The organism is Pseudomonas sp. Ors-4-3C (assembly GCF_055755035.1).
In genome coordinates this window covers 2,870,353-2,928,023 of sequence record NZ_CM146900.1, presented here as the reverse complement: position 1 = coordinate 2,928,023, position 57,671 = coordinate 2,870,353, and the positions used below count along the sequence as shown (strand labels likewise).

The following is a 57,671-nucleotide window of genomic DNA, read 5'->3' as shown; positions in this document are numbered from 1 at the left end:
GTCCCCCGGCAACGACTTGAGATAACGGGCAATCGCGGTCAGATCGTCATCGCTCATGAACTGCGTGGAGTTGTTGAACGCCTCGGTCATCGAGCCGTAAACCACCGCATGTCTGTTGCGCCCGGTCTTGAGGAACTGCACGATCTCCGGTTCGCTCCAGCGGCCCAGGCCGGTGTTGTGGTCATCCCGCAGGCTCGGCGCGTACCAGCCATCGAGCAAGGCGCCGGCGAGGTACGGCGTGGCGGATTCATCCAGGGCCTTCTCGTTGAACGCCAGACCGCGCGGCGTATGGCAACTGCCACAGTGTCCTGCGCCTTGAACGAGATAAGCGCCGCGGTTCCACACTTCATCCTGCGACGGTTTGGCCACGTAAGGTTCGGCATCGGCAAACACACCGTTCCACAGCGCAATCGGCCAGCGCAGGTTCAACGGGAAAGGAATTGCGCTCGGGATATTCGCCTGCTTGACCGGTGCCACGCCTTTCATGAAAAACGCGTACAGCGACCGCACGTCGTCGTCACTGAGCTTGGCGTAGGACGGGTAGGGCATCGCCGGGTACAGACGGCGGCTGTCGGGTGCCACGCCGTGGCGCACCGCACGGTCGAAGTCCGCCAGGCTGTAGCGACCGATGCCGGTTTCCGGCTCCGGGGTGATGTTGGTCGCGTGAATCGCGCCCAGAGGTGTGGCCATTTCCAGGCCGCCAGCGAACGGTGCGCCGCCCGGCACGCTGTGGCACGCGACGCAATCGCTGAGTCGGGCGACGTATTCGCCACGGGCCACCAGCGCCGGGTCGATATCGGCCACGGCGGTTTGGGTGTTTTCAAGGCGCGAGACAGGCTCGCGGGTGACATACCAGGCCAGCAGGCCTGCCGCGACCAGGCACGGCACTGCCAGCCAGCCAGCGGTTCTTGCGAATCGGCGGTTATTCATGGACGCTCCGGCGCTGATCAAGTGAAGGTGTGTCGGCTCATGGGCAGGCTGCGCACCCGTTGCCCGGTCAGCGTTGCCACCGCATTGGCGACAGCGGGCGCGACGGCGGGCAGCGGTGGTTCGCCGATGCCGCCCATTTTTTCCCCGCTCTCGACAACACGCACGTGGACCCGAGCCATCCGCGCAGGCGGCAGGATCGGATACAGGTCGTAGTTGCGCGCGCGCGGTTTGCCATCAATCCACACGGCTTCCTCCACCAGCGTCTGCGAGAGGCCCAGCGCCACGGCGCCATTGACCTGCGCTTCGACAATCGCCGGATTGACGATGCTGCCGGGGTCGATTGCCTGCCAGATGTCGTGCACCTTGACCTGACCGTTCTCGATGGAGACTTCGGCAATCACGGCGGTCTGGGTACCGAACGGCGACGCCATCGCCACGCCTCGTGCGCGTTTGCTGCCGTCCGCCGCGGTAAACGGCCCACGCTTCCAGCCACCCGACAGCTCGCCCACTGCTTGCAGCAGCGTGGTCAGTCGACGGTTGTCGCGCAGCAGATGCAGGCGCAGTTCGAACGGGTCCTTGCCGCCCTTGTCAGCCAGTTCGTCAAGGAACGATTCATAGAAGAAATCGTTGAGAGAATTGCCCACCGAACGCCAGTAACCGAGCATCGCCGGGCCTTTGGCGTAAATCTGCGCGATGCGCTTGTTGGGGATCGCGTAGGACTTGCCCGATAACCCTTCAAGCGCCGTCGGGTCGAGCTTTTCACCCTGCTTGCCGGCAAGCGCCTCGGTCGGACCTTCGGTGGCGCTGATCGCTTCGATTGCCAGCGGCCAGCCGTCGTTGTCCAGCGCGCCGCGGAAATTCACGGCGGCTACGGGACGCAGCACGTCGCGCAGGAACTCTTCCTCGCGGCTCCAGATCAGTTTGACCGGGCGGCCAACTGCCTTGGACAGTTCGATCGCCTGGGGGTAGGGGCTGGCGGCGTCGTAGAGGAAATGCCGACCGAAGAAGCCCCCCAGCAATGGCGAATGCAAGGTAATCCGCGACGGGTCCAGCCCCGTGCGTTTGGCGATGTCCGCACGGAACATGTCCGGCGCCTGATTCGGCAGCCAGACTTCCAGCGAACCATCGGGATTGAATCGGGCCAGCGCCGACGGCGGCTCCAACTGGCCGTGGTTCAGGTACTGGTTGTGGTAGGTGGCGTCGATCCGGGTCTTGGCACTTGCCAGAATTGCAGCCACGTCGCCTTCATTTTCATCATCCTTGGCCGGGCCTTTGTCGTCAGCCAGACGCTTGAGCCAGGCATCGCTGGAAAAGTCGGCGGGCATCGGCCGTACCTTGCTGTCGGCCGTGGGTTCCTGCCAGTCGACCTGAATCGCTTCCACTGCACGTTTGGCGTGCCACCAGCGTTCGGCGACCACCGCCACGGCACCCGGCAGACGATGCACGGAATGCACGCCTTTCATCGCCTTGACCTGCTCTTCGTTACGCAGGTTGCCCACGGTCATGCCCAAACGCGGGGCATGTTGAACGGCGGCGTGCAGCATGTCGTCGACCTTCAGATCGATGCTGTACAGCGCCTTGCCCGTGGACTTGTCGTAGGCATCGACGCGCTTCACCGGTTTGCCGATCCAGCGGAACTGGCTCGGATCACGCAGCTGCACCGAGGCCGGATCGGGAACCGGCAGATCCATGGCGTGCTCGGCCAGTTCGCCGTAGGCCACCGAGCGGCCCGACTTCGCGTGCACGACTTTGCCGGGTTCGGTGCTCAGTTCGCCCACCGGCACCCCCAGCTGCTGCGCGCCGGCCTGCAGTAGCATGGCGCGGGCGAGGGCGCCGAGGCGGCGCATCACCGGGTAACTCATGCGCACCGACATGCTGCCGCCGGTGATGCGCATGCCGTTTTCCATCACCACATAGGCTTCGCCGGGTGGTGCGGCTTCGACCAGGAAAGTCGCCGGGTCGGCATCCAGCTCTTCACCGACGATCTGCGCCATCGCTGTGAAGGTACCTTGTCCGCCCTCCATGAACGGGCAGAGCAGGCGCACGCGGTTGTCCGGGCGGATTTCCAGAAACGCCGGGACCTGCGTGCCGCGCTCGGCAGTCGCGGCCGCCACGGCAGCTTGCACCCGAGTCGCACCCAGCGGCAGGCCGAAGCCGAGCACCAATGCGCCGACGGCGGTGCCGGCCAGGAAACGTCTGCGCGACACGTTGATTGGTTCGTGCAGAGCCAGTGCCGAGGCTTCCTGAGCAGGATCAATACGCACGTTCATCAGGCGTCTCCCTTGCCAGCCAGCTCATGCACGGCGGCATGAATGGCGTTGTACGTGCCACAGCGGCACAGATTGACCATCGCCGCTTCGATCTGCGCGTCACTCGGCTTGGGGTTTTGCTTGAGCAGCGCCGTGGCGGCCATCACCTGCCCGGACTGGCAGTAGCCGCACTGGGCGACCTGCAGATCAACCCAGGTCGAGACCACTCGTTTGCCCACTTCATCGGCCTCGATCGCCTCAATGGTGGTGACCTCACGGCCAACCACGCCGGCCACCGGCGTGACGCACGAGCGCACCACATTGCCGTCCACCAGCACCGAGCATGCGCCGCACTGCGCCAGTCCACAGCCGTATTTGGTGCCGGTCATGCCCAGGTCATCGCGGATCACCCACAGCAGGGGCGTATCGGCGTCGGCATCGACCTGATAGGTTTTCTGGTTGATTCGTAGTTCCATGGTTCACCCGCTCGATCATCGGTTGACGTGCATTTTTATAAGCGGTGACACGCGGCGTGGCGCCTCACCGGTAAAGCGTGTTCTTTTGCTCAACTGTTCGCGTTGCCCAGCGCTTCTGCGGCGTATGGCTCGCCCCGCAGCAGCGCCATGTCACGACTCGGTGCGGTGCCGTACAGGCGTGCGTATTCGCGGCTGAACTGCGAGGGACTTTCATACCCGACTGCAAACGCCGCTCGCGAAACGTCCAGACGCTCCATCAACATCAGTCGGCGCGCCTCGTTCAATCGCAGCCACTTCTGGTACTGCAGCGGACTCATGCCGGTGAGCTGGCGGAAGTGGTGGTGAAACGTCGGTGCGCTCATCTGCACCCGCGCCGCCAGTTCATCGATGCGCAGCGCCGCGCTGTAGTTGACCTTGAGCCAGTCGATGGCTTTGGCGATGCGATAACCCTGGCCATCGACAGCAGTGATCTGCCGCAGCCGCGCGCCTTGATCGGTATTGAGCAGCCGATAGTGGATTTCCCGCAGCACCAGCGGCGCCAGCAGCGGGATTGCCTCGGGCTCATCGAGTAATGCCAGCAGGCGTTCGAGCGCGCCTTCCAGCGCGCACGACATGTCGCCAATGCCAGCGCCTGCACCCGTGGATGAATGCCGCTTGGCCGGCAGGCCAACCTTGGTGATGACCTCGGCGAGCATGCTCACATCCAGTTTCAGCACCAGCCCGACACAGGGCTGTTCGGGGCTGGCAACCAGCACTTCGGAGTTGGCGGGCAGATCCAGTGAGGTGACCAGAAACCGCGAAGGGTCATAGCTGTAACCTTCACCCCCGACCCACAAGCGCTTTTCCCCACGGCCCACCAGAATCAGGCTCGGCTCGATCATGCACACGGCCGGTGGCGCCGGCTGATCGCGACGAAACAGCGACAGCCCGGGTATGGCCGTGGGGAAGTCACCCGGAACGCTCACGCGCGGGTCAATGTTCAACGCCAAAGGTGATTCGTGGCGCAGCGGGGTAGTGATCATGTCGGGCAACTCCTGTTGATCGAACTCTAGTCCGCTGAACAGACGTTTCCTATACATCACCCTGCATCCTCAGAGGATCAGGCAAGCATTCAAGAGGAATGCACTAGGGCAGAGGTCAATCGACCGGGAGAATGTGTCAAACCATTACAGGAGAGCCGCGATTCGACAACGCGATCCTGACGCCTCTCGCAATACAGGTAGTTCCCATGACTTCCCTTTCTACAGAACAATGCGGCTGGAGCGCCGTGCTGGCCATGTCGTTGGCCGCCTTCGCGCTGGTCGCTTCAGAATTCATGCCGGTCAGTCTGCTGACGCCGATTGCCGCCGAACTGCACATCAGCGAAGGCCAGGCCGGGCAGGGGATTTCCGTGTCCGGGGCGTTCGCCCTGGTGACCAGCCTGGTGATTGCAGCGGTCGCTGCTCGCGTCGAGCGCAAGAAGCTGTTGCTGGGTCTGACCTTGCTGATGATCGTCTCGGGTACGGTGGTCGCGTTCGCGCCGGGCTACCCTTCGTTCATGTTCGGGCGGGCCTTGATCGGCATCGCCATCGGCGGTTTCTGGTCGTTGTCGGCGGCGACCGCAATGCGTCTGGTGCAGCCTGATCAAGTGTCTCGGGCACTGGCCATCGTCAACGGCGGTAACGCGCTGGCGACGGTGATTGCCGCTCCGGCGGGGAGTTTCCTCGGCGCGTTGATAGGCTGGCGCGGCGCATTCTTCTGTGTGGTTCCGGTCGCTGCGCTGGCGGCCGTGTGGCTGCTGATCAGCCTGCCGTCCTTCAAACTCGAGCGTCAGGCCGGTAGCGGCAATGCCCTGCGGTTGATGAAGCAATGGCCGGTCGCCTTGGGGATGGTCGCCGTCAGCGTATTTTTCATGGGGCAGTTCATGCTGTTCACTTACCTGCGTCCCTTTCTGGAGGTCGTCACCGGGGTCAGCGTTGCAACCCTGTCGTTGATGCTGCTGGGGCTGGGGCTTGCCGGTTTCATCGGGACCTTTGTGATTGAAAGATTCATCGCTGATGGCCTGTACCGCACGCTGACGTTTATTCCGCTGATCATGGCGGTGATTGCACTGGCCCTTGTGAACTTCGGCGCATCGCCGTTGCTCAGCGCAGTGCTGCTCGGACTGTGGGGGCTGGTCGCCACGGCGGCTCCCGTTGGCTGGTGGACATGGCTGGCGCAGACGCTCCCGGAGGATGCCGAAGCCGGGGGCGGCTTGCTCGTGGCCATTGTTCAACTGGCTATCGCAGCGGGGGCCATTGTCGGTGGCCTGGCATTTGATCTGAGCGGTTATCAAGCCACCTTCGAGCTGAGCGCTGCGGTGTTGGTGGTCGCGTCGGTGCTCGCCTGGTGCGCCGGTCGCAGTACGACTGAAGTTCATCTGGTCGAGTCGAACGTGACCGGTTGAGAGAAGTGATTGTGGAGTTGGCAGCTCAGCTCCAGCAACGGACTTGTCAATGACACTAAGTGTCATATAGTCTTTCGCGCATCACTCATCCGGCCCCTCACCAAGGATTTCCAATGAACGTTCATTTTGTGGTTCACGAAGCATTCGAATCGCCCGGCGCCTATGAAACCTGGGTTCGCGAACGTGGCCATGAAGCGAGCTATTCACGGGTTCATGCGTTTGACGCGTTGCCTGCCAGCGTCGAGAACATCGACCTGCTGGTGGTGTTGGGCGGTCCGCAATCGCCGGCGACGAGCAAAGAGCAATGCCCGCATTTCGATGCGGCCGCCGAATGCGATCTGATCGTCAGAGCGATCAACGCGAACAAGGCAGTGATCGGCGTTTGCCTGGGTGCGCAATTGCTCGGCGAAGCGCTGGGTGCTGCACATGGTCACAGCCCGGAAAAGGAGATCGGCAGTTTTCCGATCACCTTGACGGAGGCGGGCAAGAGCAACGCCAAGGTTGCGCACTTCGGCGATATGCTCGAAGTCGGGCATTGGCACAACGATATGCCGGGGCTGACGGCGCAGGCGAAGATCCTTGCCGTCAGTGAGGGCTGCCCGCGTCAGATTGTCGAGTACAGCGATCTGGTCTACGGCTTCCAGTGCCATATGGAGTTCACGACGGAGGTCGTGGAGCGCTTGATTGCCGCGTCCGGCGACGAGTTGGCGGCGGCGGTGGATCGGCGTTTCGTTCAGCAGCCGGCGATGCTAAGAACCAATGCTTATGAGGAGATGAACCTGAAACTGTTCGAGTTCCTCGACAAGCTGGTTGCGCAGTATCAGCAGCACAAGGGCTAGGAGTAGCGGGCCAGACGATGACGCCAGTTGCCACCGTGAGTGCGTTGGCATTCCTCTTCGGAGTCGAAACGCACGTTGCGGTCTGAAACAGACACATCGATGTTGGCCTCATGCAGAGCAGCAGCCGTCAGTTCATGGATGCGTGCCTTGGCGTCAGTCAGGGCGAGATTTTTGTCGGCCTCGGTTTCGAACACCCAGATGACTTTCAGGGTTTGAGCCAGCGCGTTCAAATCAGCGGTGTGGGTGAGCCAGGTGAAACCTTTGATTTCGCCTTTTGCGGTTTCACACGCGTCAGTGAGCGTGGCAATCAAGCGCCGCTCGATTTGCGCCAGTTCACGTTTTCCAGGGGGCATTGCAGATCCTTCGGTGACAGTGGTGGTGTGGAGATGGGTTTATCCGGTGGGTCTTGCGAAACAGGGCATTGCGCGTCGCGCACTCAAGTTGCTGTGGGAGCGGGTGATTGCGGATGCCCAAGTCCAGCACAAGTCCCACTGTAATTGCTGGGGCTCTCAAATCCTCATGTCCAACCCGAACCCCTGTGGGAGCGGGCTTGCTCGCGAAAGCGGTAGGTCTGTGATGCCAGTGTTGACTGACCCGGCGCCTTCGCGAGCAAGCCCGCTCCCACAAGGATTGCGGGTGATTGCGGATGCCCAATTCCAGCACAAGTCCCACTGTAATTGCTGGGGCTCTCAAATCCTCATGTCCAACCCGGATCCCTGTGGGAGCGGGCTTGCTCGCGAAAGCGGTAGGTCTGTGATGCCAGTGTTGACTGACCCAACGCCTTCGCGAGCAAGCCCGCTCCCACAATGATTGCTGTGATCCCGGATCCCTGTGGGAGCGCGGCGTCAATCCAGATCGCTGGCCTGATGCCGTTCAGGAACCTGGCTGGCCTCGTCCCCCCAGGTGCGATTGACGCGCTGGCCACGGATCACCGCAGGGCGTTGGGCGATTTCTTCTGCCCAGCGCTGCAAGTGGGTGTAATCCTGTGCCGATAGAAATTCAGCCGCCGAATACACGTTATTGCGCACCAGTTGCCCGTACCACGGCCAGACCGCGATGTCGGCGATGGTGTAGCTGTCGCCGGCCAGGTAGCGGCTCTCGCCAAGGCGCCGGTCAAGCACATCAAGCTGACGCTTGGCTTCCATGGTGAAGCGGTTGATCGGGTATTCGAGCTTCTCCGGCGCATACGCATAGAAGTGCCCGAAGCCGCCGCCCAGATAAGGCGCCGCGCCCATTTGCCAGAACAGCCAGTTCAGGGTTTCCGTGCGACCGGCGGGATCTTTCGGCAGGAAGGCGCCGAATTTTTCCGCCAGATACAGCAGGATCGAACCGGATTCGAATACCCGAGTCGGCGGCTGTGTGCTGCGGTCGAGCAGCGCTGGAATCTTCGAGTTCGGATTGATCTCGACAAAACCGCTGGAGAACTGATCCCCCTCGTTGATGCGGATCAGCCACGCATCGTACTCGGCACCGGTATGCCCCAGTGCGAGCAATTCTTCCAGGAGGATGGTCACCTTCACGCCGTTGGGCGTCGCCAGCGAATACAGCTGCAGCGGATGCTTGCCCACCGGCAACGTCTTTTCATGGGTCGGCCCGGCAATCGGGCGGTTGATGTTGGCGAACTGGCCGCCGGACGGCGCTTCGTGTTTCCAAACCTTGGGCGGTACGTAGGGCACTTTACTCATGAAATGGGCCTCATCGTGGGTGTGCCGAGGGATACCTCGACAGGTATCAGGCTCGACAGCATAAACGCTCCTGCTCACGACTGCGCAATTTGTGAAGGAGCGATTGCACTCCACTTGAGTTCGGTCGCGGGTTCGCTAGCCAAGGCTATTTGGCGCTGCCGCCCTGACGGATATCCCCGCAAAAAATATCGACACGGCCATCAGTCGCCGCCGTGCGCACTACTACTGAGTAGTCACCGGCAAGCAGCTGCGACAACGCCACTGGCGCGCTTCGGGAGAACATCCAGCCGCGAATCGCCTGGCGCTCGGTGTTGACCCTGTCGTTTAACGCGTAGGCCACCGGCCCCGGCTGCTGGCAACTGCCCTTGTTGATAAAGGCATATAGGCGCAAGGGCAGCGAGGCACCGCTCGGCGCACCGCTGATGAAGAAATTGAAATTGGTCCGCTGGCCCCAGTCGGCCAGCGTGACATTGCCGATCTGCCCGATGTTCTGCCGGGTGGCGGTCAGCGGGAGGTACACGCTGGAGCCAACTGATCCGGCGCAACCGGCGAGGCTGGTCGTTATCAATAACACCGCAAACGGGGTTGTGAGCTGCATTGCCGATCTCCTGTGGTGGGGAGTTGCAATGTTTCAGTTAAGCAGATCGACACGGCGGCAGGAGAACGGCTGATAGCGATTCCGGATCGAATGACGTGTTGGCAATCTTGCTGACCTCAGGTTCCAACTGCCATTGGTCAGAGCGGTTGGTCATCTGGCGTAGAACCCATTCCTGCGGGCCAGTCCAGGACAGCTCGATATAAGTTCCTGCAAGCTCTCCGTTGGTGATCAGCAAACCTGCTTCCTCCGCAGGACCCGGGCACATGCCTCCGACAGCAAAAGGTACACGCGCAAGCATTAGTGCGTTGAGCAGGCGTATCAGTTCGACGTGTGAAGTGAACGCCATGTGGATTTTTCCGGCCGCAGCGCCGGCGAAAACCAGATTGCCGGTCATCGAATCAGTCGAGTTGATCGATGCCAGATATACGGGTGGCTGACCATAGCCTTTTGCGTAGCGGGGAGTGTTCACTGCAAATCCTTTTCAGTGGGCGCGTGAAACGACGGGGCCAAAGCATCTTCGATCGGCCAGCGCCTCTTCAAGTGTTCCGTCAAATAATCCATGAAAGCTCTGACCTTCGGCGTCATCGCTGCTCGCTCCTGCACGCAGGCGTAGATGTCCATCGGTTCGACATAAGCGTGAGTGTCCCCCTGGAGATTTTCAAACAGCGGCACCAGTTGACCGCTTTCAAGATAGGGCGCGGCGACGAATTCGGCCAGGCGCGTGATGCCCGCGCCGTGGACTGCCATTTGCGCCAGCGCATCAATGTCGTCGCTGATGGCGGTGGCATTGATCGGTGCGTCGTAGCGCTGACCGTCGCGGATGAGGCCCCAGCGCAGAAAGCGGCCATCCAGTGGATAGCGAAAAGCGAGGCAGGCATGGTGTTGCAGGTCTTGCGGTGATTGCGGCACGCCAGCGCGTTCGAGGTAGGCGGGAGCGGCGCAGAAGACGAAGGGCAGGGAAACAATCCGGCGTGCGACGATGCCGTCTTCCAGTTGCGGCTTGATCCGCAGGCTCAGGTCGATGCCGTCCTGGATGTGATTGATCTTGCCGTTGGTGGTCGACAGCTCGACCAGCAGGCGCGGATGCAGCGCGGCGAAACTGGCGAGTAACGGCGCCAGGACGTGGCGGCCGAATGCGCTGGTGGAGGCGATGCTCAAACGCCCTTGCAGTTCGCTTTCATCGCTGACGATCGCACTTTGCGCCGACTCCAGATCAGCCGCGATGCGTCGGACCTTTTCGTAATACAGCGCACCATTTTCGGTGAGGGCCATGCGGCGGGTGGTGCGCTGCAACAAGCGAACGCCGAGGTGCGTTTCGAGGCGATTGAGGGTCTGGCTCACCGCTGCTGCACTGACACCCAGCGTCTTGGCGGCGCCGACGATGGAGCCGGCTTCGACCACTTTGATAAAACTGGCAATCGCCGCCAACAGATTCATCCGTGTCCCGCCGCATGGGTTTGATTCGTAAGTTGTGCTTTATAAAGTACCTGTGGCGGGCCGTCTAGTTGCGCGCAGGGCGGCTTTGCTAAGGTGCCGACTCCCTGTCAACGGATGGAAAAGCCCTATGAATCAAAGAACCACCACCGATGCCTTATATCTCGGTCGGCGCAAGCTATCGCCGCGAGCGACGCCCTATGTGTTTGCGTTGTACATGGCGACGATCATGGCGTTCCTGATGTCGCTGGTGATCACCGCCGCCAATTCCGGGATTGATAACGACTACCTGAGTAATGCGTTGCACGCTTACAAGCTGGCAATGCCGGTGGCTTTCCTTTGCATCCTCGTGGTGCGGCCGATTGTGATCAAACTGGTAGCGCTGACGGTGCATCCGCCTCGTTGATGCGTGCCTCAGAAAAACTCGTCGAGCAACTGATAGAAAGCGACTTTTCGCAGATCCGGTTGCACCCCATAAGCCTCGAAAAATGCCGGCACCCATTGCTCGCCGAGGTTGTAGGCGATGCTGTGGGCTGTCAGTGCAAGGTCCTGGAAACGGTCGGAAACGCCCAGCCCCCCGCAGTCGACGAAACCGCTGAAGCGTCCGTGGTCGACGAGCAGGTTGGGCAGGCACGCGTCGCCGTGAGTCACCACCAGGTCTTCGCTGTCCGGGCGTGCGGCCAGCATCTGCTCGAACAGCGCTTCGGCGCTTTGGCCGAGGCGCGAGTCGTCGAAATCCTCTTCGTCGATCAAACCGGCCAACAGGTGCTCTCGGGCAAGGGCGATTTTCGCGTCGAGGCGATGATCGAATGGGCAGTCTTCAATGTCGATTGCATGCAGCGTGCGCAAGGCATTCGCCGCCAGCGAGACGATTTGCTGCGGCGTGAGATGTTCGCTGCTGGCGAGGTCGCGTCCCGGTACAGCGGTCATCAGCAACCAGAAGCGCTCGCTTTCTTCGACGCTGTCGAGCACGCGCGCCGCTGGCAGATCCTGCTCCGCCAGCCATCGCAGGCGCTGCACTTCGCCAGGCAATTCGGAGAAGCTGATTCGCGGCTCTGATTTGACGAACAGCGGCGCTGATCCGGCGGGCGTCAGGCGGAACACATCGGCGCGGGATTCGCCGATGGTTTGCTGTTCGTAGCGGTTGTCAGCGAAACGCTGGCGCCATGTCTGTGGCAGATCCATTTTCATTCGTCCCTTGTGACAGTGGGCGCCAGTGCGCCTTCAAGAATTCGATAAACACTTTGACCTTGCGCGTGTTGCGCCGGTGGGCCAGATACAACACGTAAATCCACGGGCCGAATGCGCTTGGCTCGCGCCAGTACTCGGGCATCACTTCCACCAGTTCGCCGCTAGCCAGATACGTTGCGGCGCTCCATTGCGGCAGAAACTGCAGGCCCTGACCCTTCAGCAGGCAGGCCAGCAGGAAGTCGTAATTGTCGCTGGCCACCCGTGGACTCGGCTGGGTCAGGCGAATCCTCCGGTCACCTTGCTTGACCCACCAGAAATGCCGGTTGAGCAGCGGGTGACGAAAGATCAGCCAGTCGTGCTGCTGATAGTTGTCCAGTGACACCTCTTGACCCTTGCGCGCCAGGTACTTCGGGCTGGCGCACAGCACCACCCGATTCTCGACGATGGGTTGGGCGATCACACCCGGCAGATCGATCGGGCCGTCACGCAGCGCCAGATCGTAACCGCCATCCACCGGATCGTCATAGCTGTCACTCAAGTCGACTTCCAGATGCACCTGCGGGTGGGCGTCGAGAAAGCGGCAGCAGACGTCGTTGAGAAACGCCGGGGCGAAGGAGGGCGGTGCGGTGATGCGCAGGCCGCCGCTCAATTCGTGCCTGAGCTGTTCGACACCCTCGCAGGCCAGTTGCAGTTGCATCAGCGCCTGCCGCGCGCCATCCAGATAAATCCGTCCGGCCTCGGTCAACGCCATGCGTCTGGTCGTCCGGTCGAACAGCCGCGTGCCGAGCTCTTCTTCCAGTTGCGCCACGGCTTTGGTCAGGGCCGACGGAGTCTTGCCGAGCACCTCGGCGGCGCGGCTGAAATTGCCGTGTTCGGCGGTGGCGACGAACATCGTCAGGGCACTCATCTTGTCCATTGATCTATTCCTGCTGGGCACAAAAGTTGTGCGCGAGGTGGCATTCAGTTATCGCCAAGGCTTGGATAGGCTTGCTCGCAGCCTAACAAAAATACCGAGAAGCCTCATGAAGCAGCTACTGACCCTGATGGTGTCATCGGCACTGGCCTGTGCCTCACTGGAAAGTCTGGCGTCCGCCGATCTGATCCTGCACGACGCCAAGGTCTACACCGCCGAACCCGGCCAGCCCTTGCAGCAAGCGGTCGCGGTGGAGAACGGCAAGATCCTCGCCGTGGGCACGGATGCGCAGGTGATGCGCCTGAAGACGCTGGCCACGCAAGTGATCGACCTGCACGGCAAAGTGCTGATGCCGGGCTTCATCGACTCGCATTCCCACACGATCAAGGGCGGTCTGCAGATGTTGCAGGCCAACCTCGACGGGCAACTGTTGCCGCTTGATCAACTGGAACAACGCCTGCGCCAATGGCGTCAGGACGGCAAGGCGCAGCGTGGGGATTTCCTCAGTGTAGGCGGGTTGCCGTCGACCTACTGGAGCGATATCGCCGCCCTCGAGCAGCGTTTCAATCAGGGCGAATGGGCGAACCAGCCGATCCTCCTGCTGGGCTGGGATCTGCACACCGGCTGGGCCAATCGGGCGATGCTTGAACGCGCCGGCGTCACGGCAGAGAAAGTTAAAACGCTCAAGGGCGAAGAGCAGGCGACCATCGGCCATCACCCCGACGGCAGCCCGGATGGCTTCCTCGTCGATGCCGGACTGTACCCGGTGCAGGCCTTGCTGCCGCCGCCGACCGCTGACACCTTACTGGCCGCTGGGCGCGCGGCGTTGAACTATTACAAGAGCCTGGGGATCACCGGATGGATGGACCCGCTCGCCAACGAAGTCCCGGGCAGTGACGTTACCAACACCTCGCTCGGTGTGTTGCCGACCTACAAAAAACTCTCGGAAAACGGCGAACTCACCGCCCACGTCGCGGCACTGTTGATGGTGGATTCCAAGGCCAGACCGGCCGACCTCGATGAGCTGGACAAGGTGCGCCAACAGTTCCTCGGAGTCAGCAATCTGACCTTGCCGGGGATCAAGATTTTCGCTGACGGCGTGGCCGAAGTGCCGGCGCAAAGCGCGGCGATGCTCGAGCCGTACCGCAACTCGAAAAAGACCGGTGAGCTGCTGATCGACCCGGCGCACTTCGGCGAGCTGGTCAGCGCTGCCGATGCCCGTGGCTGGCTGGTGCACATCCACGCCATCGGTGACCGCGCGGTGCGTGAGTCGCTTAACGGCATCGAGCAGGCGCGCAAGGATCGTCAGAGTGGCATCGCCCATTCGATCACTCACCTGCAAATGGTCAATCCCAAGGAGTTCGCTCGTTTCAAGGCGCTGAATGTCATCGCCTCGATGCAGATGTTCTGGGCTGCCGCCGACGAGTCGAGCATGGACCTGGTCAAGCCTTACGTCAGCGCGATGGCCTTCATGTACACCTATCCGGCGCGCTCGCTGTTGAAGAACGGCGCGACCATCGCCGGTGCCAGCGACTGGCCGATCACCACCCCGGAGCCGTGGAAGGCGATCTATCAGGCCGTCAGCCGCAAAGGCCCGAAAGGCGTGCTCAACGCCGCCGAAGACATTGACCGTCAGGTCATGTTCCAGGCCTACACCCTCAACGCGGCCAAGGTGCTGCGCCTTGAAGACCAGATCGGTTCGCTCAAGCCCGGCAAGCAGGCCGACATGATCGTCCTCGACCGCGATGTGTTCACGGTCGAGCCCGCCGTTCTGCGCGACACCCAGGTGCTCAACACCTGGTTCGCCGGTCGCGAAATCTACCGCCGTAAACCGTGACGGCAGCCCTTCAAAACGACAACAAGGAAATCTTTTCGTGAATGTTCATTGCTTCGTCACCGACACCCGGGATCCGCAGATTCGCGGGCAGCAGATTGGCACCACCTGGGCCGCGCAGATCCGCCAGACGGTGGCGCTCTATCTGGATTTCTTCAATCAGGTCGGTGTTCCCCTGGCACAGGTGCAGGCCATCGGTGAAGCCAGTCTGCAAACCCTCCAAGGCTGGTGCCCGAGCCTCGCCGAAGAGCTCGTCGCCACTGCTGAAGGTGCCGGGGTGCCGCTTTGGCAGCTCGCCAGTCTGAATGCTCGTACCGAGATCCTCGCAGTGATGCCGGCGTCCACCGAAGGCGAGTGCTCGACCGCCGTGTTCGCCCCCAACGGCGCATTGCCGCCGCGCAGCATCCAGACCTGGGACTGGCACGATTCGCTGGTGCCCAACGGGCTGATTCTGCAACTGACTACGGCCGCAGGCATGACGGTCAAACTGTTCACCGAGTTCGGCATGCTCGGCAAGATCGGCGTCAACAGCGCCGGGCTGGGCTTGCACTTCAACATCCTGCATCACGCCAGCGACAATGGATCTGCCGGGGTGCCGGTGCATGCGATTGCCCGGCGCATCCTTGAAGAAGCCAGCAGCGTTGACGAAGCGATTGCGCTGGCGCGTTCAGCGCGGGTCAGTGCTTCCACGGTGCTGACCGTGTTCTCCCGCGAGGACTCAAGCCCGCGTGCGGTGAGCATTGAAATGTCGCCAGCATTCACCGCAGTGGTGCGGCCCGATGCCGAGGGTTGGATCACCCACACCAACCATTTCCTCGATCGCGAACTGAGCCTCGGCGAGCGCACACCGGATGCCTCGACGACGTACGCCCGTTTCGATCACGTCAACGCGGCGCTGCAAAACATGGCCAGTGGCAACCTGAGCCATCGGGCAGACGCCATGTGCGGCGAGGCGGGTGAAGACGCGCCGATCTGCTTCCACCCGGATCTGAGCATGCCGGCGACCGAACGCTGGGAGACTCTGCTGACCATCGGCATCGACACCGAGAACAGCGTCCTCGAATACGCCGCCGGCAACCCCAAACAGCTCGCCCGAAACGGCTATCTGCGTTTCTGAATCGCGGCCTCCAATAAAAACAAAACGAGCAATGCACATGGCTACCGAGATTGATCGCAAGAGCGGTTCCCCGTCAGCGCTGAGGACGTTTTTCGTCTCCGGCATGGGCACCGCCCTGGAGTTCTATGACTTCGTGATATACGGCACCGCCGCCGCGCTGGTGTTTCCCAAAGTGTTTTTTCCGCAGATGGATCCGCTGACCGCGACGCTGGTGGCGTTCGGCGCCTTTGGTGCCGGGTTCTTCGCCCGTCCCCTTGGCGGCATGGTGTTCGGGCATTACGGTGACAAACTCGGCCGGCAGAAAATGCTGGTGATCACGCTGCTGCTGATGGGTTTGAGCACGCTGTTGATCGGGTGCCTGCCGGGCTATGCAACCCTCGGCGCTGGCGCACCGGTGTTGTTGGTGCTGCTCAGGCTGGTGCAGGGCTTTGCCGCCGGTGGCGAGTGGGGTGGCGCGGCGTTGTTCGGTATCGAGTCGGCGCCGCCCGGGCGTCGTGGTCTGTGGGGCAGTTTCACCAGCATGGGCATCGGTATCGGCGGGATTCTCGGTGCCGGGGTGTTCGCGATTGTCAGTGTCGCGTCACACGATGACCTGGCCGGATTTGCCTGGCGCATTCCATTCTGGCTCGGTGGCGTGCTGGTGCTGATCGGTCTGTATGCGCGCCTGCAGAAACCGCTCGAACAACCCGCCGAACCGCAGGCCCACGTGCGCATTCCGCTGCTTGAAGCGCTGCGTGCGCGGCCCAGAGCCATGCTGTTGTGCACCGGCATCGCTTTCGGCTACGTGACCATCGCCTACATCGGCAGCACGTTCTTTCTGTCGTATGCCACGCAATTGGGCTATGGCAGTACCGATGCGCTGGTATTCGACTTGTCGCTGTCGATCGCCATCGTGATCACCGCACCGTTGTTTGCCTTGCTTTCCGACCGGATCGGCCGCCGCCAGGTGATGATCCTCGGCGCGCTGATCATGGCTCTCGGCTTCTTTGCGTTTTTCCCGCTGGTCGGCCTCAAGAGTCTGCTGATTTCTACCGCTGCCTACATCGCCATCGGTGCGTTCATGGGCGCGACGCAGGGGCCTATTCCGGCGTTCCTGGCGGAGCAGTTTCCGCGACACATGCGTTATTCGGGAATGTCGGCGGCGTACCAGATCGGTGCGGCGCTGGGCGGCGGCACCGCTTCCAGTGCGGCCACAGCGATTCTGATCGCGAACAACCACAACGCGTTCGGGGTGGCGGTTTACGGCGCGGTTGCGCTGGGTATCGTGGCGCTGTGCTCGTTGCTTCTGAAGGAGACGGCGCACCTGAGCCTTGAACAGATCGACGAGGCCGATTGGCCTTCACCCATGCCCGCTGCCAGTTGAACCACTCGCCCCTGTAGGAGCTGCCGAAGGCTGCGATCTTTTGATGTTGTTTTTTGAGATCAAAAGATCGCAGCCTTCGGCAGCTCCTACATGGGGGCGGCTCGGCAATAAAAACAATCGAAACTTCGCGCTCTTCCCGGCTGTCCAGACCCTTGTACTTCCCGGCGGATGTTTCGCCGGGAAGGCTTCATGCATCGGTGACAGGCGAGGAACGAGATGACGACGACAGTGGGAGATTTTCTGGTTGAGCGGCTCAGCCAATGGGGCGTCACGCGGATTTTTGGTTATCCGGGAGACGGCATCAATGGCGTGTTCGGCGCGCTCGCCCGAGCCGATGGCAAGATCGAATTCGTTCAGGCCCGGCACGAAGAAATGGCCGCGTTCATGGCTTCGGCCCACGCCAAGTTCACCGGCGAATTAGGTGTGTGCATTGCCACTTCAGGCCCCGGCGCTACGCACTTGATTACCGGGCTGTACGACGCCCGCATGGATCACCAACCGGTGCTGGCGATTGTTGGTCAGCAGGCGCGTACCGCACTCGGCAGCCATTACCAACAGGAGCTGGACCTGGTCTCGATGTTCAAGGATGTGGCCGGGGCTTTTGTGCAGCAGGCGTCGGCGCCGTCGCAAGTACGACATTTGCTCGACCGCGCCGTGCGCACAGCGGTTGGCGAGCGGCGGGTGACAGCGATCATCCTGCCCAATGATTTGCAGGATCTTGAATACGAGCCACCGGCGCGGGCGCATGGCACCGCGCACTCTGGCGTCGGTTACACCAAGCCGAAAGTGCTGCCCTACGAGGCGGATCTGCAGCGCGCCGCCGACGTTTTGAACAGTGGCGAAAAAGTCGCGATTCTGGTGGGCGCCGGCGCGTTGCAGGCGACGGATGAAGTGATCGCCATCGCGGAAAAACTCGGTGCTGGCGTCGCCAAGGCGTTGCTCGGCAAGGCAGCGCTGCCGGACGATTTGCCGTGGGTCACCGGCAGCATTGGTCTGCTGGGCACCGAACCGAGCTACAAGATGATGAATGAATGCGACACCTTGCTGATGATTGGCTCGGGTTTCCCCTATGCCGAATTCCTGCCCAAGGAAGGTCAGGCGCGCGGCGTGCAGATCGACCTGCAACCCGACATGCTCAGCCTGCGTTATCCGATGGAGGTCAATCTGGTTGGCGACTCCGCCGAAACCCTTGCCGCGTTGCTGCCGTTGCTCGAACAGAAGACCTCGCGCAAGTGGCGCAAAAAGATCGAAGGCTGGCGCGGCAGCTGGGAAAAGACTCTGGAAAAGCGCGCGATGGCCAAAGCCACACCGATCAATCCACAGCGGGTGGTCTATGAACTGTCACCGCGCCTGCCGGATCAGGCAATCATCACCAGCGATTCGGGCTCCTGCGCCAACTGGTACGCCCGTGACCTGAAAATCCGCCGGGGCATGCAGTGTTCGCTGTCCGGCGGACTGGCTTCGATGGGGGCTGCCGTGCCGTACGCGATTGCCGCCAAGTTCGCCCATCCCGAGCGCGCGGTGATTGCCCTGGTGGGGGATGGCGCGATGCAGATGAACAACATGGCCGAGTTGATCACCGTCGCCAAATACTGGCGCCAGTGGGAGAGTCCGAAGTGGATCTGCGCGGTGTTCAACAACGAGGATCTGAATCAGGTCACTTGGGAGCAACGGGTGATGGAGGGCGATCCGAAGTTCGAAGCCTCGCAAAGCATCCCCGACGTGCCGTATCACCTGTTCGCCATTTCCATCGGCCTGAAAGGGATTTTCGTCGACCGCGAAGAGGACGTTGCCGCCGCCTGGGAGCAGGCATTGGCTTCGGAGGTGCCGGTGCTGATCGAGTTCAAGACCGATCCCAACGTACCGCCGTTGCCGCCGCACATCACGCTCCAACAGGCGAAGAAATTTGCCACGACCCTGCTCAAGGGCGACCCGGACGAGGCGGGTGTGATCGTGCAAGCCGCCAAGCAGGTGCTGGCCAGCGTCCTCCCCGGCAAAAAATAACCGCATAGGAGCTTCGCCGTGCCCCAAATCTGTGAACGCCGCTGAAACCTGTGGGAGCGGGCTTGCTCGCGAAGGCGCTGTGTCAGGTGCAGAAGTTGTGGATGTGTCGACGCCTTCGCTGGCAAGCCAGCTCCCACAGGTGTTTCGTCGTCCCCCAAATTTGTGAACGCCGCCGAAATTGTGGGAGCGGGCTTGCTCGCGAAAGCGCTGTGTCAGGTGCAGAAGTTGTGGATGTATCGACGCCTTCGCTGGCAAGCCAGCTCCCACAGGTGTTTCGTCGTCCCCCAAGTTTGTGAACGCCGCCGAAACTGTGGGAGCGGGCTTGCTCGCGAAGGCGGTGTGTCAGGCGCAGCGATTGTGGATGTGTCGACGCCTTCGCTGGCAAGCCAGCTCCCACAGGTGTTTCGTCGTACCCCCAATCTGTGAACGCCGCCGAAATTGTGGGAGCGGGCTTGCTCGCGAAGGGGGTGTGTCAGGCGCAGCGATTGTGGATGTGTCGACGCCTTCGCTGGCAAGCCAGCTCCCACAGGTATTTCGTCGTATCCCAAGTTTGTGAACGAAGACCGTGGAGATTTTCATGCGTGAAGCGGCGAAGGTGTTTTTTTGATGTTCATCGGTTGCGCAGGCTGGAGTCTGGGGCGTGAGTATTGGCCGCAGTTTCCGGCCGAGGGCACGCATCTGCAGCGTTATGCGGCGCGGTTCGAATGTGTGGAAATCAACAGCTCGTTCTATCGTCCGCATCGGCGCCAGACCTATGAGCGCTGGGCGGATTCGGTGCCGCCAGGCTTTCGCTTTTCAGTGAAGGTGCCGAAGCAGATTACTCATGAATTGCGTCTGCAAAACTGTGAGCGAGCGCTGGATGAGTTTCTCGGGCAGTGCGAGGGCTTGGCCGATCGGCTGGGATGCTTGCTGGTGCAACTGCCACCGTCGCTGGCCTTTGAGCCGGCACGTGCAGAAGCGTTTTTCGTGGCGTTGCGCCAACGATTCGCGGGTGATGTGGTGTTGGAGCCACGGCATGAATCGTGGGTGACGGCGGCGCCGATGCTGCACGCTTATCGTATCGCCCAGGTGGTGGTCGATCCATCGCGAATCATTAGCGATGGCTCAGCGCAGGGCTGGGCCGGTGTGCGCTATTGGCGACTGCATGGCGCGCCACGGATTTATCACAGTGCTTATGAGTTGCCTTATCTGCAGCAGCTGGCGCAGGACATGCGGCTCTGCGCTGCTGAAGGCGCCAGCGTCTGGTGCATTTTCGACAACACCGCCAGTGGCGCCGCGTTGGGCAACGCGATGACACTGGCGGCGCTGATCCGGGTCTGAATCAGGCTGACAAGTGCTCGTACAGAATGGTCGCGCCGACGATCATCAGCACCACACCACCGACGATTTCCGCACGCTTGCCGACCACCGCTCCGAGTACCCGGCCAAGCATCACGCCGATGGTCACCATGGTCATGGTTGCCACGCCGATGGCCGCTGCCGCCACCCAGATATTCACGTCGACAAACGCCAGGCCGACACCGACTGCGAGGGCGTCAATGCTGGTGGCGAACGCGGTGACTGCCAGAATCAGGAACGAATGCTGGCCGGGTTTTTCTTCTTCCTCGTCTTCGTGTTTCAGGCCGTTGTAGATCATGTGCAGGCCGAGGATCACCAGCAGGGTGAAGGCGATCCAGTGGTCCCATTCGGCGACCCAACGGGTGGCGGCCTGACCGATCAGCCAGCCGATGATCGGGGTGATGGCTTCGATCACGCCGAAGATCAGGCCGGTGCGCAGCGCTTCGGTCAGACGTGGTTTGTGCAGGCTGGAGCCTTTGCCGATGGCCGCGGCGAACGCGTCCGTGGACATGGCCAGAGCGAGGAATATGAGGGAAACAGGATTCACGGGGGCACACTTCCAGTCGGGCTATGAGTCAACGACACAACCACACGCCCGACTTTAGGCATGGATGTGTCGTCGGTCTCACCAACCAAAAGGTGTTCGTACCACGGCGTGTTGCCGAGAATGTTGATACGAACGCTTCCGAGGGACTCGGAAACAGGCTACTCCCCAACGAGGCTGCGGATCTTATGGGGGCAAACATGAAAATTTTGTCAAAAGCATCGAGGCCATCGAAAAAGAGCAAATTTCTGTGGCGAGGGAGCTTGTCGAATCGTCGCACCGTCCCGCCGGGTCGCGCAGCGGCCCTTTCGTTGCCGAACATCAGAAGGCCTGCTGCGCAGTCCAGCGGGAGCAAGCTCCCTCGCCACAATGCTCGTGCAGGGTCCCGGCGATGTTAGTGACTCGAGAGCTCATTGATCCGCAACTGCGCACACAACCCGCCCTGCGGCCGGTTGTACAGCTGCAGCGTGCTGCCGATCTTGCTGACGATCATCTGCACGATCGCCAGCCCCAGTCCCGCGCCGTTACCGTGGCCGTGGCTGTAGAAACGCTCGAACAGCCGCGCGTATTCCTGCTCGTTGATACCGGGGCCGGCGTCCTCGACGCTGATGTACACCGCGCCGCCCGCCTGCGGTTGCACCTGGACCCGCACCTCGCTGCCCGGTGGGGCGAAGTTCAGCGCGTTGGTCACCAGGTTCTGCAAGGCGATGGCGAGGGCCACCGGGTCGGTGTCGACCGGGCAGTGGTGGTCGCTGTCGAGGATCAGTTCGACGTCTTTTTCCAGGGCCAGCGGTGCCAGTTCGGCGAGCTCTTCGCGCACCAGTTCGGTCAGTTCCACGCTGCGGGTTTCGGGATTGGCCAGGTGCGGTTCGATGCGCGCCATGGTCAACAATTGACTGGCGATACGCGTCGCCCGATCCACCGCGCTGACCAGATACTCCAGCGCTTCTTCGCGTTGTTGCGGGGTCGCCGCCAGTTGCGCGTTTTGCGCGTGGATTCGCAGAATCGCCAGCGGTGTGCGCAGCTCATGGGCGGCGTCGGCAATGAAGCGCCGCTCCCGCGCCAGCAGATTGTCGATCTGTTGCAGCAGACGATTGAGCGCGGTCTGCATCGGCTCCAGATCGTGGGGCAGGGGGCTGAGGTGCAGCGGTTTCAGGGTTTCGGTGTCACGTCCGCGAATGCTCTGCGCCATCGCGCGCAGCGGTTGCAGGCCCCAGCCGATGGTCAGCCAGATCAGCGCGGCCAGCAGCGGGACGCCGATCAGGCTCGGCCACACCGTGTGGCCGACGATGCGCTCGATCAGGTCCTGACGGATGTCGTCACGCTCGCCGACCCAGATCAGCAACCCTTGTTGCGAATCCTTGAGCAGAAACGCGCACCAGTCGCGACCGTTTTCCATCAGGTCATGGGAGCCGAGGGTGGTGGGCGGCGCCGCAAGCTCCGGCGCTTCGGCCGAGCGCACCAGCAATTGGCCGTCGCTGCGCCAGACCTGAAAGGTCAAACGGGTTTCGTACGGGTGCGCAGCCTCGCCGTCGCCGACCCGGCTCATCGCTTCATCGAAGGCCTGATAGAGCCGGCTCCAGTCATTGTCGCCCGGCGCGCGCTGGGCCAGTACGCCTTGCAGCAGGCGCGCACTTTGCGCCAGTTGGGCATCGTAGACCTCTTCGATTTCATGGTGACTGTCGCGCAGCACGAGCCAACTGATCAGCAGATCGCCGATCAATACCAGAATCAGCACCGGCACCAGAATCCGCGCACGTATGGAAATCATGGCTTGAGCTCCACCACATAGCCGACCCCGCGCACGGTGCGGATCAACTCGCTCGAGAGTTTTTTGCGCAGGTTGTGGATCAGCACTTCAAGGGTGTTGCTCTCGACCCGGTCCTGCCAGCCATACAGCGCCCGGGACAGACGTTCGCGGGTGACGACCTTGCCGGGGCGGGCCATCAGTTGATGCAGCAGTTGATATTCCATCGGCGTCACCACCACGTCGGTGCCGTGCCAGGTGACCTGCTGTGTGACCGGATCAAGGCACACGCCGGCATGCTCGAGCACCGGTTGCGCACGGCCCTGACTGCGGCGCAGCAACGCGCGGATGCGCGCTTTCAGTTCATCGACGTCGAACGGTTTGATCAGGTAGTCGTCGGCGCCGGCATCCAGCCCGGCGATGCGTTCGGCGGTGCCGTCGCGGGCGGTGAGGATCAGCACCGGCAAGTCCTGTTGCTCGCCGCGCAAGCGTTGCAGCAGCGTCAGGCCGTCGAGCCGTGGCAGACCGAGGTCGAGCAGCAGCAAGTCGAAGCTCTCACTGCGCAGGGCGTGCAGGGCGCTGGCCCCATCCTGCAACCAGTCGAGGGTGTAGCCTTCGCTGCCGAGGGCAACACGAATGCCTTGACCGAGGGCGCGATCATCTTCGACCAGCAATAGGCGCATAACGGATTCTCTTGAGGAAACACGGCGGTTGACCGGCGGCATCATGCCGCTGTGCAGCCGGCTGTGGCAGCTGACCCGACGGGAAAGATGTAACGACTCGTTGCCAACTAAGCTTTGACTAAGGTTGCTTTTGCACAGTGAGGCCTTCCTCATCGAGCGAGAGTGTTTCCATGCGCAAACTTCTGCTGTTGTCCCTCATCGTTGCCAGCCCGCTGGCCGTCGCCGGCCCGCAATGCACCACCGCCGAACGCTCGCAATGGCAAGACCAGAAAGCCTTTCAGGAACAACTCAAGGCCCAGGGCTACGAGATCAGCAAGTTCAAGGTCACCGACGGCAACTGCTACGAGATCTACGGCTTCGACAAGGACAAGCGCAAGGTCGAGATCTACCACGACCCGGTCAGCGGCAAAGCGGTGAAAACCGAGATCAAGGGCTGATGCCGAGCGCGTCCCTGCGCCTGTGGGACCCCGTGGTGCGGCTGTTTCATCTGTCCATCGCGGGCGTCTTCGTCGCCAATTACTTCTTCAATGAAGCCGGTGATGACTGGCATGTGTGGCTCGGCTATTACGCCATGGGCTGGCTGCCGGTGCGGCTGGTGTGGGGGTTTGTCGGGCCGCGCAGTGCGCGTTGGGCGGATTTCTGGCCGACGCCGACGCGGCTGTTCGCCCATGCGCGCTCGTTGATTGCCGGACGGCCCGAGCATCGTCTTGGGCATTCGCCGATGGGTGCACTGGTGATGGTTTTGATGCTGCTGGCAATGTTCACCGCTGGCGTGAGCGGTTGGGCCATGGAAGAGGTCGATGCCTTGTGGGGCGCCGACTGGCCGTTGCAGGTGCACGAAACCGCTACCGACATCCTGTTGGTGCTGGTCTGCCTGCACATCGCCGCCGCGCTGTTCGAAAGTTTTCTGCTGCGCGACAACTTGCCGTTGTCGATGCTCACGGGACGCCGGCGCCGCTTGCCGGACGATCTACCGCGCTGACAAGGATGTTTTGCCGATTGCCCTCCATCCTGTTTTTGCCGTGAGTCCACTATGCGTGTGCTTCCCGATCGCTTGAAATTTATCCTCGGCGGACTGGCCGTGAGCCTGATTTTCTGGGGCGCCTGGCGCAGCCATCCGGCCCATGTGCTGGCGCCGTTTGCCGTGGCGACGCCGCCGGTCGATGCCTCGCTGCAGGCATCGGAGCCGCTGTACAGCAGTCGCTTCGTCTCCTCGCAATTGAATGATTTCGTGCACTCCTCGTCGGTGACCGCACTGCCGGGCGGCGACCTGATGGCGGTGTGGTTTGCCGGCTCCCGCGAGGGCGCTGCCGACGTGCAGATCCGCACCGCACGCTATGACGCCAACAGCGCGGAGTGGGGCGCCGAGCAGGTGCTGGCCACCCGCGAATCGACCCGCGACGGCACCCAGCGCTACATCCGCAAACTGGGCAACCCGGTGATTGCCCTCGCGCCGGATCAGCGGTTGTGGATGTTCTATGTCTCGGTGTCCGTGGGCGGCTGGGCCACCAGTGCGATCAATGTGATGGTCTCGGATGATGTCGGGCGCAACTGGTCGGCGCCGCGACAGCTGATCACCTCACCGTTTTTCAACATCAGTACGCTGGTGCGCGCCGCGCCGGTGTTCCATGCCGACGGCTCGATCGGTTTGCCGGTGTATCACGAGTTCATGGGCAAATTCGCCGAGTACCTGTACCTGAGCGCAGACGGCGCGGTGATCGATAAATTCCGCATCAGCCGTGGCAAACATTCGTTGCAGCCGACCATTGTGCCGCTGGATGGCCGGCGTGCCGTGGCCATGCTGCGTTATGCCGGCGACACTCATCATCGAGTGCTGGCCAGCCGCACCGAGGACGCCGGGCAGACCTGGAGCGAGCCGTATCCGCTGGAACCGGCCAACCCCAATTCATCGCTCGCGGCAGTCGGCACCGACGACAACGGGCTGCTGGTGGCGCTGAATGATCTGCAGGACGGGCGCTTCAAGCTCAGCCTCTATGGCACTGATGCCAGCCTGAACCACTGGCGCAACGTGATCGAACTCGATCAGTCGCCCGATCCGCTCGGCCAGCCGTTCGCCCCCGAAGCCTATAAGGCAATCATCGGCGAAGGCTTTCGTGCTTCGAGTGGTGCCCGGCGCTTGCCGCTGGAACAGCGCTTTCTGAGCAATCTGGACTACCGGGTGTGCAAGCCGCAGGGCTGTGATTTCGAGTACGAGTATCCGTACTTCAGTCGCGGCAGCGATGGCCTTTATCACCTGGTGTATTCGTGGAATAACACCTTCATCAAACATGTCAGCTTCAACGAAGCGTGGCTGGAGGAACGACTGTGATGCTGATTCTCTGGCAAGCCCATTTGACGTTCATCCTGCTTAGTTTTGTCCTGCTGGGTTCGTTGCAATGCACCCAACGCTGGCGTCCGTGGCTGCTGCCGCTGCTGGCAGTGGTCAGCTTCGTGCCGGTCAACGAGCTGCCCTTGGCGGCGTATGTGCGCAGTGTCACCGACGATCTGGCGATCACCACGCTGGTGTTGCTCGGCTGGGCCAGTCTGGTCCGACTGGGCGTGGTCGAGCGGCAGACATTGTCGGCACGGGTGCAGGTGCTGGTGCTGTTTAGCGTGCTGGCCGCGCTGCTGTACCCGGCGACGATGGGCCTGACGTATTTCGATCCGTACCGCTGGGGCTTCAACCCACGGCCGATGATCGTCTGTATCGGTCTGCTGGCACTGGCGCTGTTGTGGCTGCGCAACACGCTGGCAGTGTCGATGCTCGCGCTGGGCACGCTGGCGTTCGCCTTGCGTCTCAAGGCTTCGGAAAACTATTGGGATTACCTGATCGACCCGCTGCTGCTGGGTTACTGCCTGATCGCCGCTGCAGCGCTGTGCATCCGTGAGGTCTGGCGTCTGCTGCGAGCCGCACCGGCGGGCGCGACATCTTCTATTTGAACCAACGACACTGAGGTCAATGATGGGCTGGTTGCAATCGCGACGCCTGCGCTACGGCGTGGGTGCGGCAGGTTTGACGTTTTTGTTGTTTGCCGTGCTCCGGCTGGTGTTCGTGCTGGGGTTTTCCGGGATCGCGCCCAGCGAGTTCATCGATAACCCGGCACTGCGCGAAACTCTGGGCATCGGCTTGCGCTTCGACTTGCGCCTCGCCGTGTTGCTGATCCTGCCACTGGCGCTGCTGGCCTGGCTACCGCGCTGGAACCTCACGCGGTTGCCGTGGTTGCGCTGGGTCGCACGGGTTTACTGGCTGCTGGCGCTCGGTGCGATTGGCCTGCTGTACATCATCGATTTCGGTCATTACGCCTATCTCGGCGTGCGGATCAACGCCACGGTGCTGCGTTACCTGGAAGACGCGCAGATCTCGCAGCAGATGGTCTGGGAAACCTATCCGGTGCTGTGGATCGCCCTCGGCTGGTTGGCGGTGCTGGGCGTCTGGTTCTACGGATTTTTGAAGCTGGAACGGCTGACACTGGCCCGTGAAGCCAAGGTTATCCGGCGTCCGTCGCTGGCATTCGGCACCGGGCTGGGCGTGGTCGTGGTGCTGCTGGCGCTGCTGGGTCGTGTCGACAATCTCAACCTGGAAAACCCGGTGCCGCTGCGCTGGAGCGATGCGTTCTTTTCCGGTAACGCGCAGATCGCCGCGGTCGGTCTGAACCCGGTGCTGTTCCTGTACGACACGCTGAAAACCGGGCAGGCGCAATTCGATGAGGCGCAGGTGCGCGAGCACTATCCGCTGATTGCCCGCTATCTGGGCGTGGATCGACCGGATCCGCAATCGCTCAACTTCGAGCGTCAGCAAGGCGTGCAGCCGTATCAGCTGCAGGGCACGCCGAACGTGATGTTCGTCATGCTCGAATCGCTGGGCACCAGCGCCGTCGGCGCCTACGGCAATCCGTTGAACCCGACGCCGAACCTTGATCAACTGGCGAGCCGCAGCTGGTTCTTCAAACACTTCTATGTGCCGGTCACCGGTACCGCAAAAACCGTGTGGGCGAGCATCACCGGCGTTCCCGACGTAACCCGCCGCGAGACCGCGACGCGCCACCCTCTGATCACCCGTCAGCACACGCTGATTAATGCGTTCACCGATTATCAAAAGCTCTACATGATCGGCGGCAACGCCGGCTGGGCCAATATCAATGCGCTGATCCAGCAGAGCATCGACGGCGTGCGCCTGTATCAGGAAAGTGACTGGCGTTCGCCGCTGGTGGACGTGTGGGGTATCTCCGATCTGGATCTGTTCAAGGAGAGCGACCGCATCCTGCGCGACTTGCCGAAGGACCGACCGTTCTTCGCCTACGTGCAAACCTCGGGCAACCATCGGCCGTTCACCATCCCCAAGGACAACGATGGCTTCGAGGTCAGCAACCTGTCGCTGGAGCAGGTGCAGGCTGCCGGTTCGCGCAGCGTCGAGCAATACAACGCGGTGCGCCTGCTGGATTTCAATATTGGCAAGTTGATGGAACTGGCCAAGGCGGGCGGCTATTACGACAACACGATTTTTGTGTTCTTCGGCGACCACAACACGCGCATCAGCCAGATCCCGCACATGCCGCCGGCGTTCGAGCAACTGGGCCTGGAAAGCAATCATGTGCCGATGTTGATTCACGCCCCGGGGCTGCTGGCGCCGAAGGTTATCGAGGAAGCCGTGGGGCTGGTGGATCTGCTGCCGACGGTGGCGGGGATGGCCGGCGTGCCGTTCAGCAACGGCGCGATGGGTCGCGATGTCCAGCAACCGGCGCCGGAAGGTGAGCGCGTGGTGCCGCTGGTGCTGCGCGAGGGGACGTTCCCGTTGATTGGCGGCGTGACCAAGGATTTCCTCCTGCAGATGCAACATGACGGCAGCTCGCCGACCCTGCATGACCTGGCGTCGAGCACGCCGCTGGATAACGTCGCCGGGCAAAACCCCGAGGAATTCCAGCGCCTGGTGGAGCTGACTCGGGGACTGCACGAAAGCGCGCGGCTGATGTTGTATCGCAACGTGCGCTGACCGGGACTGTTCCCGGTCAGCGTGGGGCTTTATTGGTTCAGGAAAGCCAACAGGTCTTCATTCAGCGCCTGGGCGTGCGTCACGGCAAAACCGTGGGGGGCGCCGGCATAGACTTTCAGTTCGGCGCCTTTGATCAGGGCGGCGGCTTGCTTGCCGGTGGTTTCGAACGGCACGATCTGATCGCCGTCGCCGTGGATTACCAGGGTCGGCACGTCGATCTTCGCCATGTCCGGACGGAAGTCGGTTTGCGAGAATGCGGTGACGCAATCCACGGTGCCTTTCAGCGAAGCGAGCAGGGCGACGTTCAGGGTTTGCGTGAGCACGCCGTCGGAGACTGTCTGGCCCTGATTGGTGCCGTAGAACGGCGCCGCGAAATCCGCGATGAACTGCGCGCGATCCTTGAGCAGGCCGGCCTTGATCCCGTCGAACACTGAGTGGTCGACGCCTTGCGGGTAGTCGGCCTTCTTGCCGAACAGCGGCGTCACCGCCCCGAGCAGCACCAGCCCGGCAACGCGCTCGCTGCCGTGGCGGGCGATGTAGCGGCTGACGTCGCCGCCACCCATGGAGAAGCCGACCAGCGTGACATCGCGCAGGTCGAGGTGCTTGATCAGTTGCGCGATGTCATCGGCAAAGGTGTCGTAGTCGTAGCCGGTCCACGGTTGATCGGAGCGCCCGAAACCACGGCGGTCGAAGGCAATCGTGCGGTAGCCGCGACTGCTCAGGTACTCCATCTGGTATTCCCACATGTCGGCATCCAGCGGCCAGCCATGGCTGAACAACACGGGTTTGCCGCTGCCCCAGTCCTTGAAATAGATCTGTGTGCCGTCATCGGTAGTGAATGTGCTCATGGAAACTCCTTGCTGTGGGCAATCGTTCAGGAAGGCCGGATGCCGCAATGGCCGCCGATCACTATCGGCGCAAATCGCTGCCGTCACTTGTACGCAAGTGCTGAATTGCCGGGCAGGGCGGTGTGGTTCTTTTCCAGCGTCACAGTTGTAAGATGCAACCACACGCCGGTTTTGATGGAGAAACACCCTGTGAAGCGCAAAAGCCTGCACGGCAACGCCTGCCCGGTCGCCCGTACGCTGGATTTGATCGGCGACTGGTGGTCGCTGCTGATCATCCGCGATGCGCTGGAGGGCATCCGCCGCTTCAGTGATTTTCAGAAGAATCTGGACATCGCCAAGAACATGCTCAGCGCCCGGCTCAAGGCCCTGGTGGAGCAGGGGATTCTACAAACGGTGCCTGCCGCCGATGGCAGTGCTTACAAGGAATACGTGCTGACCGAACGCGGCAAGGCCCTGCAGACGGTGATCGTCGCGCTGTCGCAGTGGGGCGGGGAGCACCTGTATGCGCCGGGTGAGCAGGGTTCGGTGATGGTCGATGCGCAGCAGCGTCAGCCGATCAGGAAGCTGGAATTGCGTTCAGCGGATGGCCGCTTACTGGCACCTCAGGACGTGGCGACGAAGTTGGGCGTTGCGCACTGAGCCAAGGATTACCCCCGGAAAACCGCAGCCGCGTCGATTGTTCAATCCCTGTTACAAACCCGACAAACGGTCGAAATGTTTGTTTGACGTCAAAATGATGGCCATCTAATATCGCGCCACTATTTTGATGTCATTCCGTCTCGAGGGATCGAACATGTACCCACCCGCCCTCGCGGCGAGGTTGTGCGTAGCTTTGCTGTGCCTGTCTCCGCTTCAAATTGCCTTCGCTGCACCCACACCCGGTGAAACCGACCTGATCCGCGATCGCCAGAATCGCTTGCTCGAAGAGCAGCAGCGGCGTCTTGAAGATCTGAAAAATCTGCCTGGCAAAGAGGCAGGTCCGGCGCAACCAGCGGCGCCCACCGACACCCGTTGTTTCCCGATCAAGGACATCGAGCTCAAGGGTGCCGACAGTCTGTCCGACAGCGACAGAACCCGTCTGCTCAAGCCCTACATCGACCAGTGCCTCGGTGTACCGCAACTCAACGAGCTGCTGAAAGTCATCACCGACCATTACATCGAGAAAGGCCTGGTCACCAGCCGCGCCTACCTGCCGCAGCAGGATCTGTCTGGCGGGCATCTGAAAGTGCTGGTGGTCGAAGGCAAGCTTGAAGGCATGAAGGGCGCCGAGAACAGCAAGCTTTCCGAGCGTGAACTGGCGATGGCGTTTCCCGGCAAGTCCGGCGATCTGGTCAACCTGCGCGAGATCGAGCAGATGGTCGATCAGCTCAATCGCCTGCCGTCCAATCAGGCCAAGATGGAACTGGCGCCGGGCAAGAACGTCGGCGGCAGTGAAGTGCTGGTCACCAATACGCCGCAGAAGCCATGGCGTGCCGGACTGTCGCGCAGCAACGACGGCCAGCGCAGCACCGGTGAACAGCAGTGGGGCACCACTTTCGATTGGGACAGCCCGCTGGGCCTGGCCGATCAGTTGAGCCTGCGCGGCGGTCACGATGCTATGACCGACCACCAGCACACCTCCAGCAACGCCATGCTCAATTACAACCTCCCATGGGGCTGGTGGAACTTCAGCTACACCTACAGCCAGAGTGACTACCGCTCGCAGATCGCCGCCAACGGCTACAACTTCAAGCAGACCGGCGACAGCGAAAACCATCAGCTGCGCGCCGAACGGGTGATCCATCGCGACTCGGTGAGCAAGACCTCGCTCAGCGCCGGCCTGTCCTACCTGCGCACCAACAACTACATCGAAGACAGCAAGCTCAAGCTGAGCAGCAACCGCATCAGCGAAGCGCAGTTCGGCTTCAACCACGGTCGCCGCATCGGCAGCGCCTTCGTCAACTTCGACGCCGGCATGCAGGAAGGCATCGGCGCGTTCGACGCGCAGGGCAGCCACGATCCGGGCCCGGGCGAACCGGACGCACGCTACCGCAAATACACCGCGACCCTGAGCTACCTGCAACCGTTCAAAGTGTGGGGCGAATCCTTCACCTTCAGCAGCCTGATGACCGGCCAGCGCAGCGAGGACGTGCTGTTCAGTTCACAACGCACCAGCCTCGGCGGGCTGTCGTCGATCCGTGGCTACAAGGATCAGTCGCTGTCCGGCGACAGCGGCGGCTACTGGCGCAACGATCTGCGCTGGAGCCGTCCGATCAACGTCGAATGGCTGCGCCCGGTGTTCGCTGAATACGGCACCAGCCTCGGTTACGACCAGGGCGTGATTCGTGGCGATCGTTACAACGGCGATCAGCACGGGCGCATGTCGAGCAACTCGCTGGAACTGTTCGCCCGTGGCGAGCATGTGGCCGCGAGCGTGACTTTTGCTCACTCCCTCGAACGCCCGGATGTGCTGACCGAGCGTGAAGCGCCGATCTATTTCCGCCTCGACTTTTTCATCTGATAACCACTTTTCGAGATTTTCGACATGGACGCTCGCCAGTTCGCCTTCCTTGCTCGTCAGCCCTATGCTGCCGTTAAAACCCGAGAGCATTTCTGGGGCATGCCCAAGCGCGGGCTGGCGTTTCTATTGGCGAACTTCATGTTCTGGCAACCGATGTGGGCGCAGGCCGACGGCATTGTCGTGGCCAACCCGAACACCTCGCTGGATCGTGCCGGTAACGGTGTGCCGATCATCAACATCGCCACGCCCAACGGCGCGGGCCTGTCGCACAACCAGTTTCATGATTACAACGTCGGCGCGCAGGGTGTCATCCTCAACAACGGCTCGAGCCAGACGTCGAACACACAATTGGGCGGCCACATCATCGGCAACCCGAACCTGAAAAACAGCGGCTCGGCGCAGGCAATTCTCAACGAAGTCATTAGCGGCAACCCGAGCCAGTTGCGCGGTTACACCGAAGTGGCGGGGCAGTCAGCGCGAGTGATCGTCGCCAACCCGTATGGCATCACCTGTAATGGCTGCGGCTTCATCAACGCACCGCGCGTGACGCTGACCACCGGCAAACCGGTGCTCGAGAACGGGCGACTGGATCGCTTTCAGGTTGATCAGGGCTCTGTGGCCATCGAAGGCGCAGGGCTCAACGCTACCAACGTCGATCGCTTCGAAATCATCACCCGCAGCGCCAAGATCAATGCCGAGATTCAGGCGCAGAACCTGACGATTGTGGCCGGGCGTAACGACGTCAATGCACAGACGCTGAATGCCACGACCCGTGCCGATGATGGCAGCGCCAAGCCGCAGTTGGCGATCGACTCTTCGGCGCTGGGCGGCATGTACGCCGGGGCGATCAAACTGGTCGGCACCGAGACCGGGGTCGGGGTGAAACTGGCGGGCAACCTGGCTGCCAGTGGTGGCGATATCCAGATCGATGCCAACGGCCAGTTGACCCTGGCGCAGACCTCGGCAGCCACTGCTGTGAACATCAAAGCCAACAGCCTTAGTGCCCAAGGTCCGGTCTACGCTGGCACCGCTCTGAACGTGCAAACCCAAGGCGATCTGAGCAACCAGCTAAACCTCGCTGCACGCGACAGCATCAGCCTCAGCGCCGGTGGAACCCTGAGCAACAACGGCATCATTGAAGCCGGGGTCAACGCCGACAACAGCCGTAACAGCGCTGGCGACGTGAACCTGAGTGCGCAGAACCTCAACAACAGCGGCAAAAGCGTGATCGCCAGTCGCAACCTGACGGCGACCGTCGCGCAAACCCTGAGCAACCAGGGCGGTACGTTGAGCGCCCAGCAGGACACGCGCCTCACGGCCACCACCCTGGACAATCAGAACAAGGGCAGCGTCCTCGGCAACTCGACGGTGCAGTTGAACGCCAGCAAGGTCATCAACACCCAGGGCGTGATCAGCAGCAACGGCAGCCTCGGCGCCGATCTCGGCGATCTGAATAACCACGATGGCGAGATATCCAGCGCCGGCACCACCCGTATCAACGCCATCACGCTGGACAACAGCGCCGGCCAGGTGACGGGCGACGTAGCGCTGAACATCGGTTTGATCGGTGCGCTGAACAACCGCAACGGTGTGTTGGGTTCGGGGGTGAATGTCAGCATCACCGCCGCCAGCCTCGACAACAGCCAGCAAGGCAGCCTCGTCAGCGACGGCAGTCTGACCGCGCGCATCACTGGCTTGTTCGATAACCAGAACGGTGAGCTGAGCGCCAAAGGTGCGGTCGATGTCCAGAGTGGCAGCCTCGACAACCGTGGCGGCAGCGTGGTTGGCAAGGATCGCCTGACCTTGCGCAGCGATTCCGTGGACAACCGTGGCGGTAAAGTTCGCGCGACCAAAGACCTGCAACTCAGCGTTGGCGCACTCGACAACCGCGACAAAGGTCTGCTCGATGGTCAGGCCGCCGTCAACTACAGCGGCACGCAACTGGATAACCGTGGCGGTTTGCTCAGTGCGGCAGGGCCGATGATTCTCGGTGTGACGCGCATCGATAACAGCGCCGGGCGCATCTCAAGCAAAGCCGATCTGAACGCCAACGTGACGCAATTGGTTAACCAGGGTGGTGAATTGGTCGCCCAAGGTTCGTTGTTGCTCAGTGGCCAGTCGCTCGACAACCGTAAGGCCGGTCTGGTCGGTACCACAAAAGCGCTGAAACTCACGGTCGGCGAGATCGACAACCGCGGCGGTGAAATCTCCAGCACCGTCGATGTGAACGTCATCGGTCAAAGCCTGAACAACAGTGACAGCGGCAAAATCCTCGCCGGAACCACCCTTGGCCTGACTGTGGCCCGGGTCATCAATCAGGCCCTCGGACAACTGTTCAGTGTGGGTACCTCGACGCTGATCGGGCAGAGTCTGGACAACAGCGGCGGTAATTTCGTTACCCGACAGGGCAATCTGGACATTCGTCTCGACAACGCCTTGAGCAATATCGAGGGTCTGATCAGCAGCGAAGGGACGCTGACTGTAAACGCGGGCAGTCTCGATAACACACGCGGTCACTTGTCGAGCGCCGGCGCGCTGGCGCTGACCACCACGGGTAGCCTGAACAATCAGGCGGGCTCAATTGCCACTGACAGCGGGCTGATCCTGACTTCGCAGAGTCTGGACAACAGTCAGGGCGGCTTGATCAGCGCCAAGAAAGCCACCGCGCTGACCACCGGTGCCTTCAACAACGCCTCCGGCGGCAGCCTGGTCAGCGGTGACACCCTCACGCTCAACGCCGGCGCAGTGAGCAACGGCATCGGCAGTCGCATCGCCAGCGAAAAAGCCCTGACCGCAACGGTCACCGGCTTCGATCAGCAGGGCGGTCAACTGTTCAGCAAAACCTTCCTGAGCCTTGACCTCAACCACGGCCAATTGAACAACCGCAACGGCCTGATCAATGCGCCGCTGCTGGTGCTGAAAAACCTCAAGGATGTCGACAACCAGGGCGGTGAAATCTCCAGCGCCCAAGCCTTCACCCTGACCGCGCAAAACCTCGATAACAGCAACAACGGCAAGTTGATCAGCAATCAGGACCTGACCCTGCGCATCGAGCAACTGCTGGCCAGCGTCAAGGGCCTGATTTCCGCGCAGAGCGTGGATGCCAAAAGCGCTCGCCTGGACAACAGCGGCGGCCTGATCACCAGCCGTGGCACCCTCGGCGTGACGGTGGACGGCCAACTGGTCAACCAGGGCGGTACGCTGATCGCTGATGATGAACTGAATCTGAAAGCCGACAGCGTCGACAACAGCGAAGGGCACATTGCCGGTAAAGCCGACGTTATCGCTAACGTCGCGACCCTCGATAACCGGCGCGGTGAACTGGTGGCAACCGCCGGGCTGAAGCTCACCGGCAACAGCCTCGACAACCGTAACGGCGGTCTCGTCGGGGCGAATCAGGCGCTGCAACTGACGGTCGATGCCGTCGACAACCGTGGCGGCGAGCTGTCCAGCCAGGCTGACGTAACGCTGGTCGGCAGTCGTCTGGACAACAGCGACGGCGGCAAGCTGATTGCACAAGGTGCGTTGAGCCTGACCGTTGATGAAGTGCTCAACCGTGCCAAGGGGCTGATTTCGGGTAAAACCGACCTGACCCTGACCGGCCGCAGCCTCGACAGCACTGCGGGTGCGCTCCTGAGCCAGAGCAACCTGAAGCTCGACCTGAGCGGTGACCTGAATAACAGTCAGGGCCTGATCAGCGCCGAGGGCAGCCTTGGCGTGACAGCGGCGAGTCTGACCAACAATCTCGGCAGCCTGTCGGTTGCCGGGCCGTTGACATTGAACACAACCGGCGTGGTGCTCAACCGCGGTGGTCAGATCGTCACCGACGCCAGCCTCAATCTCAGCAGTGCCAGCCTCGACAACAGCAACGGCGGCAGCCTCAGCGCCAAAGGCGCGGTAGTGGTGCACACCGGTACGCTGGATAACAGCCACAACGGCAAGTTGAACAGTGGCGATACGCTGGACCTGAAGGCGACCCAACTGACCAACCAGGATGGCGGTCGTATTGCCAGCGTTGCTGCGCTGACCGCGAACGTCACCGGTCTCGATCAGCAGGGCGGCCAGTTGTTCAGCAACACGTCGCTGGATCTGGACCTCAATCACGGTCAACTGAACAACCAGAACGGCCTGATCGGCGCGCCGTTGCTGATGCTCAAGAACCTTGAGGACGTCAACAACGACGGCGGTGAGATCTCCAGCACCCAGGCGTTCACAGTGACGGCGCGCAGCCTCGACAACAGCAACGGCAAATTGCTCAGCAACCAGGCCGTGACGCTGCGCATCGACCAGGCGCTGACCAACATCAAAGGCCTGATTGCCGCTGCTGCGCTGGACATCAAAGCGGCCAGCCTCGACAACAGCGGCGGCACACTGACCAGCCGTTCGAATCTGGACCTTGACCTCGACGGCCTGCTCACCAACCAGAACCTGGGGCTGATCAATGCCACCACCGGCCTGACCGTCAACAGCAACGGCTTGAACAACCAGAACGGCTCGCTGCTGGGCAGTGCCATCGCCATTGATTTCGGCGCGGCCACTGCTGATCTTAACAACGACGGCGGCCTGATCACCACCGAAGGCCAGTTGAGCATTCAGCACCTGCGTGACCTCACCAACCGCAGCGGCAAGATCGCCAGCAGCCAAAGTATCGACCTTGTCGCCCGCAGCCTCGATAGCAGCAACGGCAAGCTGGTCAGCAACAACCTGCTGAATCTCAACACCGGTGCACTGGTCAACCAGAACGGGGTGATCTCCGGGGTGCAAGGCCTGACGGTCAACGCCGCGAGCCTCGATAACCGCAACAAGGGCACGCTCTCTGCCAGTGATGGCAACCTCAGCGTGACGTTGAGCGGGGATTTGCTCAACAGCGGCGCGGGGGCACTGGTCACCCAGAAAAATCTCAGCGTCACCGCAGCGAATCTGGATAACAGCAACAACGGTGTGGTCTCCAGTACGGGTGCGCAAACCCTGACCATCAACGGTCTGCTGAACAATGCGACGGGTGGCCTGATCTCTACCGATGCGAGCCTGGCGATGCAAGCCATGACGCTGGGTAACGCCGGCGGCACCGTCAATGCCACGCAGGATCTGCGCTTCACCGGCACCGCTCTGGACAACACCGGTGGCAGTCTGGCTGGTAACGCCGCCGTGACCCTCGACCTGCTCGGTGCCCTGACCAACACCAACGGCAAGCTCGCCAGTGGTGGCTCGCTGTTGCTGCAACGCGCCACGCAGATCAACAACCAGGGCGGCCAATTGGCGAGCCAGAGCCTGATGACCCTGTTGAGCGGTGGTCTGGACAACCGCAACCGTGGCACCGTCGCCGCCAGCGGCCTGTTGACCATCACCACACCGGGCGCCATCCAGAACAGCGCCGATGGCTTGATCTACAGCCAGAACAGCGACCTGCGAATCCAGGCCGCCAGCCTCGCCAACGCGAAGGGCACCTTACAGGCGAAAGGTGCAGTCACCGTTGTCAGCAACGGCGATATCGACAACCAGAGCGGTCGAATCCTCGCCACCAACGGTGATCTTTCCATCGATGCCGGCAATCTGGACAGCCGTGGCGGTGTTCTCGCCAGCCTGCAAGCGGCGTTCACCGCACGCCTGACCGGAGTGCTGAAAAACGGCTATGACCTGAACAACAATCGTCAGGGCGGAGTGATCCAGGGCCAGCGCTTGAACCTCAATGCGGCGATGGGCCTCGACAACTATGGCGGCCGTATTTCCGCACAAAGCGGCGACGCCATCGTTGTGACCGGCAATTTCGACAACCGCAATGGCGGGCTTTACGCCAAAGGCAAAATCAACGTCACCGGCAACAATTTCGACAACAGCGGCGACAACGACGGCCAGATCGCCGGCCAGCAGATCGATCTCAATCTGACCGGCGCATTGAACAACCGCCTGGGCATTATCGAAAGCGACAGCACCCTTGCCATTAAAGCTGCCAGCCTCGATAACCAGACCGGCCAGCTACGCGCCCTCGGTACCGGCGGCAAAACCAGCTTCCAGATTGGCGGCTTGTTCGACAACCGTAACGGCACGCTGGAAACCGCCAACACCGACCTGACGCTCGACGCCGGCAGCTTCCTCAATACCGGTGGCAGCCTGTTGCACGTCGGTACCGGCACGTTCGACATCTCCACCAACAACGTCATCAACGCCGGCGGCACCCTCGTGACCCGCGGCGGCCTGACCATCAGCACCGATACCTGGACCAACAGCAGTTCGATTCAGGCCGGGCGCTTGACCGTCAACGTCAACCACCTGACCCAGACGGCCAGCGGCCAATTGCTCGCCTCCGACAGCTTCACCGGCACCGGCATCAACTGGTTCAACGAAGGCCTGCTGGCCAGTGACGGCAGCATGAATGTCGGCCTGGGTGCCGCTTATTGGGGGGCAGGGCGCCTCACCAGTCAGGGCGATCTGACCCTGAACGCTGCACAAGTGAGCCTCAACAGCGTCAATTCCAGCATCGCCGGGGGTGGCCAGACCACGCTCAATGTCAGTGGCCAACTGGACAATGCCGGTCGCCTGACCTCCGGTGCGGGCATGACCATCAATGCCGGCGGCGTGCGCAACTATGGCACCACGGCCGCCGGCACTGACCTGACACTGACCACTGGTAATCTGGTCAACGCCAGCGGTCTGTTCTTCAGTGGCAAGGACATGTCGTTGCGTGTCGCCGATCTGAATAACAGCTACGGCAACATTTACAGCCTCGGCAATCTGACGATTGACCGCGATGGCCGTGGCGGGTTGGCCAACTCCATCGTCAACCGTTCGGCGTCGCTGCAAAGCGATGGCAGCATGACGCTGGCAGCGAGCTCGATCCAGAATATCCGCGACGTGCTCACGGTCAACAACGCCGGCATTTACACCGCGCGGATCGGTGAAGTCACCTGTATCGAAGGGGTGAACGCCGGTGACTGCAGCGGCAAGCAGAACCACGCGTGGGAAATCGTACAGCGTGAAAAACTCGAGGTTACCTCGGCCAGCGCCGCGTCCAGCATTACCTCTGGTGGCAACCTGACCCTCAATGGCGGTGACCTGCTCAACCAGAGCAGCACCATTGCTACCGCGGGCAATTTAATTGCCAACGTGGCGAACCTGACCAACAGCGGCGTGGAAACCGGTGAAACCGAAACCACCCGGATCTACATGTCCGAGCGCACCAGCAATGCGGGTGGCTGGTACAGCGCCGCCAGCGCCTTCACCAATCAGTACTGGTATGAAAGCAGCGGCTACAACGTCAATAACCTGGGTGGTCTGCAGGGCGGTATCGCCAACTTCATCGGCATGACCGAACGGGAACTGCCGGAACTGGGCAGCTCCCGCAAAATTGCCTCCAGCGACCAGAGCTACGCCGCCGTGATCCAGGCCGCAGGCGCGGTCAATATCACTGCCCAGAACAACATCGATAACAGTGTCGTACGTCCGGGCTACACCTATATCGGCAGCGGTCCGCGCACCGGCACCGGGGCGGGTGGCAGTCAGTTCTCCACACGGGTTACCGTCAATCAGCAACTGCCTCCGAACCTTGCCCAGCAGCAAGTCAACCCGGTGGTGTTGCCTGGCTTTGCCCTGCCGACCGGGCAAAACGGTCTGTTCCGCCTGAGCGGCCAGGAAAGTACCGCGCCGGTCGCGACCGGCCCGCAGAGCTGGACCATGGGCGGCGCCAGCGTCAACCCGAGCCAGCGCGATCAAACATTGCCAGGCGTGCAGACGCGCAACATTCTCCTGACCAACAATGCGTCGGCTTCGGCCAGCAACGTCAACCTGAGCACCGCCGATCACCAGGCCCAGCAACCGGGCGTTGGTGCCAGTGCAATCGACGTCAGCACGCCAGCAACTGACGTCAGCGGCGCGACCCTGCCGGGGCGCTCCACTGCGTTCACCATCAACCGGGTGCAGGGTGTTCCGACCAGTGCGGGCACATCCAATCCGCAGAAATACCTGGTCGAAACCAACCCGGTACTGACTGACCTCAAACAGTTCATGAGTTCGGACTACCTGCTGTCCAACCTCGGTTACGACCCTGACCAAAGCGCCAAGCGCCTGGGTGACGGCTTCTACGAGCAGACCCTGGTCCAGCAAGCCGTGGTCGCCCGTACCGGTCAACGCTTCATCGATGGGCAGACGTCCAACGCCGGCTTGTTCAAGTACCTGATGGACAACGCGCTCACCAGCAAAAACGAGCTCAATCTGGCGGTGGGCGTCAGCCTGACCTCCGAACAAGTCGCGGCGCTGACCCACGACATCGTCTGGATGGAAACCGCCGAAGTGAACGGCGAGCAAGTACTGGTGCCGGTGCTGTACCTGGCCAACGCCAACAATCGCCTGGCCCCGAACGGTGCCTTGATCCAGGGCAGTGACGTGACCCTGATCGCCGGCAAGGACCTGAACAACGTCGGTACCTTGAAGGCCAACAATAACCTGTCGGCCACCGCCGCCAACGATCTGGTCAACAGCGGCTTGATCGACGCGGGCAATCGCCTCGACCTGCTGGCCGGCAACAACCTGATCAACAAATCCGGCGGCGTTATCGCGGGTAAAGAAGTCTCGTTGACCACCACCCGTGGCGACATCATCAACGAACGCACCGTCACCACCCACGAAAGCGACAGCGGCTACCGCAGTGAGCGCAGCGATTTTGTGGACAGTGCAGCGCGTATCGAGGCAGCCAACAACCTGACCATCAAGGCGGGGCAGGACTTCAACAACACCGGTGGCGTGCTGAAAAGCGGACTGGATACCACGATCAATGCCGGGCGCGACGTCAACCTTGTTTCGGCTGAGCAGGTCTCAGGCGGACAGCGTGGTTTGCACACGGATCAGACGATTACTCAGTATGGTTCGGCCATCAGTTCCGGTCAGGATCTGAAGGTGAACGCTGGCCGGGATATCTCCGCGGTTGCCAGTCAGATTGATGCCAAACGCGATGTGAGTATGAGTGCCGTGGGTGATTTGACCCTGGCCTCGGCGGCTGATGAAGAGCACTCGTACAGCAAAACGAAGAAGGTGACGAGTCAGGAGGATCATGTCAGCCAGGTTTCTACCAGCGTGACGGCGGGTGGAAATGTGACGCTGAGTGCGGGCAAGGATCTGGATTTGATTGCCAGCCGGGTGAGTGCGGGGAATGAGGCCTTTGTCTATGCCGGCAATGACTTGAATCTGGAAGCCGCTGCCGATACCGATTACTCCTATTACACAAAAACCAAAAAAGGCTCGATGGGCAAAAAGAGCTCGACAATGACCGAAAGCGGTGGCGAGGAAGCCGTTTCGTCAGTCATTCAGTCCACCGGAAAGTCCACTTTAGTCGCGGCGAATGACATTAATATCGAGGGTTCGAGAGTCAACAGTGACGAGGGTGCCTTGAGGCTCATGGCAGGGAACGATGTCAACCTCACTGCTGCACAGAACACCGCATTCACTGCGTCATCGAGATCGAAGTCGGGAGGTCTGGGTCTATCCAGTACCAGTAAGGCTAGCAGCGATTCTTCCAGTAACACTTGGCTGACGGCTTCTAGCGTTGGCGGTTTGACCACGACGATTCAGGCGGGGCATGACCTGCTTGTGTCCGCGAGTAACGTGGTGTCCACCAACCAGACCACTTTGCAGGCCCGTAATGACATTCGCATTGAGAGTGATGTGGAGACATTCAGCAGCGGGCACAGTCAATCGACCAAGAAAAGCGGGTTGATGAGCTCTGGCGGTATCGGTGTGACACTCGGTTCATCCACGAACACCGTGACCCAGTCCAGCCACAGTGAGACCCAAAAAGGCAGTACGGTGGGAAGTGTGCTGGGTGATGTGAGTATCACTGCAGGTAAAAATCTGACGATCCAGGCCTCGGACGTCATCGCTGGCAGTGATATCAATCTGGCTGCGCAGAACGTCAGCATTCTTGCCGCACAGAACGAAAGCACATCGAAACAAACTCAGGAAAGCAAAAAAAGCGGTTTGACGCTGGCGTTGTCCGGGGTCGTTGGCGAGGCAGTCAATACCGCTTACCAAACGGCTCAAGCGGCCAGAACTGAACAGGACACTCGGTTGGCTGCATTACAGGGTGTGAAGGCAGGTCTTTCCGGATATCAGGCGTATCAGGCCGCGCAGGCCCTGAGTTCTGGTGCAGAGACGGGCAGTTTTGCAGGGATCAGTTTGTCGCTGGGTACTCAGAAATCAAGGTCGACTCAGGTTCAGGAGCAAAGCATCAGCCAGGGCAGTAGCCTTACTGCCGGCAACAACCTGAGTATTATTGCGACAGGCAGTGGCGCCGCTGGATTCTCGGATGGCGATATCACCATTCAGGGAAGCAAGCTGCAGGCCAGTAACAACATGGCCGTAATTGCCAACCGGGACGTTAACCTGATTGCAGCTGCCAACACTCAAAAAGTCGAGGGCTCCAACTCAAGCGGCGGTGGTGCTGTCGGTATCAGTCTGGGCGTTGGCTCAAGTGGCGCAGGCCTGAGTATTTTTGCCAACGGCAACAAGGGTGTAGGCAATGAGACCGGCAACGGTACAACCTGGACGGAAACCACTCTGGATGCCGGCAACAAACTGAAAATTGGCAGCGGCCGCGACACGAACCTGATCGGGGCGCAAGCCAACGCTCAGCAAGTGGTTGCCGATGTCGGACGCAACTTGACGTTGACCAGTTTGCAAGACACCGACCGTTACGACTCCAAGCAAACCAATGTCAGCGGTGGCGCCAGCTTCACGTTTGGCTCCATGACTGGAGGCGGATCACTGAGCGTGAGTCAAGACAAGATAAAATCGAACTTTGACAGCGTGCAGGAGCAGACTGGACTATATGCCGGCAAAGGAGGTTTTCAGGTCAATGTGGGTGGGCATACCCAGTTGAATGGCGGCGTCATCGCAAGCACCGCTGATGCCTCCAAAAATTCCCTGAGCACTGGCACGCTGGGCTGGACGGATATCGACAATAAGGCTGATTTCACCAGTCAGCATCAAGGAGTGAGTGCCACTACTAGTGGTGCGATGGAATCACTACTGGGCACCGTTGGCAGCTTGATAGGTGCCAATAACAGTGGGCATGCCAGCAGTACGACGCACTCGGCCATTTCGGGAGCAACGCTGCTGATTCGTGATCAGGGCAGTCAACAACAAGACGTCTCGACGCTCAGCCGCGATGTCGATAATGCCAACAATGCTCTGAGCCCGATTTTCAATAAAGAGAAGGAGCAACGTCGGTTGCGCCAGGCGCAGCTTATCGGTGAAATCGGCAGTCAGACGATGGATATCGTGCGTACTCAGGGAATGATTGAGGCGAGCAGAGCTGCCGTCGCAGAACTGACACCTGAACAACGGGCCATGCCAGGCGCCGACCCAAAGGCTTCTTATGCTGACCGTCAGGCCTACATAGCCGTGTTGCAGTCGACCAATGCCTATAAAAACACTATGAGTGCCTACGGTACCGGTGGCAGCTTCCAACAGGCCGCACAAGCAGTAACTGCTGCCATTCAAGGGCTTGCGGGAGGAAATGTCGGTCAGGCGCTGGTTGGGGCTTCTGCACCTTATCTCGCTGAAACGATCAAGAAGATGACTGTAGGGAATGAAGAGGCCAGGATCATGGCTCACGCCGTGCTGGGAGCACTGACTGCTTCGGTGCAAGGTGGTAGTGCGGCAGGCGGGGCGGCGGGAGCGGCAGTTTCTGCAGTGAGCACCGATTTGATCATGAAAGCATTGTACGGTACGACTGATGTGACGAAGCTGTCGGACGACCAGAAGCAGACCATTTCGGCACTGGTCACGCTAACTAGTGGTATCTCCGGTGGCATCATCGGTGGCGATGTTGCTTCTGCGGTCACTGCTGCTCAAGCAGGGAAGAATACGGCAGAGAACAATGATATGTTTGCTTTGTCGCCGGGGGCAGTGGCCTATGGGCAGGCAGCAACTTCCATGATCCAGTTCGGTATAGATAACGGTTATTCTGAGCAAGCGATTGCAGATGCGCTGAAGGCGCAAAGGGAAGGCGTGGGCTTTGACGGGCCCAATCCTGGCAAGGCGCTAATTCAGGCTTGGACAGTCATGATCACGGGCCCAATGGTTGCGTCGGAGCTTACGGCCGGATTTGCAGCAATGGCCTTGGGTGGTGCCATTTCCGGGGGCGCCAATACGGCTTACCAAATTCAAAAAGGCGAATCGTTTAGCTACTCCGATGCTTTCATTGCGACGGTCGTGGGTGCAGCGACGCAGGGCAAAGGGTTTGGCGTGACCCTGACGGGTGGATTAGGCGGTGCCTATGTTGGAAGTGTAATCAAGGGAGAAGACCCAACCACTTCGTTGGTGGGTACAGCGGTGGGTACAACTATTGGATTCAAGGGCGGGCCTATCATCTCAAACGGGTTGAAACCTTTGGTAGGTGAAACATCAGCGACCGTGATAGGCAATACTACAGGGGCAGGCGTCTCGGAGGTTATTACCGACAAGGTCAACACTTTCTGGAATAAGAAATGACTCCAATAAAGGTCACGTTTCGTTTATACCCATTGCTGGTTCTGAAGGCGGTGGTGTTTTTTTACCTCGTCGGATTGCTTGGAAGTTTGATAGGCGGGGTTATTATCTATTGTAAACATGGAGTTTGGGATTTTAGTGGTGAGGACCTTTTGGTTTCTTTGAGATTTTCGCTGGTCTACGGCTTTTTTGGTGGAAGCGGTATCTGGATCCTCGCAAAAATTGAAGAAATCAAAAGGCGAAAGAAGGAGAAGGTTTAAGCCTTACCTGATCCGTGAGCACCGATCCAAGGCTTTGCGCATGATGATGAGCCCCGTCAAGCAGGGCTTTTTGCAAAGTGGTTCCGCGCTTCGTTCATGGGGGCGCAACTTCGTTTCCATCTGAAGCAGTCGCGCCGGAGTCTAAAAGCCGCCGCTCAGGGGGACCGGTTGCTCGCCGACAAGCGCAAAAAAGGAGGCGAATTCATATGGTCGGTAAAGGTGGCAGATTTGTTTTTTTGCGCAAGACTTCGTCAGGTCCTAATTCGCCACTTTTTTAATCGAAAATAAATCTGTCCCTATTTCCCCAGCAATGGCCTTGGGTGGTGCCATTTCTGGGGGGGCGCCAATACGGCTTACCAATTTAAAAAGGCGAATCGTTTAGCTACTCCGATGCTTTCATTGCGACGGTCGCGGGTGCAGCGACGCAGGGGAAAGGATTTTGGGTGACACAGACTGTAGGGGCGGGGCTCTCTGACCGGTAGCGTGACAAAGGGGGAGGATCCGATCCCTCCAGTAGTAGGATCAGTTGCGGGCACTACACTTGGCTTCTATGGGGGGACCCTTGATCTCAAATACGTTGAAACCCATTGTGGGGGAGTCCACATCATCGGTTTGGGGCAACATGGGCGGTTCTTATGGATCTGAAGACTTTCAGACAGGATTCAAACTGTGTTGGGTAATAAGTGAAGCCTAAAAAAATGGGAGTGGGAACCTTCATTCGGGTTTCCATCCTCTGTTATCTGCTGTTTGTTGCAGTGGGTTTACTCTCCGTGTTGTGCGGAGCCATTTTCTTTTACCTGAAAGACGGAGTCTGGTTGTACAGTTATGCGAGCGTATGGCGTGTACTGAAAGGGGCTGGAGTCTACACGATGGCGGCAGTCCTTTACCTGTTGATAAAAACGATCCACGGGATATGGAAAGCCGAGCAACAGAACAAGCCTGGTGGTTAGCCGCGATCCTCTCCGTGTTGATCGGGTTGGAGTAAGGTAAAGGTGACAGATTTATTTTTGGCGGTAAAAGATCAAAAATCTAACCGAAAATAATCTGTCAATTTTTTAGTCCCCTTTGTTGCATTGTTGTGTGGTCCGTCTCACATTATGTGCGGCTCATTTTTATGGAGCTAACAGAAGGGCTTTAATTATGTCATTGTCGGCAGCGATCATATCATCAGAAAAGTTGAGTACGGTCGATTTTAAAAACGTGCTCCTAGAGCACGGTGGGTTCGTGAGTGCCGGGATACCTTCTCGCGGTGGCGTTGGTGAGGGTGATTCAGATATTTGGTTGGTCTTGCATTCAAAAGTTATTATTGATGAGTTTTATGATGCCGAAGACCAGCAAGAATGGCAGGATGCCCTCGGGGCTACTCCGCAGACAATCATTGAGATTAACCTGGATCATACTGAACACGCGAAATTAATGTATTTGAAGGTTTTTTTGAGTTTTGCGAAAGCTTGTTCCCGTATCTTGTATGACGTGGATGATGATGTACTTTTCTGTGACTCGGTGTATGTAAAATACAAGAGCCTTCTGGGTGGGGTGTAAGAATAATAACGATAGAAATCGCGCGTCGCCGTAAATCTGTCCGCATTTTACGGGGCTGGTGGCACGCGTAATGGATCATTGCAGGATAATGACCTAGAGAGACGGGGTTTGACTGGTTTGGCGAATCGGTTAACTAGCCAAACGGGCCGGGAAGTGAATTTCATTATTTTGGTTCGACGACTTCTGCTATTAGTCGTGTTTCAAGTATTTTGTTGCCGAGGGAGTACATGGCTGCTTACGATCTGTACGGTGTCAAAGGGTTGAGTGTTTCGGACGCAAGATCAAACGTCGAAGTAGCCTTGAAGATCTGCTTTGAAGAGAGAGAAAGTCTGTACCAAGGCGGGGTATATTTTCTTTACGGTAATAAAACATCTGAGAATTACATGTTGAAGAGCAATATTGATCTTCTCGATGAAGAGGCGGCGGAACCAGTATTTTCTGATTATCCGATTTTGTTATACGTGAATATGACCGTGCGCTCTGAACAAGTCGAGATGCTTCTGGGGGCGAGATTCCATTTGCTCAAACACGAATATCTTGATTAGTACAGTATTTGGATTTTTGAATCATTACGTCTCTATGGAGAAATGGGGTAATCACATTTGAAGCGTAGAAGTTTTCCGAAATGTAGTCTGTTCCGTTTGAACTAGCGTCATCGAGAAGTCAAAATCTGCTTGGGCCTCCGTGAATAATGGAGCTAGGATGTAGTTTTATGAATAGAATTTCTGAGTCGAGCAATCAGTCCAAACTTTTTTTGTTCTTCAATGACTTCGAGAAGATGATTTTGATGCGTTTGTCGAACGCGTATTATACGTGTTAGGCGCCGAAGAATATGAGCGAGAGGCCGGCCCTTATTCGATACTCGTTAGAATTGAATATGAAGGGCACGAGCTGACTCTGACCAGTGGCTCTTTTGAAGGATGTTTTATTGTCATGGATAAGGTTGGCAGTCCTTTGGCGGAACGCATAGTCAGAATCTTCAATAATGCAGGCTGATGTGTCTGAGTTAATGGACGGTTGAGTAATTTAAAATTCGACCGTTCTGATTTCGAATGACGCGCAAAGATTTTTGAGGGGGCTTATGTCTATTCTTTGCGATAAAGTTCACATATTTATTTTTTTGCGGTAAAGCTCACAGATCTAATCGAAAATAAATCCGTCCCCATTTCCCCGGAAGGACTATTGAGTGATGTGGATATGATTGTTCGAGAAATTGGGCGAGAAGAGCCTGTGCAGGTGTTTGGTATTTACTGGATAGAAAGCGAGCGCTTTTACTGGGTCATTCCTTATGATGGTTATGGTGGCCTGATGGCGCTCAGTGATAGAGAGGTCAATGTAGTTGACTCTTCTTTGTCAAGTGATCTCATCCTCTGCAAGAATGGGGAGGGAGGGGACATGATTCTGCATTGGGCAGCGGAAGATTTGATTGAAGAGCTTGTGGAGCGTGATCCACAGGCAATGGCCGAGTTCTTGGAGCGCATGAAAGGCTGATGGAAGGTAAATGGGGACAGACCACGTTTAGAAGCACTCCGAAAATGTGGTCTGTCCCCGTTAACCCTCAGGCCTTATAAACACCCTTCAAGAAATACGCAGGGAACTTCCGGAGCAAGGGAATGCTGCATTCGCAGAGATAAAGATTGACTCGCTATCTACTGACCCCATGGGTTCAAGGCATACAGTAAATACAATGATCGTGAAGGATCCTATTTGCCGAAACCGCCAAATGATGTGGATACATGGGTCTTGAAGCCACAGGTCGCATCGAGCAAATATGTAAACTCAACTGAAGGATGCATGCGAGATATGGATACGGAATTCAAGATTCTTGAAGCAGTAGTGCAACGGCTCGGTGATAACAAGGGTATAGTTGGGCGGATAGACTTGATCTCCGAGAAGGCTGTCTGCCCTAGCTGTACGGATGTGATCACCCAGTTCCAGATCGCTATCCAAAAATTCAATTGAATGTATTTACAATGGAAAATTGAATATGCGAGTCGATAGTATGTTTAACCAGGCTGGAACTATGGTTGCAGGGAACTATAGCTACGCGATTGATGAGCTTGGTTTTCGTCCGGAACAAGCGTTTGCGTATACTCAAGATGAATTGGAGCGTCTTATGCGAAAGGATGCTCCTGGCGCTAACGCAGTTCTTCAGACTGCTATTTATATGGAAGGCATTCGTCGTGGGCTAAGGCTGTCAAGGGAAAGTCAATACGCGATTGATATGTTGGAGGTTTTGGCAGATACGTACGAAAAGTGTAGCATTGAGAGTCTTATAGAAATCGGTGTTGATGATAAAGAATTAGAAATCATCCAGTCTGATATGGACACTGTTAGAAAAGTTTTTTTGTGATTGAAATTATCAGGCCGGGTTTCAATTGCTTTTATGAAGGTGGATGTTAAAAATGGGGACAGACCCTGAGGGATCTCCACAAATCTACTCAAGGCCCTGCACCTGATGATGCACCTCATCAGGCAGGGAGTTCTGCCCAACCGCGTGCGAGCAGTGTAAAGGCAAAGTGATTGTGTTCAAGAGGTCAGCACTCAGGGAACACCCTGCGATCAGGGGGTAAATAGGGACAAACCGTGTTTAATATAGCTGGCTGAAACAATAGGGCGCGGGAATGGAGCGGATCTATTTTTTGATCTGTAATGAAGTTGATTCGCAGGATGACGATCCAATCAAGGTTCGCATCTGGAGCGGCCAGATAAGGTCATAAAGGAGCTTTTATGGACTCAAAAACATACAGGCTTTTAAACGATATCCCGGAACATGCTGATTATGCTGTAGAAGCCGGAGACCTGGATCCAGAGGATATTCCTCAGGAGCGAGTTGACGCAGTGGAGGAGTTGCTTTGCCGGACTCAGGACGATAATGAACGGTTTCTTGCTGCGAAGCTTTTGACCAATTGGGGATACCCAAGAGGTTTGATGGCTCTCGAGAAGTGCTTGGAAAAGCCTGAGAGTATTGAGTGGACGTATAGCCATCGATTACACGGTTATGACGATACTTATTGCCATATACTTTTTGCACTGACTCAATATTATGCCAATATGGCCGATCGGGGCCAGGCGGAGCTCGCGAGAGCTGAAGTATTTCCACTTGTTTCGAAAATAATTGTGTTGGCGAGTAGTCAGCCATTTGAAATCACTGGTGCACTTGATTTTGCGAGGAGAACAGGAAATCAAGAATATCTACCTTTCATAAAAGACCATCTTCTCTCGATAATCGATCACTTTGATTTGCACCGATGGAAGATTTACGATGCTATCGTATTTCTTCTAGAGATTGACGCCGATTTTGTAGCCTCTGTATTGAAGCAAAAAAACAAAATAATTGAAGACTTCAAGCCGATGCACGGTGCATAGTTACTGCAGGTCCACACGAAGAAGCAAGTCTGGAGATTGTTGATTGTAGTTGCCGCTAATGAATGAATCCTATGGAGTGAAGTGCGAGCAGTGTGGAGGCAATTTGATTGTCTTCAAAGAAGGTAGCACACAGGGAGCCCGCTGTGATCAGTGTGACTGGTCGGTGGTGACAACGAATATGCGCGGCATCCAGTTGGATAGGTGCAGGTATGAACTTCGCTGTCGCGGCGACTATCGGAATCAGGTCCAGGTGAATGCTGTCTCCGAGGTGACAGGTCAAAATTATTTACTGTCCAGGATTACACTCCAGCAAGGCGATGCTCTGGTATTCAGCGGTCAGGCGCAGGAGGTTTTACAGGCTAGAAATATTCTTGTGTCGGCTGGGGTTGTTTGTGAAATTACGCCTGATTTTCCCTGGATATGAATGAATCTGGCGATGACAGCGGTTTTTCGGAGGCGGGCTATGAATCAACAACAGCAGGACTTGATGATTGATCTGGTGTCGCATCGGATCTCAAAAGACTGTTTTCTTGAGTCTCTATTTAAGGGTGGCGATATTCCCGAAGATTACCTGCGTGCTGAACTGGAAACTGCCCTTGAGATGAAAGACGCTGACAGTGTGGAATGCTTGCTGATATTCGGTGCGGTGTTCGGTTTCACTCAGGATTGTGCGGATGTGTTATGCCGCTTACTCGTTGAAGACTGGCATATCAGTCACGAGAATATTGCAAGGGAATTGAAGGTTTTCAGATACCCTGGGGCGGTCGACTATTTATTCAAGACGGCGCTGACCTGCTATCCGTATATCGCTTCTGAGCATGCTCTAGGTGTGAAATGCATTTATGCTTTACACGAAATTGGTACCGATAAGGCTAGAGAAAAATTGCAATTGCTGGCCAAGGTTGATAGCGCTGAAATGTCCGAGCGTGCACGCCGTTTATTGGCGCGAGTGTGATGTTGCTTTAAAAGTGGTTGAGTTCGCAGGCACGAATATGCATTTTCCCCATTTAAAATAAAAAGCCCCGAACTGCTCGGAGCTTTTATTTGGGCTGGCGATCGGCAGTGACTTAACGAAACGCCGGCACCACATCCCTGATAAACAACTCCAACGACTTCTTCTTCTCCGCATGCGGCAGACTGTTGTCACACCAGAAACTAAACTCATCCACCCCAAGTTCCTGGTAATACTTGATCCGCGGAATAATCTCCTCCGGCGTACCAATCATCGCTGTCTTGTGCAGGCTCTCCAGCTCAAACTCCGGGCGACCAGCAAATTTCTCTTCCGGGCTCGGAGCGAGGAAGCCGTTGACTGGCACCTCCTTGTTGCCAAACCACGCATCGAAGGTGCGATAGAAACGCGAGATCGCCTTGGCGCCAACTTTCCAGCCTTCTGGGTCGTCAGCCGAGTGCACGTGGGTGTGACGCAGCACCATCAGTTGCGGACGCGGCACATCCGGGTTGTTATCCAGTGCGGTCTGGAATTTGTTCTTCAGGTCGACGACTTCTTCGTCGCCTTTCATCAGCGGCGTGACCATCACGTTGCAGCCGTTGGCCACGGCGAAGTTGTGCGAATCCGGGTCGCGGGCGGCGATCCACATGGGCGGATTCGGCTTTTGGATCGGTTTTGGCACGCTGGTGGACGTGGGGAATTTCCAGATGTCGCCGTCGTGGGCGTAGTCGCCTTGCCACAAAGCGCGGACCACCGGGACCATTTCGCGCAATGCCTGACCGCCGCTGGAGGCGGGCATGCCGCCGGCCATGCGATCGAATTCGACCTGATAGGCGCCACGCGCCAGGCCGACTTCCATGCGTCCGTTGCTGATGACGTCGAGCAGCGCGCATTCACCAGCGACCCGCAGTGGGTGCCAGAACGGCGCGATGATGGTGCCGGCGCCGAGGTGGATGGTGGTGGTTTTGGCGGCGAGGTAGGCCAGCAGCGGCATCGGGCTTGGCGAGATGGTGTATTCCATCGCGTGGTGTTCGCCGATCCACACGGTGCTGAAACCGCCGGCCTCGGCCATCAGGGTCAGTTCGGTCAGGTCTTCGAACAGTTGGCGGTGGCTGACGCTTTCGTCCCAGCGTTCCATGTGGATGAACAGGGAAAATTTCATGACGCTTCCTCGGGTCTTTTATTGTTGAGGCTACAAAACTGTGTGGGAGGGGCTTGCTCCCGAAAGCGCTGGATCAATCGACATCTCTGGTGGCTGACACATCGCCTTCGGGAGCAAGCCCCCTCCCACAGTGGATTTGTGTGGGGTTGAAGTTTTGCTCAGGCCAGAACGGGCAGGGCGCCCATCTTGCCGTGGCAGTAAACCAGCGGCCCGGTGTGCTGCTCCGGGACGATCAGGTTCTTCACCGCGCCGACCATGATCGCGTGGTCACCACCTTCGTATTCGCGCCATAACTCACACTCGATGATAGCCGTCGCGTTGGCCAGGATCGGGTTGCCCAGCTCGCTCAACGTCCACTCGATGCCCTGCGCCTTGTCCTTGCCTTTACGGGCGAAGGCATAGGCTTCGCTTTGCTGGCCGCCGGACAGGACGTGGATCGCGAAGCGCTTGTTCTTGATCAGCACAGGGTAGGAGTCGGAGCTGTAGTTGGGGCAGAACAGCACCAGGGCCGGGTCCATCGACAGTGAACTGAAGGCGCTGGCGGTGAGGCCGACGATCTGGCCGTCATCGTCCAGCGTGGTGATGACAGTGACGCCGGACGGAAACGAGCCCATGACTTGTTTGTAGATGGCAGCATCGATCATTGGACGGTCCTCGGGTGTTGTGACGCGATTTTATGTATTTGTTGGTCTGATGGTATACCAGTATTTTTTCTTTGCAAGGGCTTTTAGGCTGAACCGATAAACGTGGTGCTTTCGTCGGAAACTCAGCATTTATTGGGCTTCTGGCTGGCCTGAAGGCCGCAGTATCAGTGAGGATGGCGGATCAGCTAGCGCCGTAAACTACGGATCAGTCTTGTGAAATGTTTGGAATACCATAATATGGTCTGCATCTGAGGGGCGACCCAGAGTCCCCCCGGTTTGGCTTCATACAAAGATAAGAACAGACAAACTCGAGTTCATGCATATGTCCCAGATGTCCCGGCAAGATCCGTTGATCGAGAATCACACGGTCGACTACGTCCCACTCGCGGAACGCCACGGGAAGGCCCGCGACCTTTTCACCTTATGGTTCAGCACCAACATCGCGCCACTGCCCATCGTCACCGGCGCCATGGTGGTTCAGGTGTTCCATCTCGACTTGCTTTGGGGGCTGCTGGCGATTGCGCTGGGGCACCTGATCGGCGGGGTGGTGATCGCTCTGGCGTCGGCGCAAGGCCCGCGCATGGGCATTCCGCAAATGGTCCAGAGTCGTGGCCAGTTCGGGCGTTACGGCGCACTGCTGATCGTGTTTTTTGCGGCGCTGATCTACATCGGTTTCTTCATTTCCAACATCGTGCTTGCCGGGAAATCGATTGTCGGTATCGCACCGTCGGTGCCGGCACCGCTGAGCATTTTGATCGGTGCGCTGGCGGCCACCGCGATTGGTGTGATCGGCTACAACTTCATCCATACACTGAACCGCATCGGCACTTGGGTGATGGGCAGCGCGCTGCTCGCCGGTTTCATTTACATCTTCGCTCACGACTTGCCGGCAGACTTCCTGACGCGCGGCAGTTTCAACCTGTCGGGCTGGCTGGCAACGGTGTCGCTGGGGATCATCTGGCAGATCAGCTTCTCGCCGTACGTGTCCGATTATTCGCGTTATCTGCCGGCGGATATCGGTATCGCCAAACCGTTCTGGGCCACTTATCTGGGGGCGACGCTGGGGACGATTCTGTCGTTCAGCTTTGGCGCGGTGGCGGTTTTGGCAACGCCTGAAGGCACCGAAGCGATGGCTGCGGTCAAGCAATCCACCGGGTGGCTGGGGCCGATTCTGATGGTGTTGTTTCTGCTCAATATCATCAGCCACAACGCGCTGAATCTGTACGGCGCGGTGCTGTCGATCATCACCTCGATCCAGACCTTTGCCAGTCAGTGGACGCCGAGCATCAAGGTGCGTGTGCTGTTGTCGAGCGTGGTGTTGGCAGGTTGCTGCGTGGTGGCGCTGGGTGCCTCGGCGAATTTCATTTCGCAGTTCATCGGGCTGATTCTGGCGTTGCTGCTGGTGTTGGTGCCGTGGGCGTCGATCAACCTGATCGACTTCTACCTGATCAAGCGCGGCAGCTATGACATCACCTCGATTTTCCGCGCGGATGGCGGCATCTACGGGCGCTTCAATCTGCACGCGATCATTGCCTACTTCATCGGGATCATTGTGCAGCTGCCGTTCGCCAATACCTCGTTGTATGTCGGGCCGTACGCCAATCTGGTGGACGGTGCGGATCTGTCGTGGCTGTTCGGTCTGGTGGTGACAGTGCCGTTGTATTACTGCCTCGCCACACGCGGGCAGACCCGGCAGAGCAGGGCGGCGCGGTTGAGTTATACCGACTGACCGATCATCAGTAAAACTGTGGCGAGGGAGCTTGCTCCCGCTGGACTGCGCAGCAGGCCCTGCTTTTCTAAATCGAAGAGCGAGGTCCGCTGCGCGGCCCGGCGGGAGCAAGCTCCCTCGCCACAAATGATGTTTCCTCAGCCCTTGTGCATTCGTGCGGTCATTCAAATTGGCCATTTCGATCCCCTTTTGGCCCATCCCCCACTGTGCCGCGACCCCGCGGTCGGCAAGAATCAAAGCCACAACAAAACGCTGGACCTTCCTTGCCCTTGGCTACCTTTACAGCCGCTGCCGTGTACAGAACATAAAAACCATCGATCTCACGTCGCAATCCGGGGAAACAACCATGGTCACGATGAAACGCATTCTGGGTGCCACCGTGTGTGGGCTGACGCTGCTGGCCAGCGCGGTACACGCCGAACAGCGCGAGCTGCGGGTCTACAACTGGGCGGATTACATCCTGCCGTCGGTGCCCAAGGATTTCGCTGCGAAGACCGGCATCAAAGTGACCTGGGACACCTTCGACACCAACGAATCGCTGGAGGCCAAGTTGCTCACCGGCAACTCCGGCTACGACCTGGTGGTGCCGTCGAACCAGTTCATTGACACCCAGATCAAGGCCGGCGTGTTCCAGAAACTCGACAAGTCGAAACTGCCGAACTGGAGCCACCAGGATCCGGCGCTGCTCAAGTTGCTCGACGCCAACGATCCGGGCAACCAGTATGGCGTGCCCTACATGTACGGCACGGTGCTGATCGGTTTCAACCCGGCCAAGGTCAAGGCTGCCCTCGGCGACAACGCGCCGGTGGACAGCTGGGATCTGGTGTTCAAGCCGGAGAACATGGAGAAGCTCAAATCCTGCGGCGTGGCGATGCTCGATTCGCCGTCGGAAATCCTCCCGCTGGCCCTGCATTACCTCGGCCTCGACCCGAACAGCCAGAACCCGGCCGATTATGAAAAGGCCAAGGACCTGATGCTGAAGATTCGTCCGTACGTGACCTACTTCAACTCGGCCAAGTACATGACTGACATCGCCAATGGCGACATCTGCGTGGCCATCGGCTATTCCGGTAGCTTCTACCAGTTCGGTAATCGCGCGAAAGAGGCGGGCAACGGCGTGGTGGTTGACTGGCGCTTGCCGAAGGAAGGCGCGCCGATCTGGTTCGATACTTTCGCGATTCCGAAGAGCGCGAAGAATGTCGAAGAGGCGCATGAATTCCTCAACACCTTGCTCGATCCGAAAGTCATTGCGCCGATCAGCGACTTCCTCGGCTACCCGAACGTGAACAAGGACTCGATGCCGCTGGTGAACAAAGACATCACCGGCAACCCGAACCTGACGCCAACCAGCGAGGCGCTGAAAACCCTGTACGTGGTCCAGCCACTGCCGCAAAAACTCGAGCGCGTACGCACGCGGGTGTGGACCAGCATCAAATCCGACAAGTAGCCGCACACCCTCTGGAGGAGTGAGCCTGCTCGCAAGGCGCCGGATCAGGCAACATGGATGCTGAATGTGCCGGCCCCTTCGTGAGCAAGCCCACTCCCACCCTTTGATCTCGGCCAGCCCCGGATCCTCCATCCACCAACTAACACCGGTGGGAGCGGGCTTGCTCGCGAAGGCGTCGGGTCAGTCAACATGGATGCTGAATGTGCCGGCCCCTTCGTGAGCAAGCCCACTCCCACCCTTTGATCTCGGCCAGCCCCGATCCTCCATCCACCGACTATCACCTGTGGGAGCGGGCTTGCTCGCGAAGGCGTCGGGTCAGTCAACATGGATGCTGAATGTGCCGGCCCCTTCGTGAGCAAGCCCACTCCCACCTTTTGATCTCGGCCAGCCCCGGATCCTCCATCCACTGACTATCACCTGTGGGAGCGGGCTTGCTCGCGAAGGCGTCGGGTCAGCCGACACCTTTATTGAATGCCGCACCGCATTATGAGCAGGCTCACTCCTACAGGTTTTGTGGCGCGTTTTTACTCATCACCAGACTCAACACCACCGACCCCAGAATCACCCCGCCCACCACCGCCAGCGACCATTCCACCGGCATGTGAAACCACGGCATCAGCGTCATCTTGCCGCCGATGAACACCAGCACAATCGCCAGTCCGTACTTGAATAGATGAAAGCGGTCGGCCATGTCTGCCAGCAGGAAGTACAGCGCGCGCAGTCCCATGATTGCGAAGATGTTCGAGGTGAAGACAATGAACGGATCGGTAGTGACCGCGAAGATCGCCGGGATGCTGTCGACCGCGAACATCAGGTCGCTGGCTTCGATCAGCACCAGCACCAGGAACATCGGCGTCGCCCAGCGCACGCCGTTCTGCCGCACGAAAAAGCGTTCGCCATGAAAGCCCTGAGTGATCCGCAAATGCCCGCGCACCCAGCGCAGCAACGGGTTTTTATCGAGGTCCGGTTGTTGCTCGGCGAACATCAGCATCTTGATCCCGGTGATGATCAGGAACACTCCGAAGGCATACAGCAGCCACTCGAACTGCGACACCAGCCACACCCCGGCGAAGATCATCGCCGCGCGCATCACGATCGCCCCGAGTACGCCATACAGCAGCACTCTGCGTTGCAATTCCGGCGGCACGGCGAAGTAGCTGAAAATCATCACGAAGACGAACATGTTGTCGATCGACAGCGACTGCTCGATCAAATAACCGGTGAGGAATTCCAGTGTCTTGCGCTGGGCAATCTCGGCGCCGAACTCACCGTGCAGATACCACCAGAGCAAACCGGCGAAGGCCATGGCCAGTGCGCACCAGGCGATCACCCAACAGGACGCTTCCCGCACTGAAACGCGATGTGCCTTGCGTCCGCCGAAGACGAACAGGTCCAGCGCAAGCATGGCGAGGACGAAGACGATAAACGCGCCCCACATCCATGGTTCGCCGATGTTGATGTTGGTGGTTGGCATGGCTGGCTCCCTGGCTTTTATTGAATTAGGGTCAGGCAGGGCCATGCTAGCGGCGAGTTTGGTTGTAAGAAAAATCGCTTATTTCTGATGGATAGTTCGGGAAAAGCGAAGTGTCGTAATCAGGGAGGGGGAATAGCCGCGACGGGGATTGAGACCTTTTGCGGCCTCAATCCCGTCCGTGTTCGCTTACTTGCCGGCAGTCAGCGCAGGAGTGCGCGGTGGCACCAAGCGCTTCGAGCCAGTTGCCTCAAACGCCGAGGCCAGACGCAAAAGGTTCGAGTCATCGTAGGCACGACCGGCGAAGGTCAGGCCGACCGGCATGCCGATGTCGGCCATGATGCCCATCGGCACGGTGACGGTCGGAACGCCGAGGTGACGGATCGCCAGGTTGCCGTTGGCGACCCAGATGCCGTTGCTCCAGGCGATGTCTGCCGATTCCGGATTGATATCGGCATCTGCCGGACCAACGTCTGCGTTGGTCGGGAACAGCACCGCGTCGAGTTTCAGTGCATCCATCCAGTCTTCGAGATCGAGCTTGCGGGTCTTTTCCAGACCGCGCAGGCCGTCCGGCAGGGTCGGGATCTGGTCCCACGGGGTGATGCCGCGTTGGGCCATGCGCACGTATTCGTCCATGCCGGCGGCCAGGTCGCCCTCACGGTTGGGCAGGGTGCCCGGGTCGTGCGGGAAGATCTTCGGCCCGTCGACATCGGCCAGGCGATTGAGCTTCGGATCGCCGTTGGCGCGCAGGAAATCATCGAAGGCCCAGGCCGACAGATCCCACAGTTCGTGGTGCAGGAACTCCTTGGAGACGATGCCGCGATTGAACACGGTCGGTGCGCCCGGACGATCGCCTTCGCAGTTGGAAACCAGCGGGAAGTCTACTTCGATGACTTCGGCGCCAGCCGCT

At 59.3% G+C, this 57,671-nt stretch carries 44 protein-coding genes, 1 pseudogene and 1 riboswitch (2 of these 46 only partly in view); of the genes and pseudogenes, 26 read left to right on the top strand and 19 right to left on the bottom strand.

What is annotated here, in order from left to right; translation table 11 throughout:
- The 4 genes from ACVHNU_RS12925 to ACVHNU_RS12910 form a co-directional block, all read right to left on the bottom strand.
- Positions 1-930: the 5' portion of a c-type cytochrome gene (locus ACVHNU_RS12925; RefSeq protein ID WP_473019919.1), read on the bottom strand. It extends 423 nt beyond the left edge of the window; only the first 930 of its 1,353 coding nucleotides appear in the window; the start codon lies at positions 928-930; the stop codon falls past the left edge of the window.
- 17 nt (positions 931-947) lie between these two features.
- Positions 948-3,200 carry a xanthine dehydrogenase family protein molybdopterin-binding subunit gene (locus ACVHNU_RS12920; protein ID WP_473019918.1) on the bottom strand — a complete coding sequence of 751 codons (2,253 nt, stop codon included), beginning with the start codon at positions 3,198-3,200 and terminating at the stop codon, positions 948-950.
- Entirely contained in the window at positions 3,200-3,655 is a 456-nt protein-coding gene (locus tag ACVHNU_RS12915) for a (2Fe-2S)-binding protein (RefSeq protein WP_011333895.1), read from the bottom strand. The genes ACVHNU_RS12920 and ACVHNU_RS12915 overlap by 1 nt, the downstream gene beginning before the upstream one ends.
- Positions 3,656-3,744: 89 nt before the next feature.
- Positions 3,745-4,677, bottom strand: coding sequence for an AraC family transcriptional regulator (locus tag ACVHNU_RS12910; protein WP_473020069.1), 933 nt, complete (start codon positions 4,675-4,677; stop codon positions 3,745-3,747).
- 206 nt (positions 4,678-4,883) lie between these two features.
- On the opposite strand from ACVHNU_RS12910, the gene ACVHNU_RS12905 reads away from it, so the two are divergent.
- Positions 4,884-6,080 (top strand): MFS transporter, encoded by a 1,197-nt coding sequence (locus ACVHNU_RS12905; RefSeq protein WP_473019917.1) that lies wholly within the window; start codon positions 4,884-4,886, stop codon positions 6,078-6,080.
- Between the two features lie 113 nt (positions 6,081-6,193).
- The gene (locus tag ACVHNU_RS12900; RefSeq protein WP_473019916.1) at positions 6,194-6,919 is read left to right on the top strand and encodes a type 1 glutamine amidotransferase; all 726 of its coding nucleotides are present in this window, start codon (positions 6,194-6,196) and stop codon (positions 6,917-6,919) included.
- Here the strand turns inward: ACVHNU_RS12900 and ACVHNU_RS12895 are convergent.
- The 5 genes from ACVHNU_RS12895 to ACVHNU_RS12875 form a co-directional block, all read right to left on the bottom strand.
- Entirely contained in the window at positions 6,916-7,272 is a 357-nt protein-coding gene (locus tag ACVHNU_RS12895) for a hypothetical protein (protein WP_473019915.1), read from the bottom strand. The two genes, ACVHNU_RS12900 and ACVHNU_RS12895, sit on opposite strands and share 4 nt — an antisense overlap.
- Positions 7,273-7,764: 492 nt before the next feature.
- The gene (yghU, locus tag ACVHNU_RS12890) at positions 7,765-8,604 is read right to left on the bottom strand and encodes a glutathione-dependent disulfide-bond oxidoreductase (RefSeq protein WP_262143564.1); all 840 of its coding nucleotides are present in this window, start codon (positions 8,602-8,604) and stop codon (positions 7,765-7,767) included.
- Between the two features lie 145 nt (positions 8,605-8,749).
- Positions 8,750-9,202: a hypothetical protein gene (locus ACVHNU_RS12885; protein WP_473019914.1), complete on the bottom strand. Its 453-nt coding sequence runs from the start codon at positions 9,200-9,202 to the stop codon at positions 8,750-8,752.
- Positions 9,203-9,239: 37 nt separating this feature from the next.
- Positions 9,240-9,671, bottom strand: coding sequence for a hypothetical protein (locus ACVHNU_RS12880; RefSeq protein ID WP_473019913.1), 432 nt, complete (start codon positions 9,669-9,671; stop codon positions 9,240-9,242).
- Positions 9,668-10,639, bottom strand: coding sequence for a LysR family transcriptional regulator (locus ACVHNU_RS12875; RefSeq protein ID WP_473019912.1), 972 nt, complete (start codon positions 10,637-10,639; stop codon positions 9,668-9,670). The genes ACVHNU_RS12880 and ACVHNU_RS12875 overlap by 4 nt, the downstream gene beginning before the upstream one ends.
- A gap of 127 nt (positions 10,640-10,766) precedes the next feature.
- On the opposite strand from ACVHNU_RS12875, the gene ACVHNU_RS12870 reads away from it, so the two are divergent.
- Complete coding sequence (locus ACVHNU_RS12870) at positions 10,767-11,042, top strand: DUF2798 domain-containing protein (protein WP_473019911.1); 276 nt, start codon at positions 10,767-10,769, stop codon at positions 11,040-11,042.
- 8 nt (positions 11,043-11,050) lie between these two features.
- On the opposite strand, the gene ACVHNU_RS12865 is transcribed toward ACVHNU_RS12870, so the two are convergent.
- Both ACVHNU_RS12865 and ACVHNU_RS12860 read right to left on the bottom strand, forming a co-directional pair.
- A complete protein-coding gene (locus tag ACVHNU_RS12865; protein WP_473019910.1) occupies positions 11,051-11,821 on the bottom strand; it encodes an APH(3')-II family aminoglycoside O-phosphotransferase in 771 nt (256 codons plus the stop codon).
- Positions 11,784-12,743 carry a LysR family transcriptional regulator gene (locus ACVHNU_RS12860; RefSeq protein WP_473019909.1) on the bottom strand — a complete coding sequence of 320 codons (960 nt, stop codon included), beginning with the start codon at positions 12,741-12,743 and terminating at the stop codon, positions 11,784-11,786. Before ACVHNU_RS12860 ends, ACVHNU_RS12865 begins: the two co-directional genes overlap by 38 nt.
- A gap of 106 nt (positions 12,744-12,849) precedes the next feature.
- Between ACVHNU_RS12860 and ACVHNU_RS12855 the strand changes: the two genes are divergently transcribed.
- The 5 genes from ACVHNU_RS12855 to ACVHNU_RS12835 all read left to right on the top strand — a co-directional run bounded on the left by ACVHNU_RS12855 (position 12,850) and on the right by ACVHNU_RS12835 (position 20,378).
- Positions 12,850-14,577 carry an amidohydrolase gene (locus tag ACVHNU_RS12855; RefSeq protein WP_473019908.1) on the top strand — a complete coding sequence of 576 codons (1,728 nt, stop codon included), beginning with the start codon at positions 12,850-12,852 and terminating at the stop codon, positions 14,575-14,577.
- Between the two features lie 37 nt (positions 14,578-14,614).
- The gene (locus ACVHNU_RS12850; RefSeq protein WP_473019907.1) at positions 14,615-15,691 is read left to right on the top strand and encodes a C45 family autoproteolytic acyltransferase/hydolase; all 1,077 of its coding nucleotides are present in this window, start codon (positions 14,615-14,617) and stop codon (positions 15,689-15,691) included.
- A 37-nt stretch (positions 15,692-15,728) separates the two neighbouring features.
- Positions 15,729-17,054, top strand: a complete 1,326-nt coding sequence (locus ACVHNU_RS12845) for an MFS transporter (RefSeq protein ID WP_473019906.1) — start codon at positions 15,729-15,731, stop codon at positions 17,052-17,054.
- A 216-nt stretch (positions 17,055-17,270) separates the two neighbouring features.
- On the top strand, positions 17,271-19,058 hold the full coding sequence (locus tag ACVHNU_RS12840) for a thiamine pyrophosphate-requiring protein (protein ID WP_473019905.1): 1,788 nt from the start codon (positions 17,271-17,273) through the stop codon (positions 19,056-19,058).
- A gap of 606 nt (positions 19,059-19,664) precedes the next feature.
- Positions 19,665-20,378 carry a DUF72 domain-containing protein gene (locus ACVHNU_RS12835; RefSeq protein ID WP_473019904.1) on the top strand — a complete coding sequence of 238 codons (714 nt, stop codon included), beginning with the start codon at positions 19,665-19,667 and terminating at the stop codon, positions 20,376-20,378.
- 1 nt (position 20,379) lies between these two features.
- On the opposite strand, the gene mntP is transcribed toward ACVHNU_RS12835, so the two are convergent.
- The 3 genes from mntP to ACVHNU_RS12820 all read right to left on the bottom strand — a co-directional run bounded on the left by mntP (position 20,380) and on the right by ACVHNU_RS12820 (position 23,370).
- Positions 20,380-20,943 carry a manganese efflux pump MntP gene (gene mntP, locus ACVHNU_RS12830; RefSeq protein ID WP_103522490.1) on the bottom strand — a complete coding sequence of 188 codons (564 nt, stop codon included), beginning with the start codon at positions 20,941-20,943 and terminating at the stop codon, positions 20,380-20,382.
- A gap of 8 nt (positions 20,944-20,951) precedes the next feature.
- Positions 20,952-21,123, bottom strand: a riboswitch (yybP-ykoY riboswitch).
- A gap of 211 nt (positions 21,124-21,334) precedes the next feature.
- The gene (locus ACVHNU_RS12825; protein ID WP_473019903.1) at positions 21,335-22,711 is read right to left on the bottom strand and encodes an ATP-binding protein; all 1,377 of its coding nucleotides are present in this window, start codon (positions 22,709-22,711) and stop codon (positions 21,335-21,337) included.
- Positions 22,708-23,370 carry a response regulator gene (locus ACVHNU_RS12820; RefSeq protein ID WP_338802263.1) on the bottom strand — a complete coding sequence of 221 codons (663 nt, stop codon included), beginning with the start codon at positions 23,368-23,370 and terminating at the stop codon, positions 22,708-22,710. Before ACVHNU_RS12820 ends, ACVHNU_RS12825 begins: the two co-directional genes overlap by 4 nt.
- A gap of 170 nt (positions 23,371-23,540) precedes the next feature.
- On the opposite strand from ACVHNU_RS12820, the gene ACVHNU_RS12815 reads away from it, so the two are divergent.
- From ACVHNU_RS12815 to ACVHNU_RS12795, 5 genes are read left to right on the top strand one after another with little or no spacing between them, the layout of a single operon-like run.
- Complete coding sequence (locus ACVHNU_RS12815) at positions 23,541-23,807, top strand: PepSY domain-containing protein (RefSeq protein ID WP_007960465.1); 267 nt, start codon at positions 23,541-23,543, stop codon at positions 23,805-23,807.
- On the top strand, positions 23,807-24,352 hold the full coding sequence (locus tag ACVHNU_RS12810) for a cytochrome b/b6 domain-containing protein (RefSeq protein ID WP_473019902.1): 546 nt from the start codon (positions 23,807-23,809) through the stop codon (positions 24,350-24,352). Before ACVHNU_RS12815 ends, ACVHNU_RS12810 begins: the two co-directional genes overlap by 1 nt.
- A gap of 51 nt (positions 24,353-24,403) precedes the next feature.
- On the top strand, positions 24,404-25,699 hold the full coding sequence (locus ACVHNU_RS12805; protein WP_473019901.1) for a sialidase family protein: 1,296 nt from the start codon (positions 24,404-24,406) through the stop codon (positions 25,697-25,699).
- Complete coding sequence (locus tag ACVHNU_RS12800) at positions 25,699-26,310, top strand: hypothetical protein (RefSeq protein WP_473019900.1); 612 nt, start codon at positions 25,699-25,701, stop codon at positions 26,308-26,310. Before ACVHNU_RS12805 ends, ACVHNU_RS12800 begins: the two co-directional genes overlap by 1 nt.
- A 22-nt stretch (positions 26,311-26,332) precedes the next feature.
- Positions 26,333-28,360: an LTA synthase family protein gene (locus ACVHNU_RS12795; RefSeq protein WP_473019899.1), complete on the top strand. Its 2,028-nt coding sequence runs from the start codon at positions 26,333-26,335 to the stop codon at positions 28,358-28,360.
- A gap of 29 nt (positions 28,361-28,389) precedes the next feature.
- Here the strand turns inward: ACVHNU_RS12795 and ACVHNU_RS12790 are convergent, their stop codons facing one another.
- Positions 28,390-29,208 (bottom strand): alpha/beta fold hydrolase, encoded by an 819-nt coding sequence (locus tag ACVHNU_RS12790; RefSeq protein ID WP_226500268.1) that lies wholly within the window; start codon positions 29,206-29,208, stop codon positions 28,390-28,392.
- A 189-nt stretch (positions 29,209-29,397) separates the two neighbouring features.
- Here ACVHNU_RS12790 and ACVHNU_RS12785 point away from each other — a divergent pair, with 189 nt between their 5' ends.
- The 11 genes and pseudogenes from ACVHNU_RS12785 to ACVHNU_RS12735 all read left to right on the top strand — a co-directional run bounded on the left by ACVHNU_RS12785 (position 29,398) and on the right by ACVHNU_RS12735 (position 50,314).
- Positions 29,398-29,847 carry a winged helix-turn-helix transcriptional regulator gene (locus tag ACVHNU_RS12785; protein ID WP_473019898.1) on the top strand — a complete coding sequence of 150 codons (450 nt, stop codon included), beginning with the start codon at positions 29,398-29,400 and terminating at the stop codon, positions 29,845-29,847.
- Positions 29,848-30,001: 154 nt separating this feature from the next.
- Positions 30,002-31,708 carry a ShlB/FhaC/HecB family hemolysin secretion/activation protein gene (locus ACVHNU_RS12780; protein ID WP_103522425.1) on the top strand — a complete coding sequence of 569 codons (1,707 nt, stop codon included), beginning with the start codon at positions 30,002-30,004 and terminating at the stop codon, positions 31,706-31,708.
- A gap of 24 nt (positions 31,709-31,732) precedes the next feature.
- Positions 31,733-44,191: a hemagglutinin repeat-containing protein gene (locus tag ACVHNU_RS12775; RefSeq protein WP_473019897.1), complete on the top strand. Its 12,459-nt coding sequence runs from the start codon at positions 31,733-31,735 to the stop codon at positions 44,189-44,191.
- A complete protein-coding gene (locus tag ACVHNU_RS12770; RefSeq protein WP_473019896.1) occupies positions 44,188-44,448 on the top strand; it encodes a hypothetical protein in 261 nt (86 codons plus the stop codon). The genes ACVHNU_RS12775 and ACVHNU_RS12770 overlap by 4 nt, the downstream gene beginning before the upstream one ends.
- A 1,140-nt stretch (positions 44,449-45,588) precedes the next feature.
- A complete protein-coding gene (locus ACVHNU_RS12765) occupies positions 45,589-45,990 on the top strand; it encodes a hypothetical protein (RefSeq protein ID WP_473019895.1) in 402 nt (133 codons plus the stop codon).
- A 227-nt stretch (positions 45,991-46,217) separates the two neighbouring features.
- Positions 46,218-46,535, top strand: a complete 318-nt coding sequence (locus tag ACVHNU_RS12760) for a hypothetical protein (protein WP_473019894.1) — start codon at positions 46,218-46,220, stop codon at positions 46,533-46,535.
- Between the two features lie 646 nt (positions 46,536-47,181).
- On the top strand, positions 47,182-47,481 hold the full coding sequence (locus ACVHNU_RS12755; protein ID WP_473020068.1) for a hypothetical protein: 300 nt from the start codon (positions 47,182-47,184) through the stop codon (positions 47,479-47,481).
- A 186-nt stretch (positions 47,482-47,667) separates the two neighbouring features.
- Positions 47,668-47,952: pseudogene (locus ACVHNU_RS12750) on the top strand (deaminase domain-containing protein); the annotation flags it as partial.
- A gap of 25 nt (positions 47,953-47,977) precedes the next feature.
- Positions 47,978-48,343, top strand: coding sequence for a hypothetical protein (locus tag ACVHNU_RS12745; RefSeq protein ID WP_473019893.1), 366 nt, complete (start codon positions 47,978-47,980; stop codon positions 48,341-48,343).
- A 377-nt stretch (positions 48,344-48,720) separates the two neighbouring features.
- The gene (locus tag ACVHNU_RS12740; protein WP_473019892.1) at positions 48,721-49,359 is read left to right on the top strand and encodes a hypothetical protein; all 639 of its coding nucleotides are present in this window, start codon (positions 48,721-48,723) and stop codon (positions 49,357-49,359) included.
- A gap of 463 nt (positions 49,360-49,822) precedes the next feature.
- Positions 49,823-50,314, top strand: coding sequence for a hypothetical protein (locus ACVHNU_RS12735; protein ID WP_473019891.1), 492 nt, complete (start codon positions 49,823-49,825; stop codon positions 50,312-50,314).
- Between the two features lie 112 nt (positions 50,315-50,426).
- Here ACVHNU_RS12735 and ACVHNU_RS12730 read toward each other — a convergent pair whose 3' ends face one another.
- Positions 50,427-51,470, bottom strand: a complete 1,044-nt coding sequence (locus tag ACVHNU_RS12730) for an LLM class flavin-dependent oxidoreductase (protein WP_027613049.1) — start codon at positions 51,468-51,470, stop codon at positions 50,427-50,429.
- Between the two features lie 158 nt (positions 51,471-51,628).
- Positions 51,629-52,114, bottom strand: coding sequence for a flavin reductase family protein (locus tag ACVHNU_RS12725; RefSeq protein WP_003225754.1), 486 nt, complete (start codon positions 52,112-52,114; stop codon positions 51,629-51,631).
- 322 nt (positions 52,115-52,436) lie between these two features.
- Here ACVHNU_RS12725 and ACVHNU_RS12720 point away from each other — a divergent pair, with 322 nt between their 5' ends.
- Together ACVHNU_RS12720 and ACVHNU_RS12715 are read left to right on the top strand one after the other, a co-directional pair.
- Positions 52,437-53,843 carry a purine-cytosine permease family protein gene (locus ACVHNU_RS12720; RefSeq protein ID WP_247269026.1) on the top strand — a complete coding sequence of 469 codons (1,407 nt, stop codon included), beginning with the start codon at positions 52,437-52,439 and terminating at the stop codon, positions 53,841-53,843.
- A gap of 346 nt (positions 53,844-54,189) precedes the next feature.
- Positions 54,190-55,290, top strand: a complete 1,101-nt coding sequence (locus ACVHNU_RS12715) for a polyamine ABC transporter substrate-binding protein (RefSeq protein WP_003225750.1) — start codon at positions 54,190-54,192, stop codon at positions 55,288-55,290.
- A 502-nt stretch (positions 55,291-55,792) separates the two neighbouring features.
- Here ACVHNU_RS12715 and ACVHNU_RS12710 read toward each other — a convergent pair.
- The gene (locus tag ACVHNU_RS12710) at positions 55,793-56,764 is read right to left on the bottom strand and encodes a TerC family protein (RefSeq protein ID WP_473019890.1); all 972 of its coding nucleotides are present in this window, start codon (positions 56,762-56,764) and stop codon (positions 55,793-55,795) included.
- 186 nt (positions 56,765-56,950) lie between these two features.
- Positions 56,951-57,671, bottom strand: the 3' portion of a protein-coding gene (locus tag ACVHNU_RS12705) for an amidase (protein ID WP_473019889.1). Its footprint extends 992 nt past the window's final position; the window shows 721 of its 1,713 coding nt (coding positions 993-1,713); the start codon falls outside the window, past its right edge; the stop codon is at positions 56,951-56,953.

Coding starts and splice junctions, on each gene's coding strand:
- ACVHNU_RS12920 (WP_473019918.1), bottom strand. CDS start 3,200: ATGAACGTGCGTATTGATCCTGCTCAGGAAGCCTCGGCACTGGCTCTG.
- ACVHNU_RS12915 (WP_011333895.1), bottom strand. CDS start 3,655: ATGGAACTACGAATCAACCAGAAAACCTATCAGGTCGATGCCGACGCC.
- ACVHNU_RS12910 (WP_473020069.1), bottom strand. CDS start 4,677: ATGATCACTACCCCGCTGCGCCACGAATCACCTTTGGCGTTGAACATT.
- ACVHNU_RS12905 (WP_473019917.1), top strand. CDS start 4,884: ATGACTTCCCTTTCTACAGAACAATGCGGCTGGAGCGCCGTGCTGGCC.
- ACVHNU_RS12900 (WP_473019916.1), top strand. CDS start 6,194: ATGAACGTTCATTTTGTGGTTCACGAAGCATTCGAATCGCCCGGCGCC.
- ACVHNU_RS12895 (WP_473019915.1), bottom strand. CDS start 7,272: ATGCCCCCTGGAAAACGTGAACTGGCGCAAATCGAGCGGCGCTTGATT.
- yghU (WP_262143564.1), bottom strand. CDS start 8,604: ATGAGTAAAGTGCCCTACGTACCGCCCAAGGTTTGGAAACACGAAGCG.
- ACVHNU_RS12885 (WP_473019914.1), bottom strand. CDS start 9,202: ATGCAGCTCACAACCCCGTTTGCGGTGTTATTGATAACGACCAGCCTC.
- ACVHNU_RS12875 (WP_473019912.1), bottom strand. CDS start 10,639: ATGAATCTGTTGGCGGCGATTGCCAGTTTTATCAAAGTGGTCGAAGCC.
- ACVHNU_RS12870 (WP_473019911.1), top strand. CDS start 10,767: ATGAATCAAAGAACCACCACCGATGCCTTATATCTCGGTCGGCGCAAG.
- ACVHNU_RS12865 (WP_473019910.1), bottom strand. CDS start 11,821: ATGGATCTGCCACAGACATGGCGCCAGCGTTTCGCTGACAACCGCTAC.
- ACVHNU_RS12860 (WP_473019909.1), bottom strand. CDS start 12,743: ATGGACAAGATGAGTGCCCTGACGATGTTCGTCGCCACCGCCGAACAC.
- ACVHNU_RS12855 (WP_473019908.1), top strand. CDS start 12,850: ATGAAGCAGCTACTGACCCTGATGGTGTCATCGGCACTGGCCTGTGCC.
- ACVHNU_RS12845 (WP_473019906.1), top strand. CDS start 15,729: ATGGCTACCGAGATTGATCGCAAGAGCGGTTCCCCGTCAGCGCTGAGG.
- ACVHNU_RS12840 (WP_473019905.1), top strand. CDS start 17,271: ATGACGACGACAGTGGGAGATTTTCTGGTTGAGCGGCTCAGCCAATGG.
- ACVHNU_RS12835 (WP_473019904.1), top strand. CDS start 19,665: ATGTTCATCGGTTGCGCAGGCTGGAGTCTGGGGCGTGAGTATTGGCCG.
- ACVHNU_RS12825 (WP_473019903.1), bottom strand. CDS start 22,711: ATGATTTCCATACGTGCGCGGATTCTGGTGCCGGTGCTGATTCTGGTA.
- ACVHNU_RS12820 (WP_338802263.1), bottom strand. CDS start 23,370: ATGCGCCTATTGCTGGTCGAAGATGATCGCGCCCTCGGTCAAGGCATT.
- ACVHNU_RS12815 (WP_007960465.1), top strand. CDS start 23,541: ATGCGCAAACTTCTGCTGTTGTCCCTCATCGTTGCCAGCCCGCTGGCC.
- ACVHNU_RS12810 (WP_473019902.1), top strand. CDS start 23,807: ATGCCGAGCGCGTCCCTGCGCCTGTGGGACCCCGTGGTGCGGCTGTTT.
- ACVHNU_RS12805 (WP_473019901.1), top strand. CDS start 24,404: ATGCGTGTGCTTCCCGATCGCTTGAAATTTATCCTCGGCGGACTGGCC.
- ACVHNU_RS12800 (WP_473019900.1), top strand. CDS start 25,699: ATGCTGATTCTCTGGCAAGCCCATTTGACGTTCATCCTGCTTAGTTTT.
- ACVHNU_RS12795 (WP_473019899.1), top strand. CDS start 26,333: ATGGGCTGGTTGCAATCGCGACGCCTGCGCTACGGCGTGGGTGCGGCA.
- ACVHNU_RS12790 (WP_226500268.1), bottom strand. CDS start 29,208: ATGAGCACATTCACTACCGATGACGGCACACAGATCTATTTCAAGGAC.
- ACVHNU_RS12780 (WP_103522425.1), top strand. CDS start 30,002: ATGTACCCACCCGCCCTCGCGGCGAGGTTGTGCGTAGCTTTGCTGTGC.
- ACVHNU_RS12775 (WP_473019897.1), top strand. CDS start 31,733: ATGGACGCTCGCCAGTTCGCCTTCCTTGCTCGTCAGCCCTATGCTGCC.
- ACVHNU_RS12770 (WP_473019896.1), top strand. CDS start 44,188: ATGACTCCAATAAAGGTCACGTTTCGTTTATACCCATTGCTGGTTCTG.
- ACVHNU_RS12765 (WP_473019895.1), top strand. CDS start 45,589: ATGTCATTGTCGGCAGCGATCATATCATCAGAAAAGTTGAGTACGGTC.
- ACVHNU_RS12760 (WP_473019894.1), top strand. CDS start 46,218: ATGGCTGCTTACGATCTGTACGGTGTCAAAGGGTTGAGTGTTTCGGAC.
- ACVHNU_RS12745 (WP_473019893.1), top strand. CDS start 47,978: ATGCGAGTCGATAGTATGTTTAACCAGGCTGGAACTATGGTTGCAGGG.
- ACVHNU_RS12740 (WP_473019892.1), top strand. CDS start 48,721: ATGGACTCAAAAACATACAGGCTTTTAAACGATATCCCGGAACATGCT.
- ACVHNU_RS12735 (WP_473019891.1), top strand. CDS start 49,823: ATGAATCAACAACAGCAGGACTTGATGATTGATCTGGTGTCGCATCGG.
- ACVHNU_RS12730 (WP_027613049.1), bottom strand. CDS start 51,470: ATGAAATTTTCCCTGTTCATCCACATGGAACGCTGGGACGAAAGCGTC.
- ACVHNU_RS12725 (WP_003225754.1), bottom strand. CDS start 52,114: ATGATCGATGCTGCCATCTACAAACAAGTCATGGGCTCGTTTCCGTCC.
- ACVHNU_RS12720 (WP_247269026.1), top strand. CDS start 52,437: ATGTCCCAGATGTCCCGGCAAGATCCGTTGATCGAGAATCACACGGTC.
- ACVHNU_RS12715 (WP_003225750.1), top strand. CDS start 54,190: ATGGTCACGATGAAACGCATTCTGGGTGCCACCGTGTGTGGGCTGACG.
- ACVHNU_RS12710 (WP_473019890.1), bottom strand. CDS start 56,764: ATGCCAACCACCAACATCAACATCGGCGAACCATGGATGTGGGGCGCG.